This window comes from Sporosarcina sp. SAFN-010 (genome assembly GCF_059415065.1).
On record NZ_JBPFDS010000011.1, the window covers coordinates 55,768 to 113,438 of the forward strand.

General features: G+C 41.2%; 60 protein-coding genes and 1 pseudogene (2 of these 61 only partly in view). 57 read left to right on the top strand and 4 right to left on the bottom strand.

Annotation, left to right across the window (positions count from 1 at the left end):
* Together gcvPA and gcvPB are read left to right on the top strand one after the other, a co-directional pair.
* Window positions 1-323 carry the 3' end of an aminomethyl-transferring glycine dehydrogenase subunit GcvPA gene (gcvPA, locus tag ACR65F_RS12965; RefSeq protein WP_440504667.1) on the top strand. It extends 1,024 nt beyond the left edge of the window, so only the last 323 of its 1,347 coding nucleotides appear in the window; its start codon lies off the left edge, out of view; its stop codon occupies window positions 321-323.
* The gene (gcvPB, locus tag ACR65F_RS12970; RefSeq protein WP_039043826.1) at window positions 316-1,800 is read left to right on the top strand and encodes an aminomethyl-transferring glycine dehydrogenase subunit GcvPB; all 1,485 of its coding nucleotides are present in this window, start codon (window positions 316-318) and stop codon (window positions 1,798-1,800) included. The genes gcvPA and gcvPB overlap by 8 nt, the downstream gene beginning before the upstream one ends.
* 42 nt (window positions 1,801-1,842) lie before the next feature.
* On the opposite strand, the gene ACR65F_RS12975 is transcribed toward gcvPB, so the two are convergent.
* On the bottom strand, window positions 1,843-2,187 hold the full coding sequence (locus ACR65F_RS12975; RefSeq protein ID WP_440504706.1) for a rhodanese-like domain-containing protein: 345 nt from the start codon (window positions 2,185-2,187) through the stop codon (window positions 1,843-1,845).
* Between the two features lie 148 nt (window positions 2,188-2,335).
* Between ACR65F_RS12975 and ACR65F_RS12980 the strand changes: the two genes are divergently transcribed.
* On the top strand, window positions 2,336-3,169 hold the full coding sequence (locus ACR65F_RS12980) for a lipoate--protein ligase family protein (protein WP_440504668.1): 834 nt from the start codon (window positions 2,336-2,338) through the stop codon (window positions 3,167-3,169).
* A gap of 39 nt (window positions 3,170-3,208) precedes the next feature.
* Here ACR65F_RS12980 and ACR65F_RS12985 read toward each other — a convergent pair whose 3' ends face one another.
* Window positions 3,209-4,189, bottom strand: a complete 981-nt coding sequence (locus tag ACR65F_RS12985) for a DUF1385 domain-containing protein (protein WP_052245961.1) — start codon at window positions 4,187-4,189, stop codon at window positions 3,209-3,211.
* A 133-nt stretch (window positions 4,190-4,322) separates the two neighbouring features.
* On the opposite strand from ACR65F_RS12985, the gene ACR65F_RS12990 reads away from it, so the two are divergent.
* The 25 genes from ACR65F_RS12990 (at window position 4,323) to ACR65F_RS13110 (ending at window position 25,966) form a co-directional block, all read left to right on the top strand.
* Window positions 4,323-4,751: a hypothetical protein gene (locus ACR65F_RS12990; protein WP_039043828.1), complete on the top strand. Its 429-nt coding sequence runs from the start codon at window positions 4,323-4,325 to the stop codon at window positions 4,749-4,751.
* 60 nt (window positions 4,752-4,811) lie between these two features.
* A complete protein-coding gene (gene aroQ, locus ACR65F_RS12995; protein WP_039043829.1) occupies window positions 4,812-5,252 on the top strand; it encodes a type II 3-dehydroquinate dehydratase in 441 nt (146 codons plus the stop codon).
* A gap of 2 nt (window positions 5,253-5,254) precedes the next feature.
* Window positions 5,255-6,316 (top strand): M24 family metallopeptidase, encoded by a 1,062-nt coding sequence (locus ACR65F_RS13000; RefSeq protein WP_440504707.1) that lies wholly within the window; start codon window positions 5,255-5,257, stop codon window positions 6,314-6,316.
* Between the two features lie 20 nt (window positions 6,317-6,336).
* Window positions 6,337-6,894, top strand: a complete 558-nt coding sequence (gene efp, locus ACR65F_RS13005) for an elongation factor P (RefSeq protein ID WP_039043831.1) — start codon at window positions 6,337-6,339, stop codon at window positions 6,892-6,894.
* Window positions 6,895-7,020: 126 nt separating this feature from the next.
* Window positions 7,021-7,230 carry a SpoIIIAC/SpoIIIAD family protein gene (locus ACR65F_RS13010; protein ID WP_025784730.1) on the top strand — a complete coding sequence of 70 codons (210 nt, stop codon included), beginning with the start codon at window positions 7,021-7,023 and terminating at the stop codon, window positions 7,228-7,230.
* Window positions 7,209-7,607: a SpoIIIAC/SpoIIIAD family protein gene (locus ACR65F_RS13015; protein WP_039043832.1), complete on the top strand. Its 399-nt coding sequence runs from the start codon at window positions 7,209-7,211 to the stop codon at window positions 7,605-7,607. The genes ACR65F_RS13010 and ACR65F_RS13015 overlap by 22 nt, the downstream gene beginning before the upstream one ends.
* A 7-nt stretch (window positions 7,608-7,614) precedes the next feature.
* Window positions 7,615-8,517, top strand: coding sequence for a stage III sporulation protein AE (locus ACR65F_RS13020; RefSeq protein WP_081760204.1), 903 nt, complete (start codon window positions 7,615-7,617; stop codon window positions 8,515-8,517).
* Between the two features lie 257 nt (window positions 8,518-8,774).
* Window positions 8,775-9,206 (top strand): SpoIIIAG-related protein, encoded by a 432-nt coding sequence (locus ACR65F_RS13025; RefSeq protein ID WP_039043833.1) that lies wholly within the window; start codon window positions 8,775-8,777, stop codon window positions 9,204-9,206.
* Entirely contained in the window at window positions 9,193-9,738 is a 546-nt protein-coding gene (locus tag ACR65F_RS13030; RefSeq protein ID WP_039043834.1) for a SpoIIIAH-like family protein, read from the top strand. The genes ACR65F_RS13025 and ACR65F_RS13030 overlap by 14 nt, the downstream gene beginning before the upstream one ends.
* A 151-nt stretch (window positions 9,739-9,889) precedes the next feature.
* On the top strand, window positions 9,890-10,417 hold the full coding sequence (accB, locus tag ACR65F_RS13035) for an acetyl-CoA carboxylase biotin carboxyl carrier protein (protein WP_039043835.1): 528 nt from the start codon (window positions 9,890-9,892) through the stop codon (window positions 10,415-10,417).
* Between the two features lie 14 nt (window positions 10,418-10,431).
* Entirely contained in the window at window positions 10,432-11,784 is a 1,353-nt protein-coding gene (accC, locus tag ACR65F_RS13040) for an acetyl-CoA carboxylase biotin carboxylase subunit (protein ID WP_039043836.1), read from the top strand.
* A gap of 18 nt (window positions 11,785-11,802) precedes the next feature.
* Window positions 11,803-12,201 carry an Asp23/Gls24 family envelope stress response protein gene (locus tag ACR65F_RS13045; RefSeq protein WP_039043837.1) on the top strand — a complete coding sequence of 133 codons (399 nt, stop codon included), beginning with the start codon at window positions 11,803-11,805 and terminating at the stop codon, window positions 12,199-12,201.
* A gap of 110 nt (window positions 12,202-12,311) precedes the next feature.
* Complete coding sequence (gene nusB / locus ACR65F_RS13050; protein WP_039043838.1) at window positions 12,312-12,698, top strand: transcription antitermination factor NusB; 387 nt, start codon at window positions 12,312-12,314, stop codon at window positions 12,696-12,698.
* A 5-nt stretch (window positions 12,699-12,703) separates the two neighbouring features.
* Window positions 12,704-13,564, top strand: a complete 861-nt coding sequence (folD, locus tag ACR65F_RS13055) for a bifunctional methylenetetrahydrofolate dehydrogenase/methenyltetrahydrofolate cyclohydrolase FolD (RefSeq protein WP_039043839.1) — start codon at window positions 12,704-12,706, stop codon at window positions 13,562-13,564.
* An 87-nt stretch (window positions 13,565-13,651) separates the two neighbouring features.
* Window positions 13,652-15,004 (top strand): exodeoxyribonuclease VII large subunit, encoded by a 1,353-nt coding sequence (gene xseA, locus ACR65F_RS13060; RefSeq protein WP_440504669.1) that lies wholly within the window; start codon window positions 13,652-13,654, stop codon window positions 15,002-15,004.
* Entirely contained in the window at window positions 15,005-15,247 is a 243-nt protein-coding gene (locus tag ACR65F_RS13065) for an exodeoxyribonuclease VII small subunit (RefSeq protein ID WP_039043841.1), read from the top strand. It abuts the gene before it with no gap.
* Window positions 15,240-16,124: a polyprenyl synthetase family protein gene (locus ACR65F_RS13070; protein WP_039043842.1), complete on the top strand. Its 885-nt coding sequence runs from the start codon at window positions 15,240-15,242 to the stop codon at window positions 16,122-16,124. Before ACR65F_RS13065 ends, ACR65F_RS13070 begins: the two co-directional genes overlap by 8 nt.
* A 97-nt stretch (window positions 16,125-16,221) precedes the next feature.
* Window positions 16,222-18,120, top strand: coding sequence for a 1-deoxy-D-xylulose-5-phosphate synthase (gene dxs, locus ACR65F_RS13075; protein ID WP_440504670.1), 1,899 nt, complete (start codon window positions 16,222-16,224; stop codon window positions 18,118-18,120).
* Complete coding sequence (locus ACR65F_RS13080; RefSeq protein ID WP_440504671.1) at window positions 18,117-18,962, top strand: TlyA family RNA methyltransferase; 846 nt, start codon at window positions 18,117-18,119, stop codon at window positions 18,960-18,962. The genes dxs and ACR65F_RS13080 overlap by 4 nt, the downstream gene beginning before the upstream one ends.
* Before the next feature lie 78 nt (window positions 18,963-19,040).
* Complete coding sequence (ahrC, locus tag ACR65F_RS13085; RefSeq protein ID WP_025784715.1) at window positions 19,041-19,490, top strand: transcriptional regulator AhrC/ArgR; 450 nt, start codon at window positions 19,041-19,043, stop codon at window positions 19,488-19,490.
* Between the two features lie 17 nt (window positions 19,491-19,507).
* Window positions 19,508-21,202 carry a DNA repair protein RecN gene (gene recN, locus ACR65F_RS13090; protein ID WP_440504672.1) on the top strand — a complete coding sequence of 565 codons (1,695 nt, stop codon included), beginning with the start codon at window positions 19,508-19,510 and terminating at the stop codon, window positions 21,200-21,202.
* Between the two features lie 128 nt (window positions 21,203-21,330).
* Window positions 21,331-22,305 (top strand): SpoIVB peptidase S55 domain-containing protein, encoded by a 975-nt coding sequence (locus tag ACR65F_RS13095; RefSeq protein WP_440504673.1) that lies wholly within the window; start codon window positions 21,331-21,333, stop codon window positions 22,303-22,305.
* A gap of 224 nt (window positions 22,306-22,529) precedes the next feature.
* Window positions 22,530-23,324, top strand: a complete 795-nt coding sequence (spo0A, locus tag ACR65F_RS13100; RefSeq protein ID WP_039043846.1) for a sporulation transcription factor Spo0A — start codon at window positions 22,530-22,532, stop codon at window positions 23,322-23,324.
* Between the two features lie 313 nt (window positions 23,325-23,637).
* The gene (locus tag ACR65F_RS13105) at window positions 23,638-25,209 is read left to right on the top strand and encodes a flagellar assembly protein A (RefSeq protein ID WP_197054125.1); all 1,572 of its coding nucleotides are present in this window, start codon (window positions 23,638-23,640) and stop codon (window positions 25,207-25,209) included.
* Between the two features lie 28 nt (window positions 25,210-25,237).
* Entirely contained in the window at window positions 25,238-25,966 is a 729-nt protein-coding gene (locus tag ACR65F_RS13110) for a glycerophosphodiester phosphodiesterase (protein ID WP_125103323.1), read from the top strand.
* 141 nt (window positions 25,967-26,107) lie between these two features.
* Here the strand turns inward: ACR65F_RS13110 and ACR65F_RS13115 are convergent, their stop codons facing one another.
* Window positions 26,108-26,338 (bottom strand): DUF2627 domain-containing protein, encoded by a 231-nt coding sequence (locus ACR65F_RS13115; RefSeq protein WP_039043848.1) that lies wholly within the window; start codon window positions 26,336-26,338, stop codon window positions 26,108-26,110.
* Between the two features lie 125 nt (window positions 26,339-26,463).
* Here ACR65F_RS13115 and ACR65F_RS13120 point away from each other — a divergent pair, with 125 nt between their 5' ends.
* From ACR65F_RS13120 to ACR65F_RS13175, 12 genes are all read left to right on the top strand, one after another.
* Window positions 26,464-28,452 (top strand): sigma-54 interaction domain-containing protein, encoded by a 1,989-nt coding sequence (locus ACR65F_RS13120; protein WP_440504674.1) that lies wholly within the window; start codon window positions 26,464-26,466, stop codon window positions 28,450-28,452.
* 18 nt (window positions 28,453-28,470) lie between these two features.
* Complete coding sequence (locus ACR65F_RS13125) at window positions 28,471-29,382, top strand: bifunctional enoyl-CoA hydratase/phosphate acetyltransferase (protein ID WP_440504675.1); 912 nt, start codon at window positions 28,471-28,473, stop codon at window positions 29,380-29,382.
* A 23-nt stretch (window positions 29,383-29,405) separates the two neighbouring features.
* Window positions 29,406-30,503: a Leu/Phe/Val dehydrogenase gene (locus ACR65F_RS13130; RefSeq protein ID WP_440504676.1), complete on the top strand. Its 1,098-nt coding sequence runs from the start codon at window positions 29,406-29,408 to the stop codon at window positions 30,501-30,503.
* A gap of 37 nt (window positions 30,504-30,540) precedes the next feature.
* Window positions 30,541-31,671 (top strand): butyrate kinase, encoded by a 1,131-nt coding sequence (gene buk, locus ACR65F_RS13135; RefSeq protein WP_440504677.1) that lies wholly within the window; start codon window positions 30,541-30,543, stop codon window positions 31,669-31,671.
* Window positions 31,655-33,082, top strand: coding sequence for a dihydrolipoyl dehydrogenase (gene lpdA / locus ACR65F_RS13140; protein ID WP_440504678.1), 1,428 nt, complete (start codon window positions 31,655-31,657; stop codon window positions 33,080-33,082). The genes buk and lpdA overlap by 17 nt, the downstream gene beginning before the upstream one ends.
* A gap of 16 nt (window positions 33,083-33,098) precedes the next feature.
* Window positions 33,099-34,106, top strand: coding sequence for a thiamine pyrophosphate-dependent dehydrogenase E1 component subunit alpha (locus tag ACR65F_RS13145; RefSeq protein WP_025784703.1), 1,008 nt, complete (start codon window positions 33,099-33,101; stop codon window positions 34,104-34,106).
* Window positions 34,106-35,089 (top strand): alpha-ketoacid dehydrogenase subunit beta, encoded by a 984-nt coding sequence (locus tag ACR65F_RS13150; RefSeq protein WP_440504679.1) that lies wholly within the window; start codon window positions 34,106-34,108, stop codon window positions 35,087-35,089. The genes ACR65F_RS13145 and ACR65F_RS13150 overlap by 1 nt, the downstream gene beginning before the upstream one ends.
* 21 nt (window positions 35,090-35,110) lie before the next feature.
* Complete coding sequence (locus ACR65F_RS13155; RefSeq protein WP_440504680.1) at window positions 35,111-36,424, top strand: dihydrolipoamide acetyltransferase family protein; 1,314 nt, start codon at window positions 35,111-35,113, stop codon at window positions 36,422-36,424.
* A gap of 115 nt (window positions 36,425-36,539) precedes the next feature.
* Complete coding sequence (locus ACR65F_RS13160) at window positions 36,540-38,210, top strand: methylmalonyl-CoA mutase family protein (protein WP_440504681.1); 1,671 nt, start codon at window positions 36,540-36,542, stop codon at window positions 38,208-38,210.
* A complete protein-coding gene (scpA, locus tag ACR65F_RS13165; protein ID WP_440504682.1) occupies window positions 38,207-40,366 on the top strand; it encodes a methylmalonyl-CoA mutase in 2,160 nt (719 codons plus the stop codon). The genes ACR65F_RS13160 and scpA overlap by 4 nt, the downstream gene beginning before the upstream one ends.
* 44 nt (window positions 40,367-40,410) lie before the next feature.
* Window positions 40,411-41,457, top strand: a complete 1,047-nt coding sequence (gene meaB, locus ACR65F_RS13170; RefSeq protein WP_440504708.1) for a methylmalonyl Co-A mutase-associated GTPase MeaB — start codon at window positions 40,411-40,413, stop codon at window positions 41,455-41,457.
* Window positions 41,458-41,565: 108 nt separating this feature from the next.
* Window positions 41,566-42,006, top strand: a complete 441-nt coding sequence (locus ACR65F_RS13175; RefSeq protein WP_039043858.1) for a BrxA/BrxB family bacilliredoxin — start codon at window positions 41,566-41,568, stop codon at window positions 42,004-42,006.
* Between the two features lie 54 nt (window positions 42,007-42,060).
* Here ACR65F_RS13175 and prli42 read toward each other — a convergent pair whose 3' ends face one another.
* Complete coding sequence (gene prli42, locus ACR65F_RS13180) at window positions 42,061-42,156, bottom strand: stressosome-associated protein Prli42 (RefSeq protein ID WP_191687934.1); 96 nt, start codon at window positions 42,154-42,156, stop codon at window positions 42,061-42,063.
* A 111-nt stretch (window positions 42,157-42,267) separates the two neighbouring features.
* Here prli42 and mce point away from each other — a divergent pair, with 111 nt between their 5' ends.
* From mce to ACR65F_RS13265, 17 genes and pseudogenes are all read left to right on the top strand, one after another.
* The gene (mce, locus tag ACR65F_RS13185) at window positions 42,268-42,681 is read left to right on the top strand and encodes a methylmalonyl-CoA epimerase (RefSeq protein WP_440504683.1); all 414 of its coding nucleotides are present in this window, start codon (window positions 42,268-42,270) and stop codon (window positions 42,679-42,681) included.
* Between the two features lies 1 nt (window position 42,682).
* On the top strand, window positions 42,683-44,230 hold the full coding sequence (locus tag ACR65F_RS13190; RefSeq protein ID WP_440504684.1) for an acyl-CoA carboxylase subunit beta: 1,548 nt from the start codon (window positions 42,683-42,685) through the stop codon (window positions 44,228-44,230).
* Between the two features lie 13 nt (window positions 44,231-44,243).
* The gene (locus ACR65F_RS13195) at window positions 44,244-45,380 is read left to right on the top strand and encodes a M20/M25/M40 family metallo-hydrolase (protein ID WP_039043861.1); all 1,137 of its coding nucleotides are present in this window, start codon (window positions 44,244-44,246) and stop codon (window positions 45,378-45,380) included.
* A gap of 1 nt (window position 45,381) precedes the next feature.
* Window positions 45,382-45,858, top strand: coding sequence for a chemotaxis protein CheW (locus tag ACR65F_RS13200; RefSeq protein WP_039043862.1), 477 nt, complete (start codon window positions 45,382-45,384; stop codon window positions 45,856-45,858).
* A 58-nt stretch (window positions 45,859-45,916) separates the two neighbouring features.
* Window positions 45,917-47,101, top strand: a complete 1,185-nt coding sequence (locus tag ACR65F_RS13205) for a DNA polymerase IV (RefSeq protein ID WP_440504685.1) — start codon at window positions 45,917-45,919, stop codon at window positions 47,099-47,101.
* Between the two features lie 16 nt (window positions 47,102-47,117).
* Complete coding sequence (gene rnz, locus ACR65F_RS13210; RefSeq protein ID WP_039043864.1) at window positions 47,118-48,068, top strand: ribonuclease Z; 951 nt, start codon at window positions 47,118-47,120, stop codon at window positions 48,066-48,068.
* A 186-nt stretch (window positions 48,069-48,254) separates the two neighbouring features.
* Window positions 48,255-48,479, top strand: a complete 225-nt coding sequence (locus tag ACR65F_RS13215; RefSeq protein ID WP_039043865.1) for a hypothetical protein — start codon at window positions 48,255-48,257, stop codon at window positions 48,477-48,479.
* 368 nt (window positions 48,480-48,847) lie between these two features.
* Window positions 48,848-49,501: a Type 1 glutamine amidotransferase-like domain-containing protein gene (locus ACR65F_RS13220; protein ID WP_440504686.1), complete on the top strand. Its 654-nt coding sequence runs from the start codon at window positions 48,848-48,850 to the stop codon at window positions 49,499-49,501.
* Between the two features lie 233 nt (window positions 49,502-49,734).
* Window positions 49,735-50,013 (top strand): hypothetical protein, encoded by a 279-nt coding sequence (locus ACR65F_RS13225; protein WP_440504687.1) that lies wholly within the window; start codon window positions 49,735-49,737, stop codon window positions 50,011-50,013.
* Between the two features lie 1,392 nt (window positions 50,014-51,405).
* Window positions 51,406-51,666: a hypothetical protein gene (locus ACR65F_RS13230; protein ID WP_440504688.1), complete on the top strand. Its 261-nt coding sequence runs from the start codon at window positions 51,406-51,408 to the stop codon at window positions 51,664-51,666.
* Between the two features lie 670 nt (window positions 51,667-52,336).
* Window positions 52,337-52,531, top strand: a pseudogene (locus ACR65F_RS13235) (cyanophycinase); the annotation flags it as partial.
* A 378-nt stretch (window positions 52,532-52,909) separates the two neighbouring features.
* The gene (locus tag ACR65F_RS13240) at window positions 52,910-53,086 is read left to right on the top strand and encodes a hypothetical protein (RefSeq protein WP_440504689.1); all 177 of its coding nucleotides are present in this window, start codon (window positions 52,910-52,912) and stop codon (window positions 53,084-53,086) included.
* Window positions 53,087-53,195: 109 nt separating this feature from the next.
* The gene (locus tag ACR65F_RS13245) at window positions 53,196-53,513 is read left to right on the top strand and encodes a hypothetical protein (protein ID WP_440504690.1); all 318 of its coding nucleotides are present in this window, start codon (window positions 53,196-53,198) and stop codon (window positions 53,511-53,513) included.
* Between the two features lie 109 nt (window positions 53,514-53,622).
* On the top strand, window positions 53,623-54,321 hold the full coding sequence (locus ACR65F_RS13250) for a DUF7003 family protein (RefSeq protein WP_440504691.1): 699 nt from the start codon (window positions 53,623-53,625) through the stop codon (window positions 54,319-54,321).
* A gap of 364 nt (window positions 54,322-54,685) precedes the next feature.
* Window positions 54,686-56,566 carry a bacteriocin-associated integral membrane family protein gene (locus ACR65F_RS13255; RefSeq protein ID WP_440504692.1) on the top strand — a complete coding sequence of 627 codons (1,881 nt, stop codon included), beginning with the start codon at window positions 54,686-54,688 and terminating at the stop codon, window positions 56,564-56,566.
* A gap of 20 nt (window positions 56,567-56,586) precedes the next feature.
* On the top strand, window positions 56,587-57,213 hold the full coding sequence (locus tag ACR65F_RS13260; RefSeq protein WP_440504693.1) for an ABC transporter ATP-binding protein: 627 nt from the start codon (window positions 56,587-56,589) through the stop codon (window positions 57,211-57,213).
* Between the two features lie 292 nt (window positions 57,214-57,505).
* Window positions 57,506-57,671: the 5' portion of a hypothetical protein gene (locus ACR65F_RS13265; protein WP_440504694.1), read on the top strand. The gene runs 65 nt beyond the window's last position; 166 of the gene's 231 nt are visible here — the first part of the coding sequence; the start codon lies at window positions 57,506-57,508; the stop codon falls past the right edge of the window.

Here is a 57,671-nt window from a genome sequence, read left to right on the forward strand (position 1 = left end):
CGATGACAGCTCTAGGTAAAACTGGTGCACGTGAAATTGCCTACCAAAACTATGCAAAAACTCATTATGCTAAGCAAGCATTCGAAAAAGCTGGTTTTACAGTTCTTGGTGGGAATTCACACTTTAACGAAATCGTAGTAGATTGTAAGCGTTCAGTGAAAGAGTTGAACAAACAATTGCTAGAGCAAGGGATTATTGGCGGATACGACCTCAGTTTGACATATGCAGGAATGGAAAATCACGCATTATTTGCAGTGACTGAGCAACGGACGAAAGAAGAGATTGATGCACTTGTGCAGGAAATGGAGGCCGTCCATGCATAACGAAAACCAACCACTCATTTTTGAAGTCTCAAAACCAGGGCGTATTGGATACAGCCTAACTGATTTGGATGTTCCTGAAGTAGATTTGTCAGCACTTCTGCCTAACTCGTTAGTTCGTAAAGAAGATGCTGCACTTCCTGAAGTTTCTGAGTTGGACATCATGCGTCATTACACAGCATTGTCGAACCGGAATCACGGCGTCGACACAGGATTCTATCCGTTAGGATCATGTACGATGAAATACAATCCGAAAATTAACGAAGCGGTTGCGCGGATTCCAGGATTCGCTAACATTCATCCTTTGCAAGATGAGTCAACTGTACAAGGCGCTATGGAAGTTGCCTACGACTTGCAGGAGCATCTATGTGAAATTACAGGTATGGATGAAGTCACACTTCAACCAGCAGCTGGAGCACATGGAGAATGGACTGCGTTGATGATGATCCGTTCATTCCATGAAGCGAATGGCGATACAGGACGTACAAAAGTGCTTGTTCCAGACTCTGCACATGGTACAAACCCTGCATCTGCAACCGTGGCAGGCTTTGATACGGTTACTGTTAACTCCGATGAAAACGGTCTAGTGGACATCGAGGACTTGAAAGCGAAAGTCGGAGACGATACGGCTGCTCTCATGTTAACGAATCCTAATACTCTTGGTCTTTTTGAAGAGCATATTATGGAAATGGCAAAAATCGTCCATGGGGCTGGCGGGAAGTTGTATTACGATGGTGCGAACTTGAATGCAGTCATGTCAAAAGCTCGACCTGGAGACATGGGCTTCGATGCAGTTCACTTGAACTTGCATAAAACATTCACAGGGCCACACGGCGGTGGCGGTCCAGGCTCTGGTCCAGTTGGTGTGAAGAAAGATCTTGCTGCCTTCTTGCCAAAACCTGTATTAGAAAAGAACGATGGTGTCTACACGTTCAACTACGACGTTCCACAATCTATTGGTCGTGTAAAACCATTCTACGGGAACTTCGGAATTTACTTGCGTGCTTATACGTATATTCGTTCGATGGGGCCAGATGGTTTGAAAGCAGTTACGGAGAATGCAGTTTTGAATGCGAACTACATGATGCGTCGTTTGGAGCCGTTTTTCGACCTTCCATATCCGCAGCACTGTAAGCATGAGTTTGTTTTATCAGGTCGACGTCAGAAGAAACTTGGTGTTCGGACGCTCGATATGGCGAAGCGACTGCTCGATTTCGGATTCCATCCACCAACAGTCTACTTCCCACTCAATGTCGAGGAAGGCATGATGATCGAGCCAACTGAAACAGAGTCTAAAGAAACGCTCGATTCCTTTATCGATGCGATGATTCAAATCGCTAAAGAAGTGGAAGAAAACCCTGAAATCGTACAAGAAGCTCCTCATACGACTGTCATTAGTCGTTTGGATGAAACGAAAGCTGCGCGTAAGCCAGTACTTCGTTACACTCCTGCAACGGAAGAAGAATTAGTGAAAGCATAAAAAAAGGACCGAAGCCTAAGCGCTTCGGTCCTTTTCAAATAATTACTTTTTACTTTTCACTTTACCTGACCACGTACGGAATCCACCTTGTAAATGGTAAAGCTGCGTATAATCTTTCTTTTTCAAGAAAAGAGCTGTTCGCGCGCTTTTACCTCCATTTTGATCATACAAGTAGACGGGTTTGTCAGCACGGATTTCTTTATACCTTTGTCGCAGTTGAGTGTACGGAATGTTGCGGGCACCAAGTATATGACCTGCATCAAAATCTTTTGGTTCGCGCACATCGATCAGTTGTGCTTTCCTGTAACCTTCAATGAATTGCTCTTGAGTCAAATTCGTAACCGCTTTGCGGAGGCGAAGAGCCGTAATGACGAAATAAGCAATCATCACAACTAAAATCCCTATTAATACATACCAATTAGCATCCAAAACATCTTTCCCCTTTCTATCTCATTCTTCATTATAAAGATTAAGTGGCACATGTTCAATTGCAATGATAAAATTGAGTTCGTTATGAAGGGAAAGGCGGGGGGAAATGGATAAATTGAAATGGAATTATATACAGTCAGGCAAGTGTTCTCCATCATTTAATATGGCATTGGACGAAGCACTACTCGACTGGCACAGTAAAGGGGAAATCGGTCCGGTTCTTCGTTTTTACGAATGGGATCCTGCAACGCTTTCCATCGGTTATTTTCAAAGTGTGTCTAAAGAAATAGATACCGAAGCTGTGCGGCAACACGGACTCGGTTTCGTGAGGAGACCTACAGGGGGAAGAGGGGTTCTTCATGAACACGAACTTACATACAGTGTGATTGTTTCAGAAGATTATCCAGACATGCCTGAAACAGTGACAGAAGCGTATCGTGTCATTTCAGGAGGATTGCTCGAAGGATTTCGGAATCTCGGCCTAGAAGCCTCTTTTGCAGTACCATCAGAACAAGTGTCGGAACAACTGAAGCGTCCGAAAAGCGGAGTATGTTTTGACACTTCAAGTTGGTATGAGCTCGTTGTAGAGGGGAAAAAAGTGGCGGGCAGTGCACAAACACGTCAAAAAGGCGTGATTTTACAACATGGTGCGATTTTACTCAGTTTGGATGAAGACAAACTTGTGTCGCTTTTTAAATTCGATACTGAAGAAATAAGAGAACAAGTAAGAAAAGGACTCCCGCAAAAAGCAGTCGCTATTGACCGTTTAACCGATCGTAATATCACTGTGACAGAGTGTTCGTTAGCTTTTTCTAGAGGTTTCGAAAAAGCACTCGACATAGAACTTGTACCATATGATCTTTCTGCCGAACAACTCAAGATTGTGAAAGAAATTGAAAATCGTAAATACGCGAATGATGAATGGACATATAGAAAGTGAAAAAGGAAGGCTCCCAATCGTGGAAGCCTTCCTTTTTCGTTATAGGTTCACTGTACTCATTTCACTCTCAGGAGACAAAGGAGATGGATTGGTTAGAACATCCTCACCATGTACTTCAATCTCAAGCAATTTGTTAAACGAAGCAATCGCTACTTCTACCTGATCGTCTTCGGGCTCTTTTGTTGTTAACAATTGGAGCCATAACCCAGGATATCCCAAGTAACGTAACACTGGAATATTTCGCACAGCATTCGTTATTTGAAGCACTTCGAATGATACTCCAAGAACAACAGGGATCAGTAGAATTCGATTCACAATTCGTAACCAGAATGGATCGGTCGGTACTAAGAAGTAAATGAACATCCCAACAATGACCGTGAATAGCAAGAAACTACTGCCACATCGATAATGCAAACGTGATTGAGCCTGTACATTTTCCACAGTTAACGGAAGATTATTTTCATAAGCATTGATGACCTTATGCTCCGCACCATGATACTTGAAGACCCGTTTTATAAGTGGCGTCATGGATATGAGGGAAACATAACTCAATAGGAGTGTCAGTTTAAACAACGTCTCTAACAGAATCTGAGCTGTTTTTCCTGGGAAGATCGGATGGAAAAGTCCAGCAAGGAATACTGGGAATAACGTAAAGACAAATTTCCCGAATAGGAAGGAAAGTACACCGACTGCCGCAACCCCTAAAATCATCGTCAATTTAGAGGATTCTTCATCTGATTTGTCGACTTCTTCGCCTGGCATCACATCATAATGATCACTTGCAAAAGTTAAATGCTTTGAACCGAGTCCTGCAGACTCGATTAGCGCCACAATTCCTCTGAGTAAAGGGATTTTCTTTAACTTTTGACGAAGCGGGCTACTCTCTTTTAGTACGTGAAAATAATCAATCGTACCGTCTTTTCGACGAATAGCGGTTACTGTATGTCGTCTTCCTCCAAACATGACGCCCTCAATAAGTGCCTGACCGCCATATGCAGGGGATTGATGATTTTTTTCCATGTACAGCCCACACTTTCTTTATAAAGTCTCAATTTTGTATCAATGTTCTCATTGTACAGGAAAATAAGTGATTGCTCCACCATCACGTTTAAAATTGAGAGAACCGGTGAGACTTGGAGCAGGAGGGACAACTATGCATATGCCTACACTTTTTTGGACCGCGTTAGTTGCTGCATTACTAACGGCTCTCAGTCTGAAGTTTTTAAAGGTATTCCATTTTGTTAAATGGTCACCAATTGGCTGGTCGCGCAAATGGAATATCCTTGCTACAGAATCACCGATTTCGAAATGGCTGGTTTTAACTATCGTATTACTTTTACTATTCATCGTGCTGTATAGTGTGATGCAATTCGCTTCTAAACTACCGCCCTCAATTATGTCAATCATACTTGCGGTATTGTTTGTTTGTGCAGTGGAATGGACGATTTCAAGACCTGATTCTGTAGGATCTGCTTTTAAATCTGTTTCAATTCCGTTTCTTTGTCTAGCCGCCATTATTACGAGGTTTGTCGTGGGCACTTCAGTTTTCATGAAGAATGAACTGCCGAAGAAAGCCAAATAGGTTACCTCGTCTAAATGTTGTGATAAAATAGAAAGGAAAATGGCTAGGGGCTGATAGACTATGGATTTGTTGCTGCTAAATGGTCCGAATTTGAATCGATTAGGAAAACGAGAACCTGATGTTTATGGACATGATACACTCGAGGATATTGAAGTTCGTATTCGCGCGTTATGCATGGACCATGATATCGGGTTATCGTGTTTTCAATCGAACCATGAGGGCGCGTTGATTGATCGTATTCATCAGGCGGCAGACGAGGATACATATGGAATCGTTTTTAATCCTGGAGCTTACACACATACGAGTATTGCTATTCGGGATGCCATTGCATCTGTGAACTTACCAGTTGTAGAAATACACATTTCGAATATACATAACCGAGAGTCATTCAGGCAGACCTCTTTGCTTGCTCCTGTGTGTGCAGGGCAGATTTCGGGATTAGGAACCGATGGCTATGAGTTGGGTGCACGCGCATTGATTCGTAAAATGGAAAGGAAATGATCATTATGAAACTTACAAAACTTAGAGAATTGCTGGTTGAAAAAGAACTGGATGCATTATTTGTTACGAGTGGCTATAATCGTCAATATATGACAGGCTTTACAGGGACTGCAGGTGTTGCGATCATTTCTAATGATGACGCGGTATTCATTACCGATTTCAGATATATGGAGCAAGCAGCAGACCAAATCAAAGATTTCCGCATTGTTCAACATGAAAAAACGATTATTGAAGAAGTTGCACAACAAGTTGAGCAGATGAAGGTGCAACGTTTAGGATTTGAAAAAGAAGATTTGACATTCGGCATGTATGAACTGTATAAAAGCAAAGTAACAGCTGAGCTGATCCCAACTGCAGGACTTGTTGAAAAACTCCGGATCATTAAGACACCAGAAGAATTGGAAGTATTGAAGCAAGCCGCAAAAATTGCAGATGATGCATTTACGCATATTTGTGGATTCATCAAAGCGGGCATGACGGAACTGGAAGTAGCGAACGAACTGGAGTTCTTCATGCGTAAACAAGGGGCGACTTCTTCGTCATTTGATACAATTGTCGCTTCGGGTATTCGAGGTGCACTTCCTCACGGCGTAGCAACCGACAAAAAAATAGAAACTGGAGAACTCGTGACATTGGATTACGGTGCGTTGTATAATGGATACATCTCCGACATAACGCGAACAGTGGCTGTCGGTGAACCATCGGAAAAAATGCGGGAAATCTATGAGATTACCCTTGCTGCGCAGAAACTGGCAGTTGAAGGCATCAAACCAGGGATGACCGGCATCCAAGCAGATGCGATTGCACGGGATTACATTGCTTCAAAAGGGTACGGTGAAGCGTTCGGCCATTCTACAGGTCACGGTATCGGTCTTGAGGTCCACGAAGCTCCTGGGCTGTCCTTCCGCTCTGAAACAGTACTTGAACCGAACATGACGGTTACTGCTGAACCAGGCATTTATTTGCCAGGTATCGGAGGCGTAAGGATCGAAGATGATCTTGTGATCACTGAAAATGGTTGTGAACGGTTAACTCACTGTACAAAAGAACTGCAAATTTTATAAGAGCTATTGGAGGAAACAAGATGATTTCAGTAAACGATTTTAAAACAGGATTGACAATCGAAGTAGACGGCGATATTTGGCGCGTTATGGAATTCCAACACGTTAAGCCAGGAAAAGGTGCTGCGTTTGTCCGTTCGAAATTACGTAATTTACGTTCAGGTAACGTGAACGAGAAGACATTCCGTGCTGGAGAGAAAGTAGCGAAAGCACAAATTGACAATAAACGTATGCAGTATCTTTATGCAAACGGTGACGATCACGTATTTATGGATAACGAAAGTTTCGAGCAAATCGAACTGCCAACAAAGCAAATTGAAGAAGAATTGAATTACTTGAAAGAAAACATGGAAGTTCACGTCATTCAATACAAAGAGGAAGTACTTGGCGTAGAAGTACCTGCAACAGTTGTACTTGAAGTTGCTGAAACTGAACCTGGTATTAAAGGAGATACAGCGAGTGGCGGATCGAAGCCTGCGAAGCTAGAAACAGGCCTTACCGTACAAGTTCCGTTCTTCGTAAACATTGGTGATAAACTCATCATTAATACTGGTGAAGGAGAATATGTGTCCCGCGCATAATCTCTAATGTATTGAAAACTTATAAAAGTAACCTCTAAAACGCTTGCCCATTCACATCGAATGGGCAAGCGTTTTTCATATTGTCTGAAGCACATGCGTATAGTGAAACAGGAGGAGGATCGCCGGATGGAATTGAATGATTTATTGCGAATTGCCGGCATCGGACTAGTTATCGGTTGTTTGCACATCTTTTTCGAACAGACAGGAAAGAAAGAGTTCTCTTTTTTCTTATTTTTTATTGCGTATTTGTACATCGCAGTAGAAATGATTCGCTTTTTAAAGATTTTCTTTACTGAGATTTCCGAGTTTTTCCAATGGCTCTCTTTGGCAATGTAATGGCACTCCTTTTTCAATTACTCGTCGTTTTCTTGTTGCTGCTCGTTATCCGTTTTGCAGTCCCGCAGTTACATCCGATCTTGTATAGTGCCTTGTTTCTATTTGTTCTTGCTTATATCATGATGAACGTTTTGATCCCATTTATTAAAAAATTAAGCGATATTTTTCACGGTGTACCTGAGCCATATGGGCAACTTCTGTTAGTCAGCGCGTTTTTGTTTTTTATTTCCGAATCGATTACGCAACATTTGTCTGAATCCGGATATTCGTCGCTCGCGAACTTAGCTCAATTTGTAGTCAAAATTGCTATCCTGTCCTTCTGGCTGCCTGAGCTTGTCAATCTCATACAGACACTCACTGCGCTCATTTCGCCGTGAATGGGGGATGATGACCATACTCGATTTTCTGCAATCACTAATTAGTGGCTTGCTATATAGCTTCATTGTCGTAATTATCATTGCGCTATTGGCGACAGTATTGAATTATCTATTCCCCTCATTCTCGGAATGGACTAAGCAATTACTTTATATCGTGATAATTCTAGTAGTTTTACGTCCGGCATTTGAGCAACTCTTGCTGATCCAACAACTCATGAAGTCGATAGCCATGTTATTTGTTACGAGCTATCCGGTTTTGACTGCAGGCATGGCTATCTCGGGAAATGCACTGAGCCTTCTCAACTTCCAGCCTGCTCTGCTGTTGTTTGCAAATGGTGCTGTGTTTTTCGCTGATAGATTGTTGTTGCCCTTGGTCACTGCTGCGTTGCTGTTTGATATCGTTACCCGGCTGAATCCTCTCATTTCGTATTCAAAGCTTTCGGACATGCTGCGGACAACATTATTAGCTGTTGTTTCATCAATTGTTGCGGCCTATTCAATTTTTATCACTGCTGGAGGAGCGGTTTCTTGGGGGATTTCAGAAGCAGCAAGTGAGCCTCTGAAGGAATTGATTCGACAGAACATTCCGTTCGTCGGATCATTTGTGACAGACAGCATGGGTACACTTGGCCGGTATTCATCTGGGGCAGGAGTTATGGTGGGAGGCTGGCTACTAGTAACATTGTGGGGGATTGCCATCCTACCTGTCGTGCAGACGTTGCTTTTGGCCTTTTTATATCGATGGTGTGCAGCGCTGATCGAACCGTTCACTTCATCTGAGTTATCTGACGTATTGGATGATATCGGCCGATCTCTATTCGTGTTATGCGCTATTACATTTCTAATGATTTTTGCTTTTGTTTATACAGTTCTATTTTTTATCGTTTACGTGAAGCTTTCAATGACTTAACGGAAAAAGGGGGAATTCGAAATGGCAAATTTCTAATAGGAGTTGTCCTGATTTCGGTTCTCTCGGGGGTTTTGTCTATGATGATGCCAGAATCCAGAAAAGAAGAATTCGGCTATTTGGCTAAACTTGCTGCTGGAATGTGGTTGCTACTGAATATCTTTTCCTTTCTCAGGTTATAGGAACAGAAAATCGTGCATACATTGTTTCATAGATGAACAGGCCCCCGGTCCTAAACAGACAGATGGAATGGTGATGTCATGCAAAAACCGACTGGGAAAATGCAAGTGATCCTATTCATAGCGATCACGGTTCTCGTATTCATCTTACTCAATCCACCCTGGAAATCAGAAGGAACGACGTCCGGGAAGTCAAATGAAAAGGAGGGGAATACAGAAGCGGCAGCACTTGAAACAGCGTTGAAAAAGATTGATGGAGTGGGGGAGGTTTCCATATACCTTCATCCTCCTAAGGGAGCAAAAGAACAATCACCGCTTTCTGATTACTTCACAAAGTCAGCGGACTCCAACACAAACGAAGCGACGGGTGTACTTGTTGTGGCGGAAGGAGCCGGGAATCCTGGTCTCAAATCTGAACTCACAAGGATATTGTCTGCTGTCCTTCAAGTACCAGAACATCGAATTGTTATCGTGGAAATGACCAAAAGGGGGAACTATGATGAGAACAAATAAACGAACAGTTTGGTTTTTAACACTAATGAGCCTTGTTGCTGTCATCTCGATTTACTATATTAAAGAGAAAGCACCAATGCCTTTCGACGGAATCTCCATTTTTTCAAGTGATATGACTGAAACGGCTGAAGTCCCGAAAAAGGGTTCATCCGATAAGCAAACGCCGGTGTTTGCAACGTCGTATCTATTTGAAGAGATGCGGATGGCTGTCCGTGATGAGCGTAGCAAAATATCAGAACAACTGAATGCTAAGATGACATCCCCTGATTATACAGCTGAAGAGAAAAACGAAGCATTCGACGAAATGTCCGAGCTTAATAAACGGGATTCCGCGGAAGCGTTATTAGAATTACAAATCAAGGCGCTCGGATATCCAGAAGCATTTGTCCGAACAGAAAACGGAGAAGTGAAGGTAACTGTTCTCTCAACTGAAGGGCATTCTGCTAAATTGGCAGATGAAATCACACAATATGTTCTAGCAAGTTGGGACGATGCTAAAAAAGTACAAGTCGATTTCACAGGCAACCAGTAATCTGTTAAAGGCCCAAAATCCGGGTCTTTTTTTCTGTTTACATGTTTTTTAGAGGGGAAATGGGGGTTAACTATTTCAAAATCCTTAAAAAACGTCTACTATAGAGAATGAGGGTGTAAAACAAAACTTTATGGAGTCAGGAGAATCGTTCATGTTAAAGATTCAAGAAATTAGAGAAATTATTAAACTTATCGATCAGTCTTCAATCGACAAATTTACGTATGAAGCAGATGGGGCTAAAATTAAAATTGTAAAAAGCAATACAACTGCAACAGCTATGGCACCGGTTCAAGTTCAAATGCCAGTACCGGATGTTCAAGATTCCACTTCAGGAGCACAGGTTGTTCAACAAGCTGTACCAGAAACTGTAGAGGCACCTAAACAAGTGGCGAAGCCGGTTGCAGAACCTGCAGCTGAAGTAAAAGCTGCTGATCCATCATTAAAGAGTATCGTATCTCCAATGGTCGGTACGTTCTATAAGTCATCATCTCCAGAAGCAGCAGCATTTGTTCAAGTGGGACAGAAGGTTGGAACTGAAGATGTTGTCTGTATCGTAGAAGCTATGAAGCTTTTCAACGAAATTGAAGCAGAAGTATCTGGTGAAATTGTTGAAATCCTTGTTAAAGATGGACAGCTCGTTGAGTACGGGCAGCCACTTTTCCTTGTAAAAGAAAATTAAAGGGGGAATGGACGATGAAGAAAATTCTAATCGCAAATCGCGGTGAAATTGCCGTACGTATTATCCGTGCATGTAAAGAGCTCGGTCTGGAGACAGTAGCTGTTTACTCTGAAGCCGATCGAGATGCATTGCATGTAAAAATTGCCGATGAAGCGTTTTGCATCGGACCCAAACTCTCAAAAGACAGTTACTTGAACTTTTCAAATATCATAAGTGTTGCTAAAATGACAGATTGTGATGGAATCCATCCAGGCTATGGTTTCCTTGCTGAAAACGCAAGCTTCGCTGAAATGTGCGAAGAAGTAAATATTGAGTTTGTCGGCCCTACTTCTGATGCGATTGCACGTATGGGAACGAAAGACGTGGCTCGTGAAACTATGCGTCTAGCAGGTGTTCCAATTGTGCCTGGATCTGACGGTCTAGTTGCTGATGAAGAGGAAGCGCTTACGGTTGCTGAAGAAATCGGTTTCCCAGTTATTATTAAAGCAACGGCTGGCGGCGGTGGAAAAGGAATCCGTGTAGCACGTGATCCGGAGGAACTTAAAAAAGGTATCAAGATTACGCAGAAAGAAGCTGCAGCTGCGTTTGGTAACCCTGGGGTTTATCTTGAGAAGTTCATTGAAGTATTCAGACACGTTGAAATTCAAGTATTGGCGGACAAGCATGGCAACACAGTTCACCTAGGTGAACGTGATTGTTCCATTCAGCGCCGTATGCAGAAGTTAGTAGAAGAAGCACCATCTCCGGCGCTAACTCCTGAATTGCGCAAGGAAATGGGACAAGCAGCTGTGAAAGCGGCAGAAGCCGTTGATTATAGAGGTGCTGGTACTGTTGAATTCATCTTCGATCACATCAACAAGAAGTTCTACTTCATGGAAATGAATACGAGAATCCAGGTAGAACACCCTGTAACTGAAATGATCACGGGAATTGACCTAATTCAGCAACAGTTGAAAGTTGCAGCAGGTGAAAAGCTACCTTTCAAACAAAAAGACATTAAAATTAATGGCTGGTCAATCGAGTGCCGCATCAACGCGGAAAATCCAGAGAAAAACTTCATGCCGTCTCCAGGTACGGTTGAAATGTATCTTCCACCAGGTGGAAATGGAGTTCGTGTAGATTCAGCAGTTTATCCAGGATACAAAATTCCGCCGTTTTATGACTCGATGGTAGCGAAACTGATTGTTCATGCAGACACTCGTGAAGAAGCAGTTGCACGAATGAAACGTGCTCTAGATGAATTTGTAGTAGAAGGGGTTAAAACAACCATTCCTTTCCACTACAATCTTATGAAAAATGATGTGTTTAAATCAGGGGACTTTGACACGAAGTTTCTTGAAAAATATGATGTCATGAATTTAAACTAAGGAAGGAGGCGCGCTGATATGGCTGAAAAAGCGAATTCTTTTATTGAAGCAAACTCCTCTGCAAACGAGAGCCTTGGCCAGATTGAGCTCGCTCCTGAAGTTCTGGAAGTTATTATTGGAATCGCAACTTCTGAAGTGCAAGGGATTGCGATGACTTCAGGAAACTTTGCAACTGGTGTTGCAGAACGACTTGGGAAAGTCATGCATGGTAAAGGCGTGAAAACTGACTGGGTAGATAACAAACTCATTATTGACGTCTTTTGTATCGCAGAAGAAGGTCAACTTATTCCTCAAGTAGCTGCAAATGTGCAGAAAAAGATTAAAGAAGCGGTGTATCATATGACTTCGATTGAAACAGGAGAAGTCAATGTACACGTAACTGGAATCCGTTCTGAAGTGAATTCAGTGACAGAATGACGAAAAGCATCATCTTCGGATGATGCTTTTGCCTATTGTGACTGTATCTTCATACTGCATTTGTGCTATGATAAAGCCTAATCGAACCAGTGACGAAGGAGACAAATTGTATGAAACGAAGAGAAGCGAGAGAAAAAGCGGTCCAGACCCTTTTCCAGCTTGATGGAACAACACTGCCTGTAGATGAGGCAATTAGCTATATTACTGAAGGACCAATTGATTCTTTTTACGAAATGCTGGTAAAAGGAACACGTGACAAGCAAGAATCTATTGATGAAGTGCTAACTGGAAAACTAGAGAATTGGTCGTTGGAGAGACTTCCGAAAATTGAACGGACTGTACTACGACTTGCAGTATACGAGTTACTGTATAACGAGGACGTTCCACACAGAGTAGCAGTGAACGAAGCAATTGAACTTTGTAAAACATTTGGAGACGAAAAATCAGGACGATTTGTTAATGGTGTACTGTCGAAATTTGACCAACAAAGGATGTGACGAATTTGTCAAGTGTACTCATAGATGGAAAAGCGATCGGCGCAAAAATTCGAGAAGAGATTAAAATAGACGTGGACCGACTCATTGAAAGAGGATGTCGTCCAGGTCTTGCTGTTGTCCTCGTGGGAGAAGACCAAGCATCTCGTACATATGTGAAGAATAAGGAGAAATCCAGTACTGCAGCAGGTATGAAATCTGAAATGATTGAGTTGCCGATTACTGTGAGTCAGAAAGACTTGTTGGATACCGTTGAACGACTCAATAACGATCCAACAATTCACGGAATTCTTGTCCAATTGCCATTACCGCCTCATATCGATGAGAACAAAGTAATCCGCTCTATTTCCCCTAAAAAAGATGTAGATGGTTTTCATCCGGAAAACGTTGGGAAAATGATTATTGGACAAACATCATATGTTTCATGCACACCTGCAGGTATTTTAGAATTACTTAAACATACGGGTACTGATATATCCGGAAAACATGCGGTAATTGTTGGTCGCAGTAATATTGTTGGAAAGCCTATGGGGCAATTGCTTCTTCAAAAAGATGCAACAGTCACCTATTGCCATTCTAAAACCGAAGACTTGGTGTCATTTACACGTCAAGCGGATATATTGATAGTCGCAATTGGGCAGGCAAAATACATTACGGCTGAGCATATTAAAGCAGGTGCAACAGTGATTGACGTTGGTATGAATCGGGATGAAAATGGGAAACTATGTGGCGATGTCGATTTCGAGAGCGTCAAAGAGAAAGCAGGTGCACTAACACCTGTCCCTGGTGGTGTCGGTCCCATGACTGTAACCATGTTACTGAAAAACACGTTGAAGAGTGCGCAATTAGCGTGCAGTAATTATATTTAAGAAAGCGGCTGATGCCGTTACATAGAATACAACAGTGCTGTTTCTTGTAAGTGAGAGACAGCTTTTTATACGCAGGAGGGGAATTCGTTGTCAGGTAATCCATACTTAACCGTACAAGCTGTCACTAAATACATTAAGCGGAAGTTTGATGCCGATCCACACTTGCGGAATGTCTATATAAAAGGTGAATTATCCAATGTGAAAATTCATCCAAGCGGACACATATACTTCACGTTGAAAGATGACAAAAGTAGAATTCAAGCAGCCATGTTTCGTGGTAATGCCTCTAGTTTGAAATTCAAACCAGAAAGTGGCATGAATGTACTGATAACAGGGGATATTAATGTATATGAAAGTAGTGGACAATATCAGCTTTATGTACAATCCATGGAACCAGATGGTATCGGGGCTCTTTTTCTTGCTTTTGAGCAGTTAAAAGAGCAATTAAGCAAGGAAGGCTTGTTTGACGTCCGATGGAAACAGCCGTTACCGTGGATTCCTAAGAAAGTCGGTGTCGTTACCGCTAAATCTGGCGCTGCGTTCCAAGATATTTGTTCAACGATAGCTCGTAGATTTCCTATGGCTGAAATAGTATTATTCCCGGCAGCTGTGCAGGGAAAACAAGCGGTACCTTCAATTGTTGAAGCGATTGAACAAGCGCAACTCCAAGGAGATATAGACGTCCTCATTGTTGGAAGAGGCGGTGGCTCCATAGAAGATTTATGGGCATTTAACGAAGAGGCGGTCGCTCGTGCAATTTTTTCTAGCCGAATCCCTACCATCAGTGCAGTCGGACACGAAACAGATACAACGATTGCGGATTTTGTTGCAGATCATCGTGCGCCCACACCGACTGCCGCTGCAGAACTTGCAGTCCCTGCAAAGGAAGAGTTGGCAGGACGTATTTTGGATCGAAAGCGAGTGATTTATCGTTTTCTTGCGACACGTCTGTCTCAAGAACAAAAGCAGTTGGATCGGTTGAAAAATGCGTATCCGTTTCTTTATCCGGAAAGATTATATCGACCATTTATTGAAAAACAGTCATCTCTCGAGGAGCGTCTTACTCGGAGTCATAGTGAATTGCTATATCGAAAATCCCAGCATGTCACTCAAGTAAGTGCTCGTTTACAATACGTTTCACCAGTCGTCCAGCTACAGCAACGTTTAAAAGATTCGGAGATTGCTGAAGAAAGACTCCTTCGGGCAATGCGCCAATCCTTAGGTGGCAAACAAGACCGCTTCCTGACTGGTATTCGAATGTTGCAAGCCCTCAATCCACTAAACGTGATGGAAAGAGGATTTACAATCGTATACAAACAGGGTGAACTAGTAAAGAACGCAGGATCTCTAACACCTGGAGATTCTGTAGAGATCAACATGCAGGATGGTACTGCGATTGCTGAAGTCCGCTCGATTGAACCCCTTAAGGAGGAATCATGAATGGAAACTGATTCAATGAAATTTGAAGAAGCGATGCTGGAATTGGAAAAGATTGTTCAACAACTTGAAACTGGAGATGTTCAACTAGAAGATTCCATCACTTTATATAAAAAAGGGATGGAGCTTTCTACATTTTGTCAACAAAAACTGCAACATGCAGAGAAGCAACTCGTTACTATTGTAGACAAAAATGGAGAGACCACTTCATTGGACCCTTCGAAGGGAGAGGAAGCAAGTGAGTGAGCAGCTGAATAGGTTTATTGATGAAAAAATACCACTTTTACATACTCACTTCTCTGAGCTCTTTGACGGGATGAACTATCCACAAGTCTTGCAAGAAGCGATGGCTTATTCTGTGAATGCAGGTGGAAAAAGAATACGTCCTCTCCTTGTACTTGCAGTGTTACAAGATTTAGAAGTGACTTCTAAAGATGCAGTTCAAGTAGCTGGTGCAATTGAATTGATACACACATATTCTTTAATCCATGATGATCTTCCATGCATGGATGATGATGACTTTAGAAGAGGGAATCCAACCAATCATATTGTTTTTGGAGAAGCAACAGCCGTATTAGCTGCAGATGCTTTACAAACACTTGCATTTGAAGAACTTGCGTCACTTCAGCATACGGACCCAGCAACGATGCTTGCCATTTTGAAAGCTGTGAGCACAGCATCAGGTGCTTCCGGAATGGTAGGCGGTCAAATTCTGGATATGCAAGGAGAGGGTAAACAACTATCCTTGACAGAACTCGAAGAAATCCATGTTCATAAAACAGGCGCATTACTTGCGAGCTGTGTTGAATCAGGTGCTCTGCTTGCTGGAGTACCAGAAGTGAAAATGGAAAGTCTCCGTATATTTTCGCGTAATATCGGTCTAGCTTTTCAAATCAAAGATGACATATTAGACGTCACTGCTTCCACTGAGCAACTTGGAAAGACGGCTAACAAAGATACAGCGAGTGCTAAGAGTACATACCCTGCATTACTCGGGCTAGAAGGCGCTCAAGCAAAACTTGAAAATCATCACAAACAAGCACTAGATGCTTTAGAGGAAATCGGTTTAGGAAGTTCTTTATTATCTCAAATTGCAGACTATATTATTAATCGAAACGCATAAAGTAAGGCGTCTAGATGGTACTGTTTGTTGGATTGTTGATATAATAAGGAAAACGAGTGGAAACAGTAGTATTAACTTATGAAGGTGTGTGATAGAGATGGATCTTACAAAGATCAGCAGTCCATCGGATATTAAAAACTTGAACCTGGAAGAGATGAAAGAACTCGCTTCAGACATTCGGAAGTTTCTTATAAACAAATGTTCTGTAACAGGCGGTCATATCGGACCTAATCTAGGTGTTGTGGAGTTGACAATCGCTCTTCACAAATTTTTTAATAGTCCACAGGACAAATTCATTTGGGACGTTGGGCATCAAGCGTATGTTCATAAAATTTTAACCGGTCGAGCTGGTGATTTTGACACGCTACGTAAATACAAAGGGTTAAGCGGTTTCCCAAAGATGTTAGAGAGTGAACACGACGTCTGGGAAACAGGACATAGTTCAACTTCGTTATCTGCAGCAATGGGGATGGCGGCAGCACGTGACATTAAAGGTGACGACAACTACGTTATTCCTATTATTGGTGATGGAGCACTAACAGGCGGGATGGCGCTCGAAGCCCTTAACCATATCGGGAGTCAACAGACAAACATGATTGTTATCTTAAATGATAACGAAATGTCAATTGCACCGAACGTAGGAGCACTCCATTCTGTACTAGGGAAATTACGTACAGCTGGAAAATATAACAGCGTAAAAGATGATGTAGAAGAATTGATCAAGCGTATCCCTGCAGTTGGAGGGAGGATGGCATCTTTAGCTGAACGTCTCAAAGATAGTCTTAAATATTTGGTTGTATCCGGTGTCTTCTTTGAAGAGCTTGGGTTTACGTATTTAGGACCAATTGATGGTCATGATTTCAATGAATTGGAACGCAATCTACTTTATGCTAAAAAAATGGAAGGGCCTGTCCTTCTTCATGTTGTTACGAAAAAAGGAAAAGGCTATCATCCAGCTGAAAATGATAAAGTGGGCACGTGGCATGGAACTGGCCCTTATAAAATAGAAACAGGAGACTTTGTAAAATCTCCTGCCAAAGGACCATCTTGGAGTGGCTTGGTTGCAGCAACGGTTGCAAGAATTGCTCGGGACGATCGACGTGTTGCGACGATTACACCAGCGATGCCTGTCGGTTCAAAACTAGAAGCAATTTCAGCGGAATTCCCTGACCGTTTTTACGATGTTGGAATCGCAGAACAACATGCAGCGACAATGGCTGCAGGTATGGCGACACAAGGGATGAAACCGTTCTTGTCCATCTACTCTACGTTCCTTCAACGTGCATATGATCAGTTAGTCCATGATATTGCTCGTCAAAAGTTAAACGTTTTCATCGGTATCGATCGTGCGGGACTAGTTGGCGCTGATGGAGAAACCCACCAAGGTGTTTTTGACATCGCATTCTTACGTCACTTACCAAACATGGTCATAATGATGCCGAAAGATGAAAATGAAGGTCAGCATATGGTTAAAACTGCGTTGGAGTATAACGATGGACCGATTGCTATGCGTTACCCACGAGGAAATGGGTTCGGTATTCCTATGGATGAAGAATTAAAAGTATTACCAATCGGGAAATGGGAAAAGTTAACCGATGGACAAGATGCAACAATCTTAACATTCGGTACGACGATTCCTATGGCATACGAAGCTGCAGAACTATTAGCAGAGCGAGGAATTTCAGTTAGCATCGTCAATGCTCGTTTCATTAAACCATTAGATGAAGAGATGTTGGATGAGCTCTTTGCAGGTGGAAAACCGATTATTACTGTGGAAGAAGCAGTTCTTGCGGGAGGTTTCGGTAGCGCAGTTCTTGAATACGCTCACGATACCGGCGTCAGTGCCCCGATTTACAGAATGGGAATTCCTGACCAATTCATCGAGCATGGAGATGTCGATGCATTGCTTGCTGAGATCGGGATGACTCCTGGTGCACTTGCGGATTTAACGGCAGATGCAATTTCCGTGTTGGAACGGAAGAAGGAAATGCAATGACCAATACAGATCCTAAAGAACGGGTCGACGTCTTGCTAGTTCAACGTGGTTTGGTAGAAACGAGAGAACAGGCAAAGCGATCGATTATGGCAGGCATCGTGTATTCCAATGAAACACGTATGGATAAGCCTGGAGAAAAAATAAAATCCTCCTTACCGTTACAAGTAAAAGGCTCAACGTTGAAATACGTGAGCCGTGGAGGATTGAAATTAGAAAAAGCATTAGAGGAATTCGATGTTACGGTAGATGAACGGATAATGCTGGACATTGGTTCTTCGACAGGCGGATTTACGGATTGCGCTCTTCAGAATGGTGCACAACATTGCTATGCTTTAGATGTGGGTACAAACCAGCTTGCGTGGAAGATCCGCTCAGACGCTCGCGTTACGGTAATGGAGAAATGCAACTTCCGATATGCAACACCTGATATGTTTACTGAAGGATTACCTGATTTCGCGACAATTGACGTATCCTTCATTTCCCTAGGACTGATACTACCGCCTTTGAAACAAATACTGATTCCTGGTGGGGATGTTTTGGCGCTAGTGAAACCTCAGTTTGAAGCTGGTAAGGAGAATGTTGGGAAAAAGGGAATCGTACGCGACGTTGCAGTTCATAAAGAAGTATTGCGGAAAGTAGCGGAGTTTGCTTCACAAGAAGGGTTTAGTTTACGGGATATGACGTATTCTCCAGTTACTGGAGGGGAAGGGAATATTGAATTCCTTTTCCATTTAGTTGCTGAAGATCAACCTACAACAAAGTTTGCAGACAAAGACTTTTCAGAATTAGTTAAGCGAGCCCATTCAGAATTAGTTAAGCGAGCCCATTCAGAATTATCGTAACAGGAAACGGGATTCATCTGAAAATAATGATGGAATCCCTTTCTTTTTCTTACAAATGACGTGCAGGGAGTGATTGATATGAACAAAGGGCAGCGCCATCTTCGCATCCGCGAGATTATTACATCTCAAGCGATTGAAACGCAAGATCAGCTCGTGGATACATTAAAAAGTTCGGGTGTGGATGTGACACAAGCAACAGTTTCCCGGGATATTAAAGAATTACACTTATTTAAAACACCATTGCCTGATGGACGTTACAAATATAGTTTACCCGCAAATCCACAATTCAATATCGAGGATAAATTGCACCGAATGTTGACAGATGCATTCATAAGTATTGATGGCGCAAGTCATTTTCTCATATTGAAAACGCTACCAGGTAACGCACATGCAGTCGGTTCGCTCATCGATCATTTGGAATGGATCGAAATGCTTGGTACTATTTGTGGTGACGACACATGTATGATTATTTGTCGAGATGAAGTAGGTGCAGGTTCGGTGAGAGATCGCTTGCTTGCAATGCTGTAAGAAAGGGGGAGAATCCCTTGTTAAGTGAACTATCCATTAAGAATTTCGCAATTATAGAAGAGCTGGATGTTTCGTTTGAAGAGGGACTTACCGTTCTGACAGGTGAAACGGGAGCAGGCAAGTCCATCATTATTGATGCCGTGCAGCTCGTAGCTGGCGGGCGAGGCTCTGTTGAATTCATCCGTCATGGAACAAAGAAGGCGGAGCTTGAAGCAATGTTTATAATTACTGACTCCAAACATCCTGTTTTTCAAAAACTGAGTGAAGTTGGTATAGAAGCAGAAGAGGGCACCATTATTTTGCGCAGAGAGTTGAACCATAGCGGTAAAACGACTTGTCGGGTTAATGGAAAACTGGTCACGATTGCGATTCTTCGTGAAATTGGAAGTCAGTTAATTGATATCCATGGTCAGCATGAAAATCAGGAATTGATGCACCAGAAGCGACATATCCATTTGTTGGACTCGTTTGCTGGGGCGCCATTTAAACGAGCGATGAAAAACTACGCAGAATTATACGAAGACTATGTAAAGTTGCACAAAAAGTTAAGTCTTGCATCGGAAAACGAACAGCAAATTGCGCAACGCATCGATTTGTATACGTTTCAATTAACTGAAATCGATGAAGCCGCGCTCCAAATCGGTGAAGAAGAAACGTTGGAATCCGAACGAGTGAAGCTTCAGCATTTTCACCGTCTTTTTGACCGGTTAAATAGTGCATACGAAGCCATTCAAGGTGATTCGCATGCATTGGATTACCTCGGTACAGCAATGGGCGATCTGGAGGATGCTGCATCGGTGGATGGAGACTTAAAAACACTTGCAGAAACAGCGGGTGAGAGTTTTTATTCATTGCAAGATGTCGCCCATGACATTAAAGGCATGATTGATGAAATGGAATATGATCCGAATCGTTTAGAAGTTGTCGAAGATCGATTAGCTTTGTTTACAACCCTTAAACGGAAGTATGGCACTTCCATTGAAGATATATTACTGTACAGAGATAAAATTGCCGATCGGTTAGATGAGCTTATTAACCGGGATGACCGTCTTGAAAAAGAACAAGAAAAATTACAGCATTTACGAGCAGACTTGGAAATCGAAGCAGGGGAACTTTCTGCCATTCGAAAAGAGTCATCATCGATGCTGGAAGAAGCAATTATGGAACAACTTCGTCAACTACATATGGGGAAAGCCGAATTCCAAGTCAAAATCGATCGGAAAGAAGCCGGTTCTTTTGATTATAATGGGTTCGATGATGTCGCATTTTATATATCGACCAATGTTGGTGAACCTATGAAGCCGCTTGTCAAAGTCGCTTCAGGTGGAGAGTTATCACGTGTAATGCTCGCATTAAAAACGATTTTTTCCAAACACCAAGGAATCACATCGATTATCTTTGACGAAGTTGATACGGGTGTTAGTGGTCGTGTCGCCCAAGCGATTGCAGAAAAAATTGCAATGGTTGCGATGAATTCCCAAGTATTATGTATTTCCCATCTGCCTCAAGTAGCTGCAATGGCAGATCATCATTACCTCATCCACAAAGAAGTGACAGATGAACGCACACGGACTTCGATTCAAGATGTATTGGATGAAGATCGCACTAGGGAATTGTCTCGGATGTTATCAGGTGCTGAAGTGACGCCACTGACTTTGCGTCATGCTGACGAATTACTGCAGCTTGCTGAAGCACGTAAAAGCATATTATAAAAAACAAAGGAATGTCGGGTGTTGTTACCGATATTCTTTTTCAATTCCACCTTTGCATGTTTTACCCTTTCATAACAACCTTCATAACGCACACTCTATAGGTAATCTAAAATTGAAGGAGGTGACTTATGGAATGGAGTAGACAGCTGAAATTTTTCATGGCGTCTGTTGTGATGATTGTAGGTATGTCCTGTAGTTCTATCGCTGCCCTTGCGACAAGCGGCTCTTTAATTCCAATGGGAAATTCAATTGGAATTCAACTTGAGCTAGCGGGTGTCTTTGTGACAAGTGATGTGCCGCTAAGTAAAAAGAATGCTTCGCTTAAAGCTGGGGATCAGCTAATGAGCATCGATGGCACGTCCATTGAATCACTAAAGAACCTTCAAGAAAAAGCGGGAGTAATTGAAGATGAATCAGTATTAAAACTCATTCTCAAACGTGATGAAAATGACGTTAAGATTGAAGCGGACGGATTGTCATTCAAGCGAGCGCTACCATTTTTAAAGGACACTACAGAAGGAACCGGGACACTAACATATGTCGATCTCAACGATGGGACATATGGAGCACTCGGACACCAAATCATCGATAGTTCTCTGAACAGTGCACCTAATTTCGATAGTGGTTCCATTTACTTGTCGGAAATCGAACAAATTAAGAAAAGTACTCCAGGAAACCCCGGTTATAAGATTTCTTCAATCATCGATCAGGAAAAAACACTCGGTTCAATTTTAACCAATAGTGTTTATGGAATCTTTGGCGATTGGAATACTTCTTATAAGGAAGTCTTGACGGAACCATTGGAAGTTATGCAACCAACAGAGTTAACTGTTGGAAAGGCTGAAATTTTAACGACGATTCAAGGGACGGAAGTCGAATCGTTTGAGATTGAAATCTCCAAGCTGTCAAATGATTCATTTCAATTTAAACTGACAGATCAGCGTCTCCTTGAAAAAACAGGAGGCATTTTGCAAGGGATGAGTGGTAGTCCTGTCATCCAAAAAGGAAAATTTGTTGGCGCAGTCACCCATATGTTCGTAGACGAGCCTGAAAAAGGAGCCGGTCTATTCCTTGGAAAAATGACAGAAGTAGGTGCGAAGTAAACAAAAAACAGCCAACTCTGAAAAGAGTTGGCTGTTTTTTGTTAAATTAAAGTGTTAAAAATTAAAGAATTCTGTCGAAATAAAGAGAAACCGTACGCCATTGGATTCATTTTAAATTTCAATAAAGGAAATGAGGAACCTTTGTCGAAAATTTTACCAAGCAAGGAATCGACAGGGAATTGCAGCAACAGACTTGCTGCGTGTCAATCAAGGGGGAATTGAGAATGGGTAAAATTAAAATAGCAATAGCTGATGATAACAAAGAGCTTGTAAAAACAATGACTGCTTATTTTGAGAAGCATCCTGAAATAGATGTGCTATGGACAGCTCAAAATGGAAAGCAGTGTTTACAGAACTTAGAACAATCGGTTCCCGATGTACTATTATTGGATATTATAATGCCGTATTTGGATGGAATTGCCGTGTTAGAAAATATTCGTAATAACGATGTGACTTCGGACTTGAAAATAATAATGCTAACTGCCTTTGGTCAAGAAGACGTAATGACACAAGCCGCTGGATTAGGTGCATCCTACTTTATGTTAAAGCCGTTTGAATTTGAACAGCTCGTTAACCAGATTTTCCAAGCCGCGAGTGTACAGAAACCATCCCGTGAGCAACAACCAGCACAACAAGCTGTCAAAGCCGAAGAGGGCGTATCTCAAAAGGTACTGGATACAGCTATTACTACGACCATTAAAGAAATTGGAGTTCCAGCTCATATTAAAGGTTATTCATACCTTCGAGAAGCGATCCAAATGGTTTACAATGACAATGATCTACTCGGGGCTGTGACGAAAATTTTGTACCCTGATATTGCGGAAAAGTACAAAACAACTCCTTCACGGGTAGAGCGAGCAATTCGTCATGCTATTGAAGTTGCGTGGAATCGTGGGAATTATGAAGTTATCTCAAAAACATTTGGCTATACGGTTCACCATTTAAAGAGTAAACCTACAAATTCTGAGTTCATCGCTATGATCGCTGACAAAATCCGTTTGGAACATATGGCAAGCTAAAGACATTTGCCGCTGAATGTAGGATATAGCAAACAAACCTAAGAAACATACAAAGGCGGGAGAACTTGGACCTGCCTTTTCGTGTGCCCATAATTCCTAGTCAGTTCAATGGGCCATTACGAAGTAATTTTACCTAATCTGAATTTAGGAGGTGGAAAGCATCCCAACTTACTTTTTTTCTAGTAGACAAGTCGATGCTTACTGTGTGAAAAGATGCAAAACTTTATTGTTCCTTGAAAAGCTAAAGGGCTAAGTGTAGACGAAACACCTATTTCTTATAATGTTCAAAGATTTATAATGGATGAAGGGAGAGGTGAACAAAGTGTTATATGAAAACGATTTCATCGAACTAACACGAAATGAAAACACGATATCAATGCGAACTAAAAAGAGCGGTTTTCCGATCAAATCTTTTGATAAAATCACACAAAAATTACCCCGATTAAAAATCACATCTTTTCCAGAGCTTCGTCGAGCACTTTCTACTGAAGGGAACGAGGGAGAAATCGCTAGTTACGCTCCTATAATTGAAATTATCGTTTCATCCGACAAAATGAAAGCAGAAGCTGAGATTTATTTGACTGCAGAAGAAATTGAGGAAAAAAGAAATGAGCTTCCCTCGCTAGTAGCAGAGGCTTTAAAGAGCAAAGGAATTCAGCCAGGTCAATATAACGTAAATTGGAATGCAGTTAAGGCACGACAAACCATTGTTGTAGCTGAGGGCGAATTTCCAGTAAAAGGCGAAGATGCACGTATTACATACATAGAGATTCCTGAAAGACGTCCAGTTATACGCGCAGATGGCTCTGCGGATTATTACGAGATGAATTTTGTAACCCCCATTAAAAAAGGAGACTGGCTGGGTGAAAAAACTCCACCTCAAGAAGGAACGCCAGGAATGGACGTTTTTGGAAATGAGTTAGCGAGCAAGAAAGGGCTGGACAACAAGCTCTACTATGATAGGAAGTCTGTCGAAGAAGTGGATGAACATGGAAAAAAGGTGCTTCGTGCAATCCATGGCGGCGTTTTGGAATTTGAAAATGGTGTCGTTGGTATTGGCCAACAACTCATCATTAATGGGGATGTTGGTCCGGAAACTGGCTCCATTACCTTTGATGGCACCGTTGTTATTTCAGGTACTGTACTTGCAGGGTACAGCGTAAATGCTACAGGGGATATTTCAATCGGAGCAAAAGAAGGCGTAACAAATGCAAAAGAAGTGAGATCTGAACAAGCTGATGTCTATATTAAAGGTGGTGTATTTGGCGGAGGTACAACTCTCATTGAAGCGAAAGGGAGTATCTTCATTAAACATGCTAATGAGTGTAGTCTTTTTGCAAATACTGTACAAGTCGGACTATATTTGCTTGGATCTGAAGTGATTGCAGATTATGTTTATGTAGATCGCCATAAAGGAAAAATCATCGGTGGAACTACCGAAGGGAAGTATCGTATAGAGTGCGCAACTGCTGGCAATCGTCATGAACGTGCTACTTTGTTGAATGCAAAAGGAATCGATAAAGAAGTACTCCAAATTGAAGTTCAAAGAATGGCCCAGTCGATTAAAAACTTGCAAAAACAGATCGTTAAGTTAGAGTCGCATATTGAACCATTAGAAAAAGTAGTTGCAACGTTAGTAGGCGCTCAGCGTGAAGCATATGATAAGATACAAGATACATTAACAACAAGTCGTGAGGAGATTTTTGTCCTCGATCAAGCCATTCAATCGAATTTACAAATCATGAAATCAGCGATTCCTCCACAAATCGAAATTACACATGAAGCAAATCCTGGAGTATGTATTCATATCGGACCTAAGACTTCTATTATTGAATCCCCGACAAAAGGTGTTTTTGAATTGATTGATGGGGTATTAAACATCTAAGTCATATCATAGACCAGGAGGTTGCTATATGTCTGTAGAAAACAAAGTAGAGAAACGTCGAGAAATTTATGCACATCGAGGTGCCTCAGGAAAATACTTTGAAAATACTATGAAGGCATTTTATGGAGCTGTTGAAGAAGGAGCAGATGGTATTGAATTAGATGTCCAGTTGTCAAAAGATGGCGTCTTTTTCGTCATCCATGATTCTGATCTCTACCGTTTGTCAGGTATTCGTAAAACGATTTCGGAAATGGATGCAGCTGAAATTCAACAAATTCGTATTGGAAAGCGGTTTTTGAGAGGAGTAAAAGGCAGTTCGATTCCTACTCTTACTTCCGTGATCTCATTTGCAGCGTTGGAGTCTATTGGATTAAATATTGAACTCAAAGAGACTGTTTCGGATCATCCTGAATGTCTTTCCTCTTTACTAGACCAAATTTCAGTGCTTGATGAAGTTTACATATCCTCATTCGATTATAATTTGGTTGAGAAAGTGAAACAATTAAACCCGGATATGGAAGCAGGATTGCTACTTAAAAAATCAATGCTGACAGATAAACAACTATCAGATTATCCTGCAGCAGATGCATTTCACTTTCACAAAAGAATGATGAAAGAACCTTACCTTAGTCAATGGCAACAAACAAATAAAACGATAAGGGTTTACGGAGTGGATGGAGACGAATCCTTTGTCAAAAGTCCTCCAGACTTCATCTATGGGTGGATTACAGACTATCCGGAACGTTTTACTAAGTAATTTACTGTTGCTCTTTGTCTGTGCAATGATTTCTTGAGTAGAAGTGAAAAAGTCCGTGGAAAGCAGTTAATGGCAATAAGCGCGCTAAAAATATCCATATTAGAAATAGGAGACCTGGCAATTACGCCAAGTCTCCTATTCTTATTTTCTCTTTTTTTGTATTCTACCTGTTCGCTGATCTCTTCGAAACAAAAATCCAGCGAAAAACCCGATGCTTACCGCGAGTAAAAGAAACCCTGCAATAAATTGCATCCATATGTATGGGAACGGACTAAATAAGATACCGAACAATGCATCACGCATTAACTTTATGCCAAGAGCTGCGGCAATACCTGGTATTACGAGCACTATGAACGCTGCCAAACGAGCCATATGAACCCCTCCAATCCTTATTAATTTTACCTGCTGTCGAAAGATTGTCAAGACGCGAAGGATAATGTATGATAAAATTGGAAATGCAAAAGATTGCACAAAGGTGAGAGGGGGATTGAACATCTTTGCAAAACATTTTAATAATTGATGCTGACCAAGAAAGCATCTGTGTTTTACAACACATTGAGCAAATAGATACTTACCAAATCATCGGTATTGTTGACCGTACAGAGAACGGTGATAGCAATAAGTTTGCAAGTCAGAACGGAATCCCTCATGGACCTGATCCAGAAAGTTTTCTTTCAGGAAATGTGCAGCTAATTCTAGACTTTTCGGGGGATTCCCCATCCATTTACAATCAAAAATATCCACAAATTACAGTGATACCGAAATCCATTAGTCAACTTATAGTGAAGATTTTGGCTTATCACCACTCAGAATTGCATTCATTGGAATCTGACAACATAATATACAAATCCATTTTCAACTCAGTCGGTGAAGGCATGATAGGAATTGACAAAAAAGGTCATATAAACCTATTTAATGATAGCGCTTCCAAAATGCTTGATTTTTCAGTTGAAGAAGTAATCGGAAAGCCGATTTTATCGATAATCCCAGCTTCAGGTTTGCCGGACATTCTACAAAATGGTCAACCTGACTCCGATGTTGAACTTCAACTAACAAATGGACTGGATATTTTGAGTTCCAGATATCCTATCGTCATGCCAGACGGAACGATAACTGGAGCGTTTGCTGTTTTTAAAGATGTAACAGGTGTAATCCGCACCGCAGAAGAAATTACAGACTTGAAGCGGGTTAAAACGATGCTTGAGGCCATTATTCATTCGAGTGATGATGCAATATCCGTCGTCGATTCAGAAGGCTTAGGAATCTTAGTTAATCCAGCTTACACACGTTTAACGGGTTTAACAGAGAGAGAAGTTATTGGACAACCGGCAACTGTCGACATTAGTTCAGGCGAAAGTATTCACATGAGAGTCCTTGAGACAAAAGCACCCGCACGTGGTGTGAATATGCAAATCGGTGAAAATAATCGAGATGTGATTGTAAATGTTGCACCGATAATTGTTGACCAGGAAGTGAAGGGCAGTGTCGGTGTCATTCACGATATTACAGAAATACGCAGTCTTATGAAACAACTTGACCATGCAAAAGCGATGATCCGTGAGTTAGAATCGACGTATACGTTTGATGATATAATCGGCACCAATGAAGACCTGCTAATTGCAGTCAGTCAAGCAAAAATTGCAGCAGGTTCGGAAATCCCTGTCATGCTTCGAGGGGAACCAGGGAGCGGAAAAGAACTTTTCGCTCATGCCATTCATACAGGAAGCAGAAGAAATGAAGGAGAGTTCATCAGGGTTTCATGTGCGTCATTAGATGTAGAAGCAATTGAAGTCGCACTCATGCACACAGAAATTCAACATGATAAAAGTTCAGGAACGCTGTTTTTGGACGAAATCACTGAATTGAAACCAGCTGTACAGAAAAAGCTCTTGGAATACATAGGTTCTGGACGTATAACGGCAGCGGGGCAACCTATACAACTGACAGTGCGCATAATTACATCTTCTGCAGCCAACCTAGAACGCGCTGTTCACGAGGGAGTTCTATGTGAAGACTTGTACTATCAACTCACACGCATGTCTATCCGAATTCCTCCGTTGCGAACAAGGACAGATGATATTGAGCTTTTGACAGATGTTCTCCTCGCGATGCTTAATCAGGAATTCGGTATGACCATTCAGCAAGTGACGCCTAAGGCGATGCAACGTCTTCAGTCCTATGAGTGGCCAGGAAATGTCCGCGAACTGGAAAACGTGTTAAGTCGAGCGATGATTTTAACGGAAGCAGGTTCTACAAAGCTCGATGAAGAGGACATCGTACGAGCATTGTCTTCGCGTAGTGAACAGCAAACAGATCCTGGAATTCCTGAAAAGCGGACGCTCGCTTCGCTGATGGAAGATCATGAAAAGGTATTGCTTGAGACCTCATTGAAGGAAAATAACGGTCAAAAAGTTTTAACAGCTGATCGACTTGGTATTTCACTTCGATCCTTGTACTACAAATTAGAAAAATACAAATTGATTTAACGAAAGTGAGGTGACGGAATGGAGACACTTTCAGAACTTGTACAACAAGCAGCTGCGTTATCGGACAGACCGTGCACCGCTGTTGCTTGTGCAGCAGATGCGGATGTATTGGAGTCTGTTGAACTTGCTGTTTCGCGAGGACTTGCAACTTTCAAGCTCTATGACGATAAAAAGCAATTGCTTGAAACAATTCAATCGAAGTATCCTCAGCTCGCCAATCATCCTGATATCGAATTGATTGATAGTGAAGGTATGCAACATGCAGCTCAATTAGCAGTCGATGCAGTATCTTCAGGGAACGCCCAAGTACTTATGAAGGGAAATCTCCCTACTGCGGCATTGATGAAGGTTGCACTACGAAAAGAAGCGGGTTTGAGAACTGGGAACGTACTTTCACACGTAGCTGCGTTTGAAATTCCGGGCTTCAACAAGCTATACTTCGTTACCGATTCTGCGATGAGCATTACACCTGATCTACAGGTGAAAGTACAAATCATCCAAAATGCGGTAACTGTTGCTAGAGCTTGCGGTATAGATGTTCCAGTTGTTGTGCCGCTTGCTGCGGTAGAGTCTGTAAACCCGGCGATGCAAGCAACATTGGACGCAGCTTCCTTGACGATGATGAATCAGCGAGGACAGTTGAAAAATTGTGTTGTTGAAGGTCCTATGGCATTGGACAATGCGATTTCACCAGAAGCAGCTCAACATAAAGGGCTCTCTGGTCCGGCAGCAGGAAAAGCGGACATTTTAGTTGCGCCCAACTTGGAAGCTGGTAACATTCTCTACAAATCGTTAACCTACTTTGCTCGTGCGAAAGTAGGCGGAATCATCCAAGGGGCTTCCGCGCCAATCGTTGTCACGTCACGTGCGGACAATGCCGAAACGAAACTTCATTCACTAGCACTTGCATTATTAGTAAGTAAAAACTGATTGAATAATTGGAGGAATTACAAATGGAAATTATCAAATACATGGAAACTTACGACTATGAGCAATTGGTGATCTGCCAAGACAAAACAACTGGCCTAAAAGCATTCATCGCAATTCACGATACGACACTTGGACCTGCACTTGGTGGAACTCGCATGTGGACATACAACAGTGAGGAAGAAGCAATTGAAGACGCGCTTCGCCTTGCACGCGGAATGACTTACAAAAACGCTGCAGCTGGTCTAAACCTTGGTGGTGGTAAAGCAGTTATTATGGGTAACCCTAAAACAGACAAAAACGACGAATTGTTCCGTGCATTCGGTCGCTTCATCGAAGGACTAAACGGTCGTTACATTACAGCTGAAGACGTAGGTACAACTGAAGAAGATATGGACTTGATCCACCTTGAAACAGATTACGTAACTGGTGTTTCTGCTGAATTCGGTTCTTCAGGTAACCCATCACCTGTAACAGCACTTGGTGTATATGTAGGAATGAAAGCAGCAGCTAAAGAAGCATTCGGAGATGATTCTCTTAAAGGGAAGACTATCGCAGTACAAGGTGTCGGAAACGTTGCCTACACGATGTGCGAATACCTACATGAAGAAGGCGCGAAACTGATTGTTACGGATATTAATGAAGAAGCGGTGCAACGTGCAGTCGACAACTTCGGAGCAACAGCAGTGGGCATCAACGAAATTTATGGAGTAGATGCAGACATCTTCTCACCATGTGCACTTGGAGCTGTCATTAATGATGATACAATTCCACAATTGAAGGCAAAAGTCATTGCAGGATCTGCAAACAACCAATTGAAGAATCCAGAACACGGGGACAAAATCCACGAAATGGGACTTGTATATGCACCAGACTACGTCATCAACTCAGGTGGAGTTATTAACGTGGCAGACGAATTGGACGGATATAACCGTGAGCGTGCATTGAAAAAGGTCAACACGATCTACGATACAATCGAAAAAATCTTCGCGATTTCTAAGCGTGACAACATTCCTTCATATGTTGCAGCAGACCGTTTGGCTGAAGAGCGCATTGAACGAGTTTCAAAAGCACGCAACTCATTTCTACAAAAAGAAAAAAGCGTACTCTCAAAACGTCGATAAGGTACTTTGAGCTGTGCCGTGAAAGGAGACGATACTTGTGCACCATGGAGTTGCTAGAATTTTGACGATTAATCCTGGCTCTACCTCTACAAAAATTGGCGTGTTCGATAATGATCAACTCGTCATGGAAGAGACATTGCGTCATTCCACCGAACAACTTGCCCAGTTTGCTTCTATCACAGCGCAGTACGAATTTCGTAAGTCGATGATTGTGGAAGAGCTAAAACATCATAAAATTGATGTATCCTCGCTATCTGCAGTTTGCGGGCGCGGCGGTTTGCTGCGTCCGATTGCAGGAGGCACGTATCCTGTGAACGAAGCTATGCTTGAAGACTTGCGGAAAGGATATGCAGGTCAGCATGCATCTAACTTAGGCGGGATCCTTGCGAATGAAATTGCTGCAGAAGCGAATATTCCCGCCTACATTGTAGATCCAGTCGTAGTAGATGAACTGCAGCCTCTAGCAAGAGTTTCAGGATTTAACTTATTGGAGCGGCATTCGATTTTTCATGCACTGAACCAAAAAGCAGTTGCTAGAAGATATGCGCTGCGTACGGGGAGAAAGTATGAGGAACTTAAACTGATTGTGACACACATGGGTGGCGGGATTACCGTTGGTGCCCATCACCATGGAGAAGTCATTGACGTAAATAACGGACTCCACGGCGACGGTCCTTTTAGTCCCGAACGTGCAGGTACAGTTCCTGCTGGAGATTTAGTGGATATCTGCTTTTCTGGAAAGTACTATCGCCAGGAAATTATGGAAATGCTCGTCGGTAAAGGTGGTCTGACAGGATACCTTGGTACTAATAACGCGGTTGAAGTCGAAAAAAGAATTGCAGCTGGGGATGGACATGCAAAAGAAGTTTACAGCGCAATGGCTTACCAAGTCGCTAAGGAAATCGGTAGCGCAGCGGCCGTACTCCAAGGTAAAGTGGATGCAATTATTCTGACTGGCGGACTCGCATACGGCAAAGACTTTACTGCAGAGATACAAGGATATGTTGACTGGATAGCAGAGGTCGTTGTCTACCCGGGGGAAGACGAATTGCAAGCCCTTGCGGAAGGGGCAATCCGTGTTCTTACCGGTGAAGAGGAAGCAAAAGTGTATCCATCAAGAGAGACAAACATAGAAATGGAGGCTGAACACATTGGCTCAAGAGTATGATGTAGTAATTCTTGGTGGCGGAACAGGCGGATATGTAGCTGCCATTCGTTCTGCACAGCTTGGTCTGAAAACAGCGCTCGTTGAAAAAGGCAAATTAGGTGGTACGTGCTTACATAAAGGATGTATTCCTAGTAAAGCATTATTAAAAAGTGCAGAAGTTTACCAGCTGACGAAAGAAAAAGCTCAAAGTTTTGGTGTTGAAACAGAAGGCGTTACACTTAATTTCTCAGCTGTCCAAGAAAGAAAGAAGTCTATAGTCGACCAACTTTATAAAGGTGTTCAAGGTCTCATGAAAAAGGGCAAGATCGATGTCTATGAAGGAACAGGTAGAATGCTCGGACCCTCTATCTTCTCACCGATGCCTGGAACCATTTCAGTTGAGATGAATAACGGTGAAGAAAACGAAATGCTCATTCTGAAAAACTTAGTGCTTGCAACTGGATCACGTCCAAGAACATTGCCAGGACTAGAGTTGGACGAACAGCAAATCCTTTCTTCAGATGGTGCACTCTCTCTTGAATCATTGCCATCTTCTATGCTAATCATTGGCGGTGGAGTCATTGGAATTGAGTGGGCTTCTATGCTCAACGATTTCGGTGTTGACATTACTGTTGTTGAATATGCAGATCGAATTCTTCCTACTGAAGACGAAGACATTTCAAAAGAGATGAAAAAACTTCTTGAGAAAAAAGGCATCAAATTCGTTACAGGAGCAAAAGTGCTTCCTGAAACAGTTGAAAAGACTTCAGAGAATGTAACCATTTCAGCAGAAATTGGTGATTCTACACAAAGCTTCACAGCAGAAAAAGTTCTAGTTTCAGTTGGCCGTCAAGCGAATACTGAAGGGATCGGTATTGAAAATACGGAAATTGAAATTGAAAAGGGTTACATCAAAACACGTCCAACCTTCCAAACAAAAGAAAGCCATATCTATGCGATTGGAGATTGTATCGGTGGACTTCAACTTGCACACGTTGCTTCTCACGAAGGAATTGCTGCAATTGAACATATCGCGAATAACACCCCAGAGCCTATGGATTATGAAAAAATCTCACGGTGTATCTATTCAAGTCCTGAAGCAGCAAGCGTAGGCATCACCGAAAAACAGGCGAAAGATCGCGGTTTCACTGTAAAAATCGGTAAATTCCCATTCCAAGCAGTAGGTAAAGCACTGGTAAATGGAAAAGCGGACGGCTTTGTGAAAATTGTTGCGGATGAAAAAACTGATGATATTCTCGGTGTACACATGATTGGTGCCGGCGTTACAGACATGATCTCTGAAGCAGGCTTAGCTATGGTATTAGACGCAACACCTTGGGAAGTTGCAGAAACGATTCATCCACATCCATCACTCTCAGAAGTGATTGGTGAAGCGGCATTAGCTGTAGATGGTAAAGCAATCCACATGTAAAAAGGGGGAAATAATCATGGCAACAAACCGCCACGAAGAGCTTGGGCTCACGAATGATGATGTATTACAAATCTATGAAACAATGTTAATGGCTCGAAAAATAGATGAGCGCATGTGGCTTCTCAACCGTGCAGGTAAAGTTCCATTTGTTATTTCTTGTCAAGGACAAGAAGCTGCACAAGTAGGAGCTGCATATGCACTCGATAAAGATAAAGATTGGACTGCCCCTTACTATCGCGACATGGGAGTCGTCTTGCACTTCGGTATGACGCCGAAAGATTTGATGCTTTCAGCATTTGCGAAAGCAGAGGATCCGAACTCAGGTGGACGACAGATGCCAGGTCATTTCGGACAACGCAAGAATCGTATTTTGACAGGTTCTTCACCTGTTACGACACAACTTCCACACGCAGTAGGGGTTGCACTTGCAGCGAAGATTAAAGGCGAAGATTTCATTACATTTACAACACTTGGGGAAGGGTCTTCTAACCAAGGAGATTTCCATGAGGGTATGAACTTTGCAGGCGTACACAAATTACCTACTGTTGTCATGGTAGAAAACAATAAATATGCAATTTCAGTTCCTGTTGAGAAGCAACTTGCATGTGAACATGTAGCAGATCGTGCAGCTGGTTACGGCATGCCTGGTACAACAGTCGACGGAACAGATCCACTTGAAGTCTATAAAGTCGTGAAAGAGGCGGCAGACAGAGCACGACGTGGGGATGGACCAAGTCTCGTCGAAGCAGTATGTTATCGCCTGACGGCTCACTCATCTGATGATGATCACCGTTTGTATCGTGATGCTGAAGAGTTGGAAACAGAGCGCAAACTCGATCCAATCCCTAAGTTTGCTAATTATTTGAAAGAAGCTGGTGTGCTTACAGATGAGCTGAATAGCGAAATCGAAGAGCGGATCATGAAGCAAGTGAACGAAGCGACAGATTATGCAGAAGCAGCTCCTTATGCAGATGCAGAATATGCACTTCGTCATGTATATGCTGAACAAGGAGGGAACGACTGATGGCGGTCATTTCATATATCGATGCAATTACTAGTGCTATGGCAGAAGAAATGGAACGTGACGAAAACGTTTTCGTAATGGGAGAAGACGTTGGCCGTAAAGGTGGCGTTTTCAAAGCGACAACAGGCTTATACGATAAATACGGTGAATACCGTGCACTTGATACACCTCTTGCTGAATCCGCAATTGCTGGTGTTGCAATCGGTGCAGCGATGTATGGCATGCGCCCAATTGCTGAAATGCAGTTTGCAGATTTCATAATGCCTGCTGTGAACCAGATCGTTTCAGAAGCGGCAAAAATCCGCTACCGTTCAAATAATGACTGGTCTTGTCCACTAGTTGTACGTGCACCATTCGGTGGTGGCGTTCACGGTGCTCTTTATCATTCACAATCTGTGGAATCGATGTTTGCAGGAACTCCTGGACTTAAAATTGTTATTCCATCCACTCCATACGATGCGAAAGGTCTTCTAAAAGCAGCAATTCGTGATGATGATCCAGTTTTGTTCTTTGAGCATAAACGTGCATATCGACTTATCAAAGGCGAAGTACCTGAAGAAGAATATACAATAGAAATCGGAAAAGCGGATGTGAAGCGTGAAGGCGAAGACATTACAATCATCACATATGGTCTTTGTGTCCACTTTGCGCTGCAAGCTGCAGAGCGTCTTGCGGAAGACGGGATTTCATCACACATTCTCGATTTGAGAACGATTTACCCGTTGGATAAAGAAGCGATCATTGAAGCGGCTAAAAAGACAGGTAAAGTTCTTCTTGTTACAGAAGATAACAAAGAAGGCAGCATCATGAGCGAAGTGGCAGCCATTATTTCTGAAAACTGCTTATTCGACCTAGACGCTCCGATTCAACGTCTCGCTGGACCGGATATACCTGCAATGCCGTACGCACCAACAATGGAGAAATTCTTTATGGTGAATCCGGATAAAGTAGAAAAAGCAGCGCGAGAGTTAGCTGAATTTTAATAATGAACGGAGGGAAATCCAGTGGCAATTGAATCCATTAAAATGCCTCAACTCGGTGAGAGTGTAACTGAAGGTACGATTGAAAAGTGGCTTGTGAAGCCAGGTGATCATGTAGAGAAGTATGACTCACTTGCAGAAGTGAATACAGATAAAGTAACAGCTGAAGTACCTTCATCATTCACAGGGACGATTAAAGAAATCCTTGTTCAAGAAGGTCAAACAGTTGCTGTAGGTGAAATCGTATGTACGATTGAAACTGAAGGCGGAAGCAGTGAATCTGCCCAGCCTGAAGCAGCACCAGCTCAAAAAGAGCCAGCGAACGAAATGCCGGCAGAAGGTTCACAAAAACCAAAAAGTCCTGTGAAGAAAGAAAAGGGCGCTGCTGCAGGTCGTTACTCACCAGCTGTTCTTCGTCTTTCCCAAGATCATGATATCAATCTAGCGGATGTCGATGGTTCTGGACGTGATGGACGGATTACACGTAAAGACATCCAAGCAATTATTGATAGTGGCGAAAAGCCGCAGCCTAAATCAGCTGTTGAGGCACCAGCCCCTGTTCAGCAATCTGCACCAGCAGCGGCACCGGCTTCGAGTGCACCCGCACAAAGCGCAACAAATGTACCTGTTGCAGCAGGTGATATTGAAATTCCTGTTACTGGAGTACGCCGAGCAATCGCAAACAACATGCTAAAGTCTAAACACGAAGCACCACATGCGTGGACAATGATTGAAGTTGACGTTACTGAAATGGTGAAATACCGTGATTCATTGAAAGCTGAATTTAAGCAAAAAGAAGGCTTCAATTTAACGTACTTCGCATTTTTCGTCAAAGCAGTTTCTCAAGCATTAAAAGAATTCCCGATGATGAATTCAATGTGGGCTGGCGACAAAATCGTGCAGAAAAAAGACATCAACATTTCGATTGCTGTAGCAACTGATGAGGCATTGTATGTCCCAGTAATCCAGCAAGCGGATGAGAAAACAATTAAAGGCATAGGCCGTGAAATTACAGAGCTTGCTGGGAAAGTTCGTTCCGGCAAACTGAAATCACAGGAAATGCAAGGCGGTACGTTTACTGTAAATAACACGGGATCATTCGGTTCTGTTCAGTCAATGGGAATCATTAATCACCCGCAAGCAGCAATTCTGCAAGTGGAATCGATTGTCAAACGTCCAGTTGTTATGGACAATGGCATGATCGGCGTTCGGGATATGGTTAACCTTTGTCTGTCATTAGACCACCGTGTATTAGACGGCCTCGTAGCAGGTCATTTCCTAGCACGTGTCAAGGAAATACTAGAGAACGTTTCATCTGAAACAACATCTGTCTACTAAGTTAGACACACCAACCCCCTCGGCCATATTTAGAATGGACGTGGGGGTTGTCTTTTCAAGAAGGATCCATTTCAGGTACACTATGAGGTAACAGTTATACAGGGAGGGATTTTAAATGAGCAACTCTGACATACATAACATGATGCAACAACGATTTGAACTTCCGGATTGGAACGAATGGGAAGAAGTAGCGGAGCGGTCATTGAAAGGGAAGACAGTAGACTCCCTTAAAACAACGACAGCAGAAGGTATCACACTTAATCCGCTGTATACAGCAACCGTTGATCCAAATAAAAATATACGTCCTAGTCAACGGAAGTGGATTAGTGCGCAACCGACAGCTGGAAGTACAGGCTCTGAGTGGATTGCTTCGATGTCTGAAAGTCTTGAAAAGGGAAATGAAGCAATCTATATTGATGGAAGAACATCGATTGAATGGAACGATGCTTCTTTACATGCACTTGCCAAATTAATGAAAAACCATCCAATAGCCTTCATGCACATTGAATCTCAAGATCGTTTGCTTGAAGTATTTGATATGATTTCCTCTGAAGAACGCGAAAAAGTGACAGGTCTATTGCTGACTGCTGAATTTGACTTACCTTCAGGATATGAAAAAATCAGGTCACTCGGTATCGATTTGGAACCACTTCATATGAATGGGGCAGATAGTGTCACTGAGCTTGCAATCGCATTATCAGAAGCAACGGATCTCGCAACGCAAGCGGCTTCATTTGATCAATTTAAGAAAAATGTCTTTTTTAGATTTCCTGCAGACACTCATTTCTTTATGGAAATCGCAAAATTTAGAGCGTTCCGTACTTTATGGCAATTATTCAGTAGTGCATACGATGAAAACGAGTTAAGTCCTGTTCCTTTAATTGGAGTAACTTCGCTGCGATCGTTCTCAAAAATAGATCCTTATGTGAACTTGCTAAGAGCAGGAAATAGCGCTTTTTCCGCAGTGTTAGGTGGAGCGGACTGGCTAACGGTCTACCCTTATAACGAGTTGACGGGAAATACGGCACAGTCACTCCGATACGCTAGAAATGTACAACTCATTATCCGAGAAGAAACGCATGCAGACAAAGTCATCGATCCTGGCGGCGGCTCGTACTTCATCGAACAACTAACAGAAGAACTAGTTCATAACGCTTGGGAACTGTTCCTAGAGATTGAGGAAAACGGCGGCAAAGATGTCTACCTGCAATCCGGTAAATTACAACAGCTTGCAGATGAACGAAAAGCTAATGCTGCAACTGGAGTTACTTCTTTGATAGGAACCAGTGTCTATGCAGATCCTGAGAATCATAATTTAGCTGAAAACGCTTTTAGAATCGAGACATCACGTCCGGCATATCCATTTGAGGAGCTGCGTAAAAAAGCAGCTGAACATCCGATTGATATTCGACTGCTCGTATTCGGCAGCTTAAAATCGTACAAACCCCGGGCCGATTTTGCAACAGGGTTTCTAGCAACAGGTGGGTTAACTGCCCAACATAGTCCAGCGTTTCCTGATGCCGCCTCAGCCATTGAGTGGCTGAAACTGGAGAAACCAGACTATGCAATCGTGTGTGCTGCTCCAGATATGACGGAACAGGTTGCTGCAGAACTAATTGCAAATAAGCCTCAAAGTCTTCTATTGGATGTTGCAGGGCGTGTGAGTGAAGAGTTAACGGACGGATGGCTGACAAGCGGACTAGATGGATTTGTATACAACGGACAAGATCGTATTGGGAAGCTTACTCAAATCCTCAATCGTTGCAAGGGAGGCGCAGAAGCATGAAGAAGCCTGATTTTAGCAAAGTAGATATAAACCAAGTGACTCAGAAGTCAACATCTGGTCAGAACGAAGTAACGGAATCATTTCTAACAAATGAAGGAATTCAAGTTAAGCCGTTCTATACTTCCGAGGATAGTAAAGGACTCGATCACTTAGGGGACTTTCCGGGAATAGCACCAAATACAAGAGGTCCATATCCGACTATGTATGTCGCTCGTCCATGGACCGTCCGTCAATATGCCGGGTTTTCAACTGCTGAAGAAAGTAATGCATTTTACCGAAGGAATCTCGCGATGGGGCAAAAAGGGTTATCAGTAGCATTCGATTTGGCGACACATCGAGGCTACGATTCAGATCATCCGCGTGTAACGGGCGATGTAGGAAAAGCAGGGGTTGCAATCGATTCAGTTGAAGATATGAAAATCTTATTCGATGGCATCCCTCTTGATCAGATGTCCGTTTCGATGACGATGAACGGTGCCGTATTGCCAATTATGGCATTCTACATTGTCGCTGCGGAAGAACAAGGGGTTTCTCCTGAGCAACTTGCTGGTACGATTCAAAATGACATTTTAAAAGAATACATGGTGAGGAATACGTATATATTCCCTCCGGAAATGTCGATGCGCATCATTGCTGACATTTTTGACTATACATCAAAGAATATGCCGAAGTTCAACTCTATTTCGATTTCTGGTTATCATATGCAAGAAGCTGGTGCAACGGCGGATATTGAACTGGCATATACACTTGCTGACGGTTTGGAATATGTACGAACAGGATTAAAAGCTGGAATAGACATCGACTCATTTGCTCCGCGATTGTCGTTCTTCTGGGCGATTGGCATGAATTATTTCATGGAAATTGCCAAGATGCGTGCAGCACGTATTATTTGGGCGAAAATGATGAAAACGTTCGAACCAAAGAACTCGAAATCTTTAGCGTTAAGAACCCACTCACAGACATCAGGCTGGAGTTTGACTGAACAAGATCCCTTCAACAATGTAACACGCACATTAATTGAAGCGAATGCGGCTGCAATGGGACATACCCAATCGTTGCACACGAACGCTTTAGATGAAGCGATTGCACTGCCTACGGATTTCTCTGCACGAATTGCGAGAAATACACAGTTGTTCTTGCAAGAAGAAACGATGATGACGAAAACAATCGACCCATGGGGTGGCTCTTATTATGTGGAGTCGCTTACGAATGAACTCGTTGAAAAAGCTTGGGAATTAATCGAAGAAATTGAAGAATTGGGTGGAATGGCGAAAGCGATTGAAACTGGTCTTCCGAAGATGAAAATTGAAGAAGCAGCTGCTAAGCGACAAGCGAAAATCGATTCGAAAAGTGAAACGATTGTCGGTGTGAACAAATATCGCTTAGATCAGGAAGAACCGATTGATATTTTAGATATCGATAATACGTTAGTACGTCAAAAGCAAATTGACCGTATCCATCGCATGAAAGAAGAGCGGGACGATATGTTAGTTGCACAAGCTCTTACTGAACTTACTCAGAGTGCCAAAGAAGGATCAGGTAACTTACTGGCGCTCGCTGTGAACGCAGCGAGAGTGCGTGCCACAATAGGGGAGATTTCAGATGCGATCGAAGAGGTTTCGGGTAGACATAAAGCTGTTATCCGTTCTGTGAGTGGTGTGTACAGTCAAAATTTCTCCAACTCAGAAGAAATTGATGAAGTGAAATCGATGACAGATGAATTTCTTGAAAACGAAGGCCGTCGTCCGAGGATACTAGTCGCCAAAATGGGGCAAGACGGTCATGACCGCGGTGCGAAAGTCATCGCATCTTCGTTTGCGGATCTAGGTTTCGATGTAGACATAGGACCACTTTTCCAAACACCGGAAGAAACAGCGTTGCAAGCAGCGGAAAATGATGTCCATGTCATTGGAGTAAGTTCGCTTGCTGCAGGACACAAAACACTCGTTCCAGCATTACGGGCAGAATTAGCGAAAATAGGTAGACCAGATATCTTAGTAATTGTTGGAGGGGTTATCCCAGCACAAGACTATGAATTCCTTCGGGAGAATGGTGCAGCAGCGATATTCGGGCCTGGTACCGTCATTCCAGTAGCTGCTCAAAAAGTAATTGAAGAGATCTATCGCCAACTAGGTTATGAGGAAGTGATGGAGTGAACCGACGTGATGAGGACGTGCGGGAGGAAACCGCGCTCAACGTTATGGAAGGTCTGCATTCGTCCCATGATGGCATGAAGTCTGTAAAAAGAAGAAAGTTTAAACGAAACAAATCGCCGATTGATATTACTGAGCTTTCGCAAGGAATTGCTGAGGGCTCTCGGCTTAGTCTAGCAAAAGGAATTACTCTTCTTGAAAGTGTCGCCATCCATGACAAACCGGCTGGTCAAGAATTGCTTCGTACGTTGTTGCCCAAAACCGGAAATAGCATCCGAATCGGAATTACTGGAGTCCCTGGAGCGGGGAAAAGTACGTTTATCGAAGCATTCGGACTCATGCTGACGAAGGCGGGTCATAAAGTAGCGGTTCTCGCGGTCGATCCGAGTTCTTCCATTACGGGTGGAAGTATTCTGGGTGACAAAACGAGGATGGAACTGCTGGCACGTGATCCTCAAGCCTTCATTCGACCGTCCCCTACAGCTGGGACGCTCGGTGGGGTCCATCGTAAAACCCGTGAAACGATGTTGCTTTGTGAAGCGGCAGGCTATGATGTCATTCTGGTAGAAACTGTGGGCGTTGGTCAATCCGAAACTGCGGTACGCGAAATGACGGATTTCTTCTTACTGCTTGCGTTAACAGGTGCGGGGGATGAACTGCAAGGGATGAAAAAAGGAATTATGGAGCTTGCAGATGGCATCATTGTCCATAAAGCGGATGGAGAAAACGAAAGACTTGCAAAGAAAACGGTGCGGGAATATCGTCAGCTTGCTCATTTCCTTCAACCTGCTTCTCCTGGGTGGACAACTCGCGCATTACCGGTATCCTCCATAAAGGAAACAGGGCTGTCCGCAACATGGGAGATGATTCAAGAGTTTAGAGTTGTGATGGAGCGGTCAAACTATTGGACAGAAAGACGGCAATCTCAAACACGCAGCTGGTTTTACTCGATGATCAATGATCACTTGATCGATTCGTTCTACGGTGAACCAGGTCGCAAGCAGCAAGTTTTAGAGCTGGAAGGAAGGCTATTGAGTGATCAGATAACCGTTGCTGGAGCCGTAAAGCAACTATTTGATAAGGAAAGCCGCTAATTAATTACGCTGTCGTATTTGCATAAGCAAGCGAAATTGCTGAACAGTTTTCATCGCACTCGTAAACTGGTATGATAGTAGTATCATGCACCAAAGGGGGACAACTAGATGTCAATGGATTTTAATTTTTATATGGACGATATAACAGGCCAGGCTCGTGGAGAAATGGAAGCGGGTGGCTATGAGCAATTGAAAACAGCGGATGACGTTGAAAATGCATTCAAACGTGAAGGTACAACTCTTGTCATGGTTAACTCGGTATGTGGTTGTGCAGGCGGTATCGCACGTCCGGCAGCACTTCATGCAATCCACTACGATAAGGCTCCTGATCACTTGGTAACTGTGTTTGCAGGACAAGACAAAGAAGCGACTGCGCAAGCACGTATGCACTTTGGAGATTATCATTTACCATCTTCACCTTCATTCGTCTTGATGAAAAATGGAGAAATGGTTGCTGAAGTCGGACGTCATGAAATTGAAGGCCATGATCCAATGTCTGTTGTGACAAACTTGCAAGATCAGTTTGAACAGTATTGCGAAGAATTATAAAAAACAGGCCGGCATCAGTGTGACTGATGCCGGCCTGCATTTTCATGTCTTCTATTAAAATAATGTACTGAGACCGAACAAGACAGTAGAAGCAACCATAGCAACTATCATAATAATGACAATCGTTTTTTGAACTTTTTTATTGCTCATGTGCAAAAACCCCTTAATTGGTTTGATACTTTTAGTTTAACAGAATCTGCACAATTCTCAACTGGTGGCGCATTATTTTAGGAGCAGGTACAATAGAATAGGGGTGGAATGGTGGAAAAGGTTGACCATATCGGTATTGCGGTAAAAAGTCTTGACGATTCAATGGATTATTATATACATACACTTGGTTTGAAGTTGTTGGGCGTGGAAAAAGTCCCGCAACAGCATGTGACGGTAGCATTTCTAGATGCCGGTAATATCAAGCTTGAGTTGCTCGAGCCGATTGGTACTGAAGGAGCCATTGCAAGTTTCCTGGAAAAACGCGGTGAAGGAGTCCATCATATTGCATTCGGTGTGAGCAATATTCGTGAACGAATGGAAGAATTGAAGACCAACGGCGTCCGGTTACTTCAAGAGGAACCTAAAATAGGTGCAGGTGGAGCAGAAGTCGCATTCCTGCATCCAAAATCTTCGTTTGGAGTTCTTTATGAACTATGTGCCAAACGCTCATTGGGGGATGAGTAAGGTGGATATTTACGATAAAATTAACGAACTTTACGATAAGAAACGGAAGATAGAACTAGGTGGTGGCGATGAACGCATTGCCCGCCAACATGAAAAAGGAAAACTAACTGCTCGGGAACGCATCGAATTACTCGTCGACAAAGGAACATTTGTTGAATTGAGTCCTTTTGTGGCTCATCGGACACGTGACTTTGGGATGGACAAAATGGAAGGTCCAGGTGATGGAGTCGTGACGGGGTATGGAAAGGTGAATGGCCGTCCGATTTACTTATTCTCACAAGACTTTACTGTTTTTGGCGGAGCACTTGGTGAAATGCATGCCATGAAAATTGCCAATGTCATGGATCTTGCGGCAAAGAACGGAGCACCTTTTATTGGACTAAATGATTCAGGTGGCGCCCGTATTCAAGAGGGAGTTGTCTCTCTGGATGGTTATGGTGAGATCTTCTATCGCAACTCCATTTACTCAGGTGTGATTCCACAAATTTCGGTTATTCTAGGTCCATGTGCAGGCGGAGCCGTCTATTCACCAGCGATTACAGATTTCGTATTTATGACTGATGAAACAAGCCAAATGTTTATCACTGGACCGAAAGTCATTGAAACCGTTACGGGTGAAAAGATTTCATCTGAGGACTTGGGTGGTTCAAAAGTGCATAATGCCATTAGCGGGAATGCACACTTCCGAGGAGCCGATGAGCAGATAGTACTTCAAGAAGTACGACGGTTACTGACGTATTTACCTCAAAACAATGAAGAAAAAACACCAATTCAACCTATAGCTGAACAAGATGATTATCGTCCGGATTTAGCGGATGTCGTGCCATTTGAAACAATCAGACCCTATGATGTTCGGAAAGTGATCGAGCAAATTGCGGATGCAGACTCATTCATGGAAGTTCAAAAAGAGTTTGCGCGTAATGCCGTCGTCGGGTTTGCAAGAATCAAAGGAGAGGCCGTAGGGTTTGTCTGTAACCAGCCGAAAGTAATGGCGGGTGGCTTAGATATCGATTCATCCGATAAAATCTCAAGATTCATACGTACGTGTGACTCGTTCAATATCCCACTGATTACGTTTGAAGATGTGACTGGATTCTTCCCAGGAGTGAAACAAGAGCATGGCGGCATTATCCGTCATGGGGCAAAGATTTTGTACTCTTATTCGGAAGCGACAGTACCAAAGATCACAGTGATTTTGCGTAAAGCATTTGGTGGTGCTTATGTTGCCCTCAATTCGAAAGCGATTGGTGCGGATCTCGTATTCGCTTGGCCGAATGCAGAAATTGCGGTAATGGGAGCAGAAGGTGCAGCGAACATAATCTTCGCACGAGATATTGCGGCTAGTGAAGACCCTGAAGCAACGCGAGCTGCTAAGATTGCAGAGTATCGGGATAAGTTTTCGAATCCATATGCAGCTGCAGCAAACGGAATGGTCGATGATGTCATTGACCCACGCGAAACGCGTATTAAACTTGTGCAAGCGCTAGACATGATGAGAAATAAAAAAGAACAACGTCCTAAAAAGAAGCACGGCAATATGCCGTTATAAGAGGAGAGATTCCATGAATTACGAACGTATGCTTGATGAATTTTTTGAATTAGTGAAGATAGACTCTGAAACACGACACGAAGAACAAATTGTTGGCGTTTTAAAAGAAAAAATGGAACAGATGGGCTTCGATGTCTATGAAGATGACTCAAAAGAACGTACAGGTCACGGTGCGGGGAACCTAATCGCGACGATGAAAGGTTCTGTACCGGAAGCAGATCCAATTTACTTCACTTGTCATATGGATACAGTTACGCCTGGAGTCGGGATTGAACCGGTCTTAAAAGAAGATGGATATATCTATTCTGCGGGTGAAACGATTCTAGGTTCAGACGACAAAGCAGGACTTGCGGCGTTATTTGAGATGATGCGGACACTTAAAGAGAGTGGAGAAGCGCACGGGGATCTACAATTCATCATTACTGCTGGGGAAGAAAGTGGTCTAGTGGGAGCTAGAGAAATCGATAGAACTCTCATGAAAGCAAAATACGGCTATGCAGTTGACAGTGATGGAAAAGTTGGAGGAATCGTCACTGCAGCGCCATATAATGCGAAATTGAAGACAGTCATTCATGGTCGTACTGCCCACGCAGGAGTTGAACCGGAAAAAGGTGTTTCCGCGATTACGATTGCTGCAAAATCAGTGGCAGCCATGAAACTTGGAAGAATCGACTCTGAGACAACGGCGAACATTGGAATGTTTTCCGGCGGACAAGCAACGAATATTGTTTGTGATGAAGTCAACATTGTTTCAGAAGCACGTTCGATCAATTATGAGAAGTTACAAACTCAAACCGAGCATATGGTAAAAGCATTTGCCGAAACAGCTGAAAAAATGGGTGGTTCTGCTGAGACAGAAGTTCGGCTAATGTCTCCAGGATTCCATTTTGAAGAGAATGACGAAGTGGTTCAGGTAGCTTCTGAAGCGATCCGTGCCATTGGACGTACTCCGGAATTGAAAACGAGTGGTGGAGGCAGTGACGGTAATATCTTTAATGGGCATGGCTTCCCAACAGTTACATTGTCTGTAGGCTATGAAGAAATCCATACTAAAAACGAACGGATGCCTGTTGAAGAGCTTAACAAACTAGCAGAATTGCTTCTTGAAATTGTGCGTACCGTGACGAACCGCGGAAAGAAGGTTCAGTAATATGGAGAACACGAAAGCGATTGTCGTTCGTTGTGGCAATGAAGAATATGCAATTCCAGTTGAACAAACGGTTTCCATTGAAGAGTTAGAAAAAGTGAACCCGATTCCGCATTTACCTGAATACCTTCTCGGATTAATGAAAATTCGTGGCGAGCTTGTTCCAATTTTGGACTTTCAGCAAATTCTATATGGTAACTCAGCAAAAGATGATCCTAATGCTAAAGTGGTTGTTGTACAAACAGAAGGTGTTTACTTTGGATTACTTGTGTTAGAAGCGAAAGAAATTCTTGATATTTCAAAGGATACATTAACATCAAAAGGGTTAATGGCATATTCTAAGACGCCTTATTTCTCTTCTGTAGCGAATTTAGAAAATCGAATCATTACGATGATTGATCCGACAATTCTTTCTGACACACTGACAGGAATGGATGACATTACTGACTACGTGGGACAGCAAGTATCAGAGAACGTGTGACTGTTGAAACCGGGTAGAACGCTGCCCGGTTTTTTCTTGAAGCTAGAGAGGTGAGTGCATGGATCGCAAAGAACACGTCAACCGTCGAGTCATTCTACATTTGGATATGAATTGTTTCTTTGCATCTGTTGAACAAGCTCATAATCCAGAATTGAAGGGTCTTGCACTAGCCGTTGCAGGAAACCCTAAGGCACGACGAGGGATTCTTGTGACGTGCTCATACGAAGCACGCGCATTCGGTGTTTATACGACAATGACTGTCGGAGAAGCAAAAAGAGTGTGCCCTGAGCTTGTACTGGTACCTCCGGACTTTGAAAAGTACAGACAAGCCTCACAGGCGATGTTTGATATATTGAGAACATATACAGAATTAGTGGAACCGGTCTCGATTGATGAAGCATACATCGATATAACTGCGATAGGCGGTCTAGAGAACGCGATGGGAATTGCTAAAGAAATGCAAGAACGGATATTACGCGAACTAGATTTACCCTGTTCAATAGGAATTGCACCGAACAAGTTTTTAGCGAAAACTGCTTCTGACATGAAAAAACCGATGGGAATCACGATTCTGAGGAAACGTGAAGTTTCAAATATTTTGTGGCCACTTTCCGTACTTGAGATGCATGGAATCGGTAAAAGCAGTGCGGAAAAGCTTGCCCAAGCGGACATTCAAACAATCGGTGATCTCGCAATTGCGGATGATTTGAAAGTGAAATTGACTCTTGGTAAAAGAGGGCTGCAATTGAAGCAACGTGCAAATGGAGTAGATGATCGAATTGTCGATCCAGAAGCTTCAGAAGAACGAAAAAGTGTGGGAAGTTCGACAACGCTAGCAATAGATGAAACCGAATTAGACCCATGTTTAGCTGTCTTTCAAAAACTCGCAGAAAAAGTAGCTAGCCGATTGGAAGCCAAACAGTTAGCTGGTACCGTCATTTCCATTCAAATCCGAACGGCGGCTTGGCGAAACCAATCGAGAAGTAAAACCGTTTTGAACCCATTATATCGTTCGCAAGAAATTTATAAAGAAGCTGCACAGTTATTTCGTCTTCACTGGGATGGAGAGCCAATTCGACTACTGGGGATTACGGTATCCAATGTCATCCCGTTTGAAGAATTACATGAACAGCTGTCTTTCGATAATTTCGAGCGTCATGATAAAGAAGTGTCCATGCAAAAACTGGTTTCACGTATGAATGACCGATTTGGTCCAGGTACAATTCATAAAGGAAAGCAATAGAAAGGAGGAATTTGTTATGGATTTGCAGTTTTTAGGTACCGGGGCAGGAATGCCTTCAAAATTGCGTAATACGACTTCAATTGTTTTGAATTTGTCTTCTGAAGAGCGGGGCTATTGGATGTTTGACTGCGGGGAAGCGACTCAACATCAAATGCTTCACACAACCTTGAAACCGCGAAAAGTGACCAAGATGTTCATCACCCATTTACATGGGGATCATTTATTTGGAATCCCTGGTTTTATCGGCTCGCGCTCGTTTTTAGGCGGAGATAGTCCTCTTGATATTTATGGACCTATAGGGATTGAAGAGTGGATTCATACGACATTACGACTAACGAAAACTCATCTTACATACCCGTTAAGGATTCACGAAATCGAGGAAGGTGTTGTATTTGAGGATGATGAATACATCATAACCACACGGGAGTTGTCCCATGTCATCCCGTGTTTCGGCTATAGGATTGTGCAAAAGCCGTTGCCTGGAAAGTTACTGATTGACAAGGCAACCGAAGCTGGAGTTCCAAAAGGTCCGCTCCTTCAGCAACTCAAAAATGGAAACGATGTTACATTGGAAGATGGAACGATTGTCACAAGCTCATCAGTCATCGGTGAGCCAAAACCAGGATTTGTTGTAACGATTCTAGGGGACACAAGTGTCTGCGAAGCGTCAGTGGAGCTCTCTAAAAATGCCGATCTAGTCGTCCATGAAGCGACATTTAACGAAGAAACGGGACAACTAGCAAAAGATTTTGGGCATTCCACTATTCAACAAGCAGCAGAAGTTGTGAAAACGGCTAGTGCCAAAGCACTTGTCGCGACTCATATTAGTTCACGCTTTCTACCAAGTGATATTGACGCATTTAAGAAAGAAGGACAAGAAATATTTCCTAATGTCTTTGTAGCAAGCGACTTTGCTCAGTACTCACTTCACAATGGGGAAGTCACTGAAAGTAATTTTAAGAAATGACTAACCTTTTAGAGGAATTACATCACTTTCTTTTTAACGATTGAATGCTTTCTGAAAAAGATGCTACCTTAGATGAAAAAGCGGATATCATGAATCTTTAAGAGTCCCCTCAGTTGAAAAATCCCGCAAGCAAGACAAACACTAAAAACCTCCTTTAGTAATAGGATGCTATAGGAGGCGATGACTATGCATTGGCATCATAAAATAGGATCTTTAATCAATCAACCTGTTGGAATTTCATTAACGAATGGGCAAGGGACATCAGGGATATTGTGCGGTGTTACAAATGGTCAACTTCATGTGATTGAATACTTATATCAAGCACAATTCGCTTTAAAAAAGTATGATTTCTATATGATACAGGATATAAATGGATTTCCCCCTTGTCAGAATCAAGGTCGACTCTATTAGAAACTGTCAATGAGCAGTGAAAACAGTGTTTCTGAGAAGATACGATGCTGGAGATTAAGTGACATCTCTCATTTATATTAGAAAAGACCGCTAATCCGTCTAAGAATATACGGTTAGTTAAATGGTTCAAAAGATAAAATAACGAGCAAATTATCATCAATTTAGAGCCATGATTAGCATCGCATTGAGCGGTGCTTTTTTATTTTATTGAAAGTTTTTATGGGTATCTTTGGTATAATGGTTTCATGGGATAAAGAATATTTTGATATTCAGTGAAATAGCCAAATTCAGAGTGTTTTTCAGTGACACGCAAACAGTGTGAGTCACGCAAAAAATAATCTTATTTGCACTATGCTACGGGGGGACTCATGAAAACTCACTATTATTTAGGTTGGTTTAGTAATTTTTTTCCAGAGAATCTGGGCAGAGTGTTACAGGAGGACATAACTGATAGAAAATCGCTTGCTATGATTAGCTCGAATCCATCTATTTATGATGATGGTGCTACCGAGCGCTCGTGGCTTGACCAGGCTGGCATTATGTTTGATAAATATTATTTAATTAATTATCGCGTACAGAAGGAAGAGGCTCAAAAGTTAATTCAAAATGCTTCAGTCATTTTCTTGTTGGGTGGAAATATTCTTAAACAAAATGGTTTTTTGATGGAATATGAATTGTCGGGTTTGATCAAAAAAAGTAGTGCAGTTGTGATAGGAGCAAGCGCTGGTTCGATCAACATGTCCGCTAAATTCTTATGTTCGAAAAACTTTGGAGATGAGGTTGAAGTAAGCTCTGTTTACGATGGGATCGGCCTTGAAGATTTTTCCGTCCTGTCTCATTTTGATTTAGAAAGTAATATGGAGCTCGTTCAAAGCGAACTGTCTCCCTTATCGGAAGAAATAAATATTTATGCGTCGAACAAGGATTGCGCCTTGCGGTTAAAGGGAGACAAGATGGACGTTTTTGGAGATGTGTATTTAATTTCCAACTCAAATATTCGGAAATTGGATGAGACGTTCTAGTTGTGATCAATGACTATGGCTTAATTGCGCAATTTCGTTCTAATAAGCTTCTATATTAAATTTTGTGGAGGAGAGCTACGCAAAATATAATTGTTTCTTCTTTATCCAGAAAGCATAGATGTGCAGAACGGCCGCCAGTAATCGGAGGCAGTTCTTGCATCTAAGCTACAATAGGGCCAGAAGTAATGTACATACTCTCTTAATGCATCAGGAGAGAAAATGGGGGCTGTTATATGCAATCCATAATTGAATTGATTAGCAATATAAGCACGATTATCTTCTCTTTTTTAAAGGAAATTACAGAAGAGGAAATCGAAAAGAATATTGCGTATATAAAGCGAGAAGAGTGGTTTCAAGCATACCTGAAAGACGATAAGTATAATGAATTGATTTTTAATAATATCAAAGTACGTCATATTATTGGGACTTTTAATATCAAAAAGATGTCACGATCTAGATATCACAGAAAGCATCAGAAGAGAATCGAAAGAGCTATGGTTAAGTACTCTTAACTGAGTACAAGCAAAAAGGTGATTATGCAATACTTGGGGGCAATATTTTAACAAGATTTTTAGTTTAAATGGTGAAATGTGTTTAAAAAGGGGGGAGTTAAATCAGTAACTTTTTCTTAATCCTAATGGGCTTTTTTATTGTTGTTGCAAATATTATTGGATTTATATCTTACAAGAAAAAGAAGAGTGTATACTTTGCAGCTTTTACAATATTATTACTAGCAGTTTTTTTGGGGGCAATCGGTAGTGTAATAGCACTTTTTGCTATTCGTGACGCTTTTGCAATATTCTATGGCATGCAGATAGGATACTATTTATTAATAAATAGCGTCATCGTTTTTTTTATTGCAATTTTATCAACTATAATAAAAAAATTTACTGCAAAGAAAGGTGATTCCTGACTATATTTCAGTAATGGGGGTCAGTTATTGAAGATCAAACTTGCTTGAAACGGGCAACTTTGTGAAATTATTACTTATACTATCTGAAGGTATTTTTAAAAAAAATAAGACTTTGCGAATTTTTATTATTTAGTTGGGAGGTTATTATTTGCAATCCGAAGGGTTATATATTGTTATTTATATTTTGTCGTTATATATTCTCTTTTAAGTTATTGAGTGGGCAGGCAAGAAGGGAATTAACAATTCGATTATTGGTCAAGTACTTGAAAAGAAATATGGAAAAAAAGAAGATGCAAAGTCTATTCTTGAGGATTTTGCTGATGACGTAGATAAAGATAAATAAAGTTCCATTGTTCCACCAACGGGGGGAATTATAGGATAAAGAATCTGCCCCTTTCAGGAAACGGGCCAAACGATTCAGTTAAGAGTAATTGGAGGGGAGCAGACGAAATGGATTTGTGGTTTATGATTAAAGAGCATTCTGCATTCTTATCATTTTTTCTTCTCATAATTTTACTGAGTGTTTTCCTGTTGGTAGCTACTTGGAAAAATCGTACTAACATAACTAAAAGTTTATCCGCAATTATAAATTTAATTTCTACAATTTTTATCGTTGCATCTTTGATAGCAATGATATTTATAATATCATTTGGCTATAACTCTTGAATTGAAATTGTTAAGCTAATGGTGGCAATTGCGGAAGATGAACTGTTCCTAAAAGGGCCATTATCTAGCATGCAAATTGTTGCTTTGCGCTCCAGACGGAACGCTTTCCGAGGGGCGTGGCTTGAGCCTCCTCAGTCGCAAAAAACGCTCCCTGCGGGGGTCTCAAGGCGCACGCTGATCCCTTCGGAGTCGTCCGTCTTCCGTTCCAAGCAACGGAGTGTAGTTGTTATAAAGCTTGCATTCAAGAATAGGGCTATTTTGCTGAATATGAATCGGCTATTTATTAACCATATAGGGTTTAAAATTATACTAGGATAGGTGGAAAATGATTTCAGTTGATAGAAAATTAAGGTTAAGGGATTTGGAGATTTTCCGCTTTTTAAAAGATAATGTAGTATTAGCTTATGTCATCATCGAAGATACTCGGAAACCTTATACAGAGGAAGACAAAAAGCTAGATCCTCTTTGTTTCTTAGACGAAGAAGACTTGAATGAAATAGTTAATGTGTTTAAAATTTACTTTTTAAGTGATGAACCTTTAAAAAGAAATGATTCCGTTATGTTAAGAGAGTTTTTCGGGAATTAGTTAACAATAGTTCTTTTACTAATTACATTACACAAGAATATGTAGATGAAAAATTATACGAGTATGCAGACGATATTTGCAAAACTGAAACTTATCAAAGGATGTTGGAGGTCGTGGGATCTTCATACAGAATCCGAGATATCAATACTGAAAGTTGGTTGCATTTATCTCAAGACTAATCCGCTGAAGACACGATTAACGAATTCCACTGAAACTATCAAGTCCTTTAGTCACCGATACCACTGCAATCGGGGGCTTTTCTGTGACACCACTATCTCGGAATAGGGCTAATTAGAGAAGGAGAGTAATAACTATGCACGTATATGATGAAAAAGAGTTACCGTGGTATCTACGAGATAGACCGTTCTTTATCATATCCTTTCTTTTTGTGCCTATATCCTTGATTATATTGATTTCTAAACGGAAGCAAATATACAAGGAAACAATGTCTGATAGACTTTTTATAGCAGGGATGTTCACGTTTCTTTTTATGCTGAAATTTCTACCTAGCAATGTATATACAATCATAATAGCTGTTCTTCTATATCTTTTTACTGGATTCTTACTGGTGATGAAGCTAATTATTACTGACAAAAGTAATAATTGATTTTAAATAAGTTACTAATGCTTTTATACTGCTATCGGGGGCGTTTGTTGAATTCGTCTGTTCATCCTGTCGCATTTTGATCTCGAAAATAACATTGCGCTAGTTCAACGCGAACTTTCTTCCTTATCGGAGGAAATAAATATCTATGCTTCGAACAAGGATTGCGCTTTGCGTTTAAAGGGAGACAAGATGGACGTTTTTGGAGATGTGTATTTAATTTCCCACTCAAAAATTCAGAAGTTGGATGAGACGCTCTAGTTATGGAAAATGCCCAGGGCTTAATTGAATTAATTTCTTTATGCAAAGCTTCTATTATAAAAATTAGAGAGGGCGAACTATGCAAAATAGTATTGTTTCTTCATCATCCAGAACGTATAGATATGCAGAATGGCTAAGTTACAATAAAGCCAAACTGTCTGTGAAGATTGTTGCTTTTCGCTACAGACGGTACGCTTTCCGAGGGGGCGTGGCTTGAGCCTCCTCGGTCGCGAAAATCGTGCGCCCTGCGGGGGCTCAAGGCGCACGCTGATCCCTTCGGAGTCGTCCGTCTTCCGCTTCAAGCAACGTAGAGTACTATAAATAAAGCGTCCATTCATCAAACTGACCAAACTGATGGATTATGTTAAGAGGTGAAATATGAAGTATGTAATAGGTTTGTATATTGTAATGGCTATAATGGTAGCTGTGAATTTGATAAGTGAGTTTATTCTAAAAGGGGAGTATTCAGCAATTGCCAGTTGGGTCATCGTCATGCTTTTCCTTTTAGGAGGTGTCCTTTTCGCTAATGCAAGATACTATTTGACGAGAAAGTAAAATACAACAAATGGGGGCGTTAATGGAACACAACCGTGCACCAATAGGGCCATTTAGTTGAAGAAGGCAATCCGAAATTAGGTAGTTAAAAAGGGAGAGACATTCACAAATGGATTGGAATTGGAATGAAACTAGCATAAAACTCCCTTATACATCCGAAAACTTAAAAACATTGTTAGATACTGTTTGTAAGAAAGAAAATGAATTTCCACAATATGATTTTGCTATGTGGTGCGATAATTTAACAACGGCTTGGTTGGATGAAGATTTAAGCGATCAGGATGAACACACATATTACGTAGCCCAAAGCATTGAATGTCAATGGGATTTGTTTTGGGATGAACAAGAATTAAGAAAAATGGATCAAACGAAATTAGAGTTACCACTTAGTTGGTTTATGGAATGGTCAAAAGAATTAAATAAATAGGATGTGGTTATTTTTTTCTTTTATCGGGTGCATTAATTGAACAAGTTCTGTGCACCAATCGGACCATTTACTTGCATTATATTGAATTAATCTTGTAAGGAGGGACAGTGTGAAAGCAAAAGAAATTCTTCAAGAATTAGATGCATACACAGAGGACTATAATTTTCCTATACTAGATAATTATAATGTTGACTTGGCACAGTGTAGGATAACTGTCTTTAGTGATAAAGAACAATGGTTAATTGTATTTGAAATTGTAGGGATAGACATAAATCAGGAGATAACTACTAATTTATATATTTATAGCAACGTCACTAGACAGAGAGGTTTATTAACAGGTATAGATGACATTGTAACCTTAGAAAATAAAGAAAACTGGTATGATGACGAAGGCAATTTTATTGTAAATCCGTTTCATTTAGAACTTATTATCAGGGGGAAAAAGGTTACATTAAACCCGGAAAAGACTGAATACATTAAGTTGGGAATTAATACTGAAGCATTTAATTTAACTAAGCTTCTACGCTATCTAAATTCACAATACGAAGAAGAATTATGGTTAACGATCGAATCTGTAAAACTAGAGTTAGGTGAAAGTATTGAATTACCACAATTTTATCAAAGTAGTGAATGGCAGCATCCGGATATTAGTGATGGACAAAAACCAAGCGGAAGTATTTTTTTTCAAAGTCTGTCGCAAGCAATTGAGTCGAATAATGTGGATTTAATAAAATCGGGTGAATCAAATACTCACTGGTCTAATTGGACATGGAGCGATTTTGAAAACCAGGAAGAAGATATGGAATAAAGAGGTGTTATGCATTCGGGGGCGTTTGCTGTACAAGTAATTGCTCCAATGTGGCAAACGGGCCAGATTGAGGCACAAAAAAAATATAAAAGATTAAGGCAAGCTGCGTGTTGCCTGTTTTCTTTTATGTTTATAGCCTCTTAAATTTAAGAAATTCTTCATAAATTTATATAGCATTTCTAAATAATTTCTCGATATACTAAGAGCACGAGATTGAGAAAGGGGATTATGTAAGAAAGGAGAAAAAAGTTAAAGAAATATACATAGGATAGTATATCTACTTTCATTTTTACACTATTAAATATGCTTGACGAGTGTTTCATCAATACATGAAAAGCATTAAAACAGAAATCGAGGAAGACGTATGAAAAAAATATTTAATGGCATAGGTCTACTAGTAGCAGTTTTTTCTATTTTCTTTTTTCTATTGGTTGCGGACAAAATTGTCTACCATAACGATGAAACAGTATATGACCTTGAATTGTCTCATAATATATCCAATGATCTTTTAAGTGAAGTTGCTAAAGAGACATATGTAATGATTAGATTAGTGGATTCAAAGAACATAAGTTTTGGGAAAAACGAGTTAGACGTTACGTTCATCAATCCAGTTTCAACAGTTAGTGTGGGAAAACAATCAAGTGTTTTTCCAAAAGATAACATTAACTATTATGTTTATAACGAAAAAGAAAAAAGTAAAAATATTAAGTTTTTCACTGTTCAAAGCAATAGTGAGAAAAAAATTAACAGTCTAAAGCGCTCTTTAGAAAAAAAGGGTTACAGCGTTAATATTCGCAAAAATGAACCAGTAGATTTCAACCTAGGCATGCTTTTTTCTTCACTGAATTTAAAGTTTTTCTCCTTACTTACATTATTAATAATATTAAGCATAGCAACATATTATGTGCATCGATTAAAGGAAATTGGTATTAAAAAGTTACACGGTTGGAATAACAGAAAAATTTCTTTTTATTTATTGTTTAAATTGTCAATCCATGCGTATGCAGCTAGTCTATTTCTAGCCGTACCCTTCAGTATATATATCATGATTAATGATATTAGTAAAATTATTTTATATGGACGTATATACTTTTTATTATGTTTCTTTTTAGGATTAGTTTTCTTGATATCCGCTCTTATTGGAACGCTATATATCTATAAAGTGAATCAGGTTGGAGCGATAAAAAATAAAAAAAATAATAAAGTACTCTTTTATAGCTTACTCTCATTTAAGTTTGTGATTGTTACCTTGCTATTATTTTCGTTGAACGCCGCTATTACCGATATCAACAAGCTAAAATCAAGTATTCAATCTATCGATGTCCTACAAAAGAATGATCTTTACAAAATACAAACATCGGCTGTTCCTGAAACTAAGCTACATGAAAAACTTGATCAATTTATTAATACTATAAATGATGAAAATCTGTACAATTATTCACCACCTGATGATCTGTTAAATGTCACAAGGTTAAAGCAGTACCAATCAACTAATAAACTACGTGAAATTGACAATTTTGCATTCACCTCAATTTCTTCTAACGTACTAGAATTGATTGATATTGTTGATAACAATGGACTACAACTTAATAGTTCTGTAATACAGGCTAATACTTTGTTAATTCCAAATCATTATAAGAGCGAAACTAAAACTATTCTTAACAATCTACAATTTGATAAAAGTACTGAAATTGTTTATGTGAAAGACGGGCAAGTGCAAGAAAGTATTTTATGGCCTGGGTTATATGTATATGATTCTATTTACTATGTGCATGATCTGAAAAAGATGCTCTATCTAAATTCAGGGGAAGTATTATTTGATAACAAAAGTTCGAAGGTTATCGAAAAAAAACTGACTAAATTAGAACTAGACGCCAACAGCATAAGAGTTGATTCTTTAGATAAGGAATATAATATTTTTAAAGGCAACTTAGAATTGAACCTTTTTGAATCGATGTTTCATCTGATTATCAATATACTTTCATTTTTACTCTGTATTTTATCTATAGTAACGATTTTCTTAGAGTTGAGAAAAAAGGAGTTTGGAGTTTATCGATTGCTTGGAAAGTATCCAGGAACGTCTATAAAGAAATTTATGATTTTAAATGGAATAATCACGATAGGCATTTCACTTATTGTAAATCCTATATTTTTGATTTTATTTATCATCGAGGCTTTAATTTATAGTGTTTTGATTTATCAATACATCAATCGAAAAGCGATACTAGCAATAAAAGGCGAATAATTATAGAAGTGGAGATAATCATGACCTTAATTAAACTAGAGAACATTACTAAAACGTTTAATGGTGAACCTATATTCGTTAATTTCAACCTGGAAATAGATAAGGGTGAGTTTCTAGGCATAGCAGGAAGAAGCGGAGCAGGAAAATCTACGTTATTGAATATAATAGGACTACTTGAGGATTGTGAGGGAACTGTTAGTATAAAAGGAAAAACGATTGATAATATCAATTCAAAAGAAGCTCGATTGGTATTAAAAAACGATATTGGATATCTATTTCAGAACTATGCATTGATCGATGACCTAACTGTGTATGAAAATTTAACAATTATTTTTGATAAGACTCCTAAAAAAGAACGTAGAGCACTAGCATTACGCGAATTAAGTAAGTTAGGGCTAGGAGATGTGTTAGATAAAAAAATATATCAGCTATCTGGTGGCGAACAACAACGAGTTGCGATGGCAAGATTAATTTTACGTGATAGTGAAATTATTCTTGCGGACGAACCAACGGGAAGCTTAGATAAAAAAAATGGTGCCATCATAATGAGTTTACTCAAAGAACTACACATGCAAGGTAAAACTATTATTATGGTGAGCCATGATGAAAACGCAATATTGAATTGCACAAGGGTGATTAATTTATAACATGACTTATTGAATATTGCTCCAACCACAGTGATCAAAAACGGTTTTTTGGTATAAGAGGATCACTAATATCGTATAAGCGCCATCTTTCAATCGATCTGTTTTGTTTATTTATTGGAATCGTTAGTTTAACAAACGGGGGCGTTTGCTTAATAGGTGATCGCTCTATATCGCAATCGTGCCAATAATTTATTGTAGAAAAATTTATACAAAGCCAATTGGAATTTACGTTTAAGGGATAAATAGATATTGTGTTGTGTCGTATTTTAACTCATAAAAAGGGGGTGTAGAAATGGATTCGTTTCTCTGGATAACTGTTGGTTTCATCGTAATCGGATTTGTTGTTCTCGTTTTTATGAAAAGAAGTATGGAAAGGAAGCTTGTTTTAATAAAAGAAAACGAGGAAAGTATGGAAATTGAACAGAATTCGCCTAAACCTATTATTCGGTGGATATGGG

Coding starts and splice junctions, on each gene's coding strand:
- gcvPB (WP_039043826.1), top strand. CDS start 316: ATGCATAACGAAAACCAACCACTCATTTTTGAAGTCTCAAAACCAGGG.
- ACR65F_RS12975 (WP_440504706.1), bottom strand. CDS start 2,187: ATGATTGCTTATTTCGTCATTACGGCTCTTCGCCTCCGCAAAGCGGTT.
- ACR65F_RS12980 (WP_440504668.1), top strand. CDS start 2,336: ATGGATAAATTGAAATGGAATTATATACAGTCAGGCAAGTGTTCTCCA.
- ACR65F_RS12985 (WP_052245961.1), bottom strand. CDS start 4,189: ATGGAAAAAAATCATCAATCCCCTGCATATGGCGGTCAGGCACTTATT.
- ACR65F_RS12990 (WP_039043828.1), top strand. CDS start 4,323: ATGCATATGCCTACACTTTTTTGGACCGCGTTAGTTGCTGCATTACTA.
- aroQ (WP_039043829.1), top strand. CDS start 4,812: ATGGATTTGTTGCTGCTAAATGGTCCGAATTTGAATCGATTAGGAAAA.
- efp (WP_039043831.1), top strand. CDS start 6,337: ATGATTTCAGTAAACGATTTTAAAACAGGATTGACAATCGAAGTAGAC.
- ACR65F_RS13010 (WP_025784730.1), top strand. CDS start 7,021: ATGGAATTGAATGATTTATTGCGAATTGCCGGCATCGGACTAGTTATC.
- ACR65F_RS13015 (WP_039043832.1), top strand. CDS start 7,209: ATGGCTCTCTTTGGCAATGTAATGGCACTCCTTTTTCAATTACTCGTC.
- ACR65F_RS13020 (WP_081760204.1), top strand. CDS start 7,615: ATGATGACCATACTCGATTTTCTGCAATCACTAATTAGTGGCTTGCTA.
- ACR65F_RS13025 (WP_039043833.1), top strand. CDS start 8,775: ATGCAAAAACCGACTGGGAAAATGCAAGTGATCCTATTCATAGCGATC.
- ACR65F_RS13030 (WP_039043834.1), top strand. CDS start 9,193: ATGAGAACAAATAAACGAACAGTTTGGTTTTTAACACTAATGAGCCTT.
- accB (WP_039043835.1), top strand. CDS start 9,890: ATGTTAAAGATTCAAGAAATTAGAGAAATTATTAAACTTATCGATCAG.
- accC (WP_039043836.1), top strand. CDS start 10,432: ATGAAGAAAATTCTAATCGCAAATCGCGGTGAAATTGCCGTACGTATT.
- ACR65F_RS13045 (WP_039043837.1), top strand. CDS start 11,803: ATGGCTGAAAAAGCGAATTCTTTTATTGAAGCAAACTCCTCTGCAAAC.
- nusB (WP_039043838.1), top strand. CDS start 12,312: ATGAAACGAAGAGAAGCGAGAGAAAAAGCGGTCCAGACCCTTTTCCAG.
- ACR65F_RS13065 (WP_039043841.1), top strand. CDS start 15,005: ATGGAAACTGATTCAATGAAATTTGAAGAAGCGATGCTGGAATTGGAA.
- dxs (WP_440504670.1), top strand. CDS start 16,222: ATGGATCTTACAAAGATCAGCAGTCCATCGGATATTAAAAACTTGAAC.
- ACR65F_RS13080 (WP_440504671.1), top strand. CDS start 18,117: ATGACCAATACAGATCCTAAAGAACGGGTCGACGTCTTGCTAGTTCAA.
- ahrC (WP_025784715.1), top strand. CDS start 19,041: ATGAACAAAGGGCAGCGCCATCTTCGCATCCGCGAGATTATTACATCT.
- ACR65F_RS13095 (WP_440504673.1), top strand. CDS start 21,331: ATGGAATGGAGTAGACAGCTGAAATTTTTCATGGCGTCTGTTGTGATG.
- spo0A (WP_039043846.1), top strand. CDS start 22,530: ATGGGTAAAATTAAAATAGCAATAGCTGATGATAACAAAGAGCTTGTA.
- ACR65F_RS13110 (WP_125103323.1), top strand. CDS start 25,238: ATGTCTGTAGAAAACAAAGTAGAGAAACGTCGAGAAATTTATGCACAT.
- ACR65F_RS13115 (WP_039043848.1), bottom strand. CDS start 26,338: ATGGCTCGTTTGGCAGCGTTCATAGTGCTCGTAATACCAGGTATTGCC.
- ACR65F_RS13125 (WP_440504675.1), top strand. CDS start 28,471: ATGGAGACACTTTCAGAACTTGTACAACAAGCAGCTGCGTTATCGGAC.
- ACR65F_RS13130 (WP_440504676.1), top strand. CDS start 29,406: ATGGAAATTATCAAATACATGGAAACTTACGACTATGAGCAATTGGTG.
- ACR65F_RS13145 (WP_025784703.1), top strand. CDS start 33,099: ATGGCAACAAACCGCCACGAAGAGCTTGGGCTCACGAATGATGATGTA.
- ACR65F_RS13150 (WP_440504679.1), top strand. CDS start 34,106: ATGGCGGTCATTTCATATATCGATGCAATTACTAGTGCTATGGCAGAA.
- ACR65F_RS13160 (WP_440504681.1), top strand. CDS start 36,540: ATGAGCAACTCTGACATACATAACATGATGCAACAACGATTTGAACTT.
- scpA (WP_440504682.1), top strand. CDS start 38,207: ATGAAGAAGCCTGATTTTAGCAAAGTAGATATAAACCAAGTGACTCAG.
- meaB (WP_440504708.1), top strand. CDS start 40,411: ATGGAAGGTCTGCATTCGTCCCATGATGGCATGAAGTCTGTAAAAAGA.
- ACR65F_RS13175 (WP_039043858.1), top strand. CDS start 41,566: ATGTCAATGGATTTTAATTTTTATATGGACGATATAACAGGCCAGGCT.
- prli42 (WP_191687934.1), bottom strand. CDS start 42,156: ATGAGCAATAAAAAAGTTCAAAAAACGATTGTCATTATTATGATAGTT.
- ACR65F_RS13195 (WP_039043861.1), top strand. CDS start 44,244: ATGAATTACGAACGTATGCTTGATGAATTTTTTGAATTAGTGAAGATA.
- ACR65F_RS13200 (WP_039043862.1), top strand. CDS start 45,382: ATGGAGAACACGAAAGCGATTGTCGTTCGTTGTGGCAATGAAGAATAT.
- ACR65F_RS13205 (WP_440504685.1), top strand. CDS start 45,917: ATGGATCGCAAAGAACACGTCAACCGTCGAGTCATTCTACATTTGGAT.
- rnz (WP_039043864.1), top strand. CDS start 47,118: ATGGATTTGCAGTTTTTAGGTACCGGGGCAGGAATGCCTTCAAAATTG.
- ACR65F_RS13215 (WP_039043865.1), top strand. CDS start 48,255: ATGCATTGGCATCATAAAATAGGATCTTTAATCAATCAACCTGTTGGA.
- ACR65F_RS13220 (WP_440504686.1), top strand. CDS start 48,848: ATGAAAACTCACTATTATTTAGGTTGGTTTAGTAATTTTTTTCCAGAG.
- ACR65F_RS13225 (WP_440504687.1), top strand. CDS start 49,735: ATGCAATCCATAATTGAATTGATTAGCAATATAAGCACGATTATCTTC.
- ACR65F_RS13230 (WP_440504688.1), top strand. CDS start 51,406: ATGATTTCAGTTGATAGAAAATTAAGGTTAAGGGATTTGGAGATTTTC.
- ACR65F_RS13240 (WP_440504689.1), top strand. CDS start 52,910: ATGAAGTATGTAATAGGTTTGTATATTGTAATGGCTATAATGGTAGCT.
- ACR65F_RS13245 (WP_440504690.1), top strand. CDS start 53,196: ATGGATTGGAATTGGAATGAAACTAGCATAAAACTCCCTTATACATCC.
- ACR65F_RS13255 (WP_440504692.1), top strand. CDS start 54,686: ATGAAAAAAATATTTAATGGCATAGGTCTACTAGTAGCAGTTTTTTCT.
- ACR65F_RS13260 (WP_440504693.1), top strand. CDS start 56,587: ATGACCTTAATTAAACTAGAGAACATTACTAAAACGTTTAATGGTGAA.